General features: G+C 41.6%; 43 protein-coding genes and 2 pseudogenes. 21 read left to right on the forward strand and 24 right to left on the reverse strand.

What is annotated here, in order from left to right; genetic code table 11:
* Nucleotides 1-60: 60 nt before the first annotated feature.
* A complete protein-coding gene (locus tag F8S12_RS22175) occupies nucleotides 61-1,527 on the reverse strand; it encodes an aminotransferase class I/II-fold pyridoxal phosphate-dependent enzyme (protein ID WP_196516141.1) in 1,467 nt (488 codons plus the stop codon).
* A gap of 171 nt (nucleotides 1,528-1,698) precedes the next feature.
* Here F8S12_RS22175 and F8S12_RS22180 point away from each other — a divergent pair, with 171 nt between their 5' ends.
* The 4 genes from F8S12_RS22180 (at nucleotide 1,699) to F8S12_RS40835 (ending at nucleotide 6,170) form a co-directional block, all read left to right on the forward strand.
* On the forward strand, nucleotides 1,699-1,959 hold the full coding sequence (locus F8S12_RS22180) for a DUF4926 domain-containing protein (RefSeq protein WP_196516140.1): 261 nt from the start codon (nucleotides 1,699-1,701) through the stop codon (nucleotides 1,957-1,959).
* A gap of 1,049 nt (nucleotides 1,960-3,008) precedes the next feature.
* Complete coding sequence (locus F8S12_RS22185) at nucleotides 3,009-3,716, forward strand: M15 family metallopeptidase (protein WP_196518423.1); 708 nt, start codon at nucleotides 3,009-3,011, stop codon at nucleotides 3,714-3,716.
* A 150-nt stretch (nucleotides 3,717-3,866) separates the two neighbouring features.
* Nucleotides 3,867-5,399 (forward strand): SagB/ThcOx family dehydrogenase, encoded by a 1,533-nt coding sequence (locus F8S12_RS22190; protein ID WP_196518424.1) that lies wholly within the window; start codon nucleotides 3,867-3,869, stop codon nucleotides 5,397-5,399.
* Nucleotides 5,400-5,648: 249 nt separating this feature from the next.
* Nucleotides 5,649-6,170, forward strand: coding sequence for a hypothetical protein (locus F8S12_RS40835; protein ID WP_230968190.1), 522 nt, complete (start codon nucleotides 5,649-5,651; stop codon nucleotides 6,168-6,170).
* A 793-nt stretch (nucleotides 6,171-6,963) separates the two neighbouring features.
* Here F8S12_RS40835 and F8S12_RS22205 read toward each other — a convergent pair.
* Together F8S12_RS22205 and F8S12_RS22210 are read right to left on the reverse strand one after the other, a co-directional pair.
* Nucleotides 6,964-9,705 carry a DUF3769 domain-containing protein gene (locus F8S12_RS22205; protein WP_196518426.1) on the reverse strand — a complete coding sequence of 914 codons (2,742 nt, stop codon included), beginning with the start codon at nucleotides 9,703-9,705 and terminating at the stop codon, nucleotides 6,964-6,966.
* 191 nt (nucleotides 9,706-9,896) lie between these two features.
* The gene (locus tag F8S12_RS22210) at nucleotides 9,897-10,013 is read right to left on the reverse strand and encodes a photosystem II reaction center protein I (protein ID WP_015114068.1); all 117 of its coding nucleotides are present in this window, start codon (nucleotides 10,011-10,013) and stop codon (nucleotides 9,897-9,899) included.
* A gap of 443 nt (nucleotides 10,014-10,456) precedes the next feature.
* Here F8S12_RS22210 and F8S12_RS22215 point away from each other — a divergent pair, with 443 nt between their 5' ends.
* Both F8S12_RS22215 and F8S12_RS22220 read left to right on the forward strand, forming a co-directional pair.
* Nucleotides 10,457-12,256 (forward strand): calcium-binding protein, encoded by a 1,800-nt coding sequence (locus tag F8S12_RS22215; RefSeq protein WP_196518427.1) that lies wholly within the window; start codon nucleotides 10,457-10,459, stop codon nucleotides 12,254-12,256.
* Nucleotides 12,257-12,590: 334 nt separating this feature from the next.
* The gene (locus tag F8S12_RS22220) at nucleotides 12,591-14,039 is read left to right on the forward strand and encodes a PQQ-dependent sugar dehydrogenase (RefSeq protein WP_196518428.1); all 1,449 of its coding nucleotides are present in this window, start codon (nucleotides 12,591-12,593) and stop codon (nucleotides 14,037-14,039) included.
* A 50-nt stretch (nucleotides 14,040-14,089) separates the two neighbouring features.
* On the opposite strand, the gene F8S12_RS22225 is transcribed toward F8S12_RS22220, so the two are convergent.
* Together F8S12_RS22225 and F8S12_RS40845 are read right to left on the reverse strand one after the other, a co-directional pair.
* Nucleotides 14,090-14,776, reverse strand: coding sequence for an acyltransferase (locus F8S12_RS22225; RefSeq protein WP_196518429.1), 687 nt, complete (start codon nucleotides 14,774-14,776; stop codon nucleotides 14,090-14,092).
* 738 nt (nucleotides 14,777-15,514) lie between these two features.
* Nucleotides 15,515-15,712: a hypothetical protein gene (locus F8S12_RS40845; RefSeq protein WP_230968196.1), complete on the reverse strand. Its 198-nt coding sequence runs from the start codon at nucleotides 15,710-15,712 to the stop codon at nucleotides 15,515-15,517.
* Between the two features lie 386 nt (nucleotides 15,713-16,098).
* Here F8S12_RS40845 and F8S12_RS22230 point away from each other — a divergent pair, with 386 nt between their 5' ends.
* The gene (locus F8S12_RS22230) at nucleotides 16,099-16,422 is read left to right on the forward strand and encodes a hypothetical protein (protein WP_196518430.1); all 324 of its coding nucleotides are present in this window, start codon (nucleotides 16,099-16,101) and stop codon (nucleotides 16,420-16,422) included.
* A 508-nt stretch (nucleotides 16,423-16,930) separates the two neighbouring features.
* Nucleotides 16,931-19,495 (forward strand): alpha-glucan family phosphorylase, encoded by a 2,565-nt coding sequence (gene glgP, locus F8S12_RS22235; RefSeq protein ID WP_196518431.1) that lies wholly within the window; start codon nucleotides 16,931-16,933, stop codon nucleotides 19,493-19,495.
* Nucleotides 19,496-19,824: 329 nt separating this feature from the next.
* On the opposite strand, the gene F8S12_RS22240 is transcribed toward glgP, so the two are convergent.
* Both F8S12_RS22240 and F8S12_RS22245 read right to left on the reverse strand, forming a co-directional pair.
* Nucleotides 19,825-20,292, reverse strand: a complete 468-nt coding sequence (locus F8S12_RS22240) for a DUF29 domain-containing protein (RefSeq protein ID WP_196518432.1) — start codon at nucleotides 20,290-20,292, stop codon at nucleotides 19,825-19,827.
* Between the two features lie 37 nt (nucleotides 20,293-20,329).
* Entirely contained in the window at nucleotides 20,330-21,082 is a 753-nt protein-coding gene (locus F8S12_RS22245; RefSeq protein WP_196518456.1) for a DUF429 domain-containing protein, read from the reverse strand.
* Between the two features lie 151 nt (nucleotides 21,083-21,233).
* Between F8S12_RS22245 and F8S12_RS22250 the strand changes: the two genes are divergently transcribed.
* The 6 genes from F8S12_RS22250 to F8S12_RS22275 all read left to right on the forward strand — a co-directional run bounded on the left by F8S12_RS22250 (nucleotide 21,234) and on the right by F8S12_RS22275 (nucleotide 28,275).
* Nucleotides 21,234-22,493, forward strand: coding sequence for a glycosyltransferase family 4 protein (locus F8S12_RS22250; RefSeq protein WP_196518433.1), 1,260 nt, complete (start codon nucleotides 21,234-21,236; stop codon nucleotides 22,491-22,493).
* A gap of 96 nt (nucleotides 22,494-22,589) precedes the next feature.
* Nucleotides 22,590-23,456, forward strand: a complete 867-nt coding sequence (locus F8S12_RS22255; protein ID WP_196518434.1) for a calcium-binding protein — start codon at nucleotides 22,590-22,592, stop codon at nucleotides 23,454-23,456.
* Nucleotides 23,457-23,539: 83 nt separating this feature from the next.
* Nucleotides 23,540-24,640: a fatty acid desaturase family protein gene (locus tag F8S12_RS22260; RefSeq protein ID WP_196518435.1), complete on the forward strand. Its 1,101-nt coding sequence runs from the start codon at nucleotides 23,540-23,542 to the stop codon at nucleotides 24,638-24,640.
* 541 nt (nucleotides 24,641-25,181) lie between these two features.
* On the forward strand, nucleotides 25,182-26,192 hold the full coding sequence (gene trpS, locus F8S12_RS22265; protein ID WP_196518436.1) for a tryptophan--tRNA ligase: 1,011 nt from the start codon (nucleotides 25,182-25,184) through the stop codon (nucleotides 26,190-26,192).
* A 58-nt stretch (nucleotides 26,193-26,250) separates the two neighbouring features.
* On the forward strand, nucleotides 26,251-27,171 hold the full coding sequence (locus tag F8S12_RS22270; RefSeq protein ID WP_196518437.1) for a methylenetetrahydrofolate reductase: 921 nt from the start codon (nucleotides 26,251-26,253) through the stop codon (nucleotides 27,169-27,171).
* 216 nt (nucleotides 27,172-27,387) lie between these two features.
* Nucleotides 27,388-28,275, forward strand: coding sequence for an Rpn family recombination-promoting nuclease/putative transposase (locus F8S12_RS22275; protein ID WP_196518438.1), 888 nt, complete (start codon nucleotides 27,388-27,390; stop codon nucleotides 28,273-28,275).
* Between the two features lie 90 nt (nucleotides 28,276-28,365).
* On the opposite strand, the gene F8S12_RS22280 is transcribed toward F8S12_RS22275, so the two are convergent.
* The 3 genes from F8S12_RS22280 to F8S12_RS22290 all read right to left on the reverse strand — a co-directional run bounded on the left by F8S12_RS22280 (nucleotide 28,366) and on the right by F8S12_RS22290 (nucleotide 30,402).
* Nucleotides 28,366-28,611, reverse strand: a complete 246-nt coding sequence (locus F8S12_RS22280) for a hypothetical protein (protein WP_196518439.1) — start codon at nucleotides 28,609-28,611, stop codon at nucleotides 28,366-28,368.
* Nucleotides 28,612-28,852: 241 nt separating this feature from the next.
* The gene (locus F8S12_RS22285; RefSeq protein WP_196518440.1) at nucleotides 28,853-29,401 is read right to left on the reverse strand and encodes a phosphate-starvation-inducible PsiE family protein; all 549 of its coding nucleotides are present in this window, start codon (nucleotides 29,399-29,401) and stop codon (nucleotides 28,853-28,855) included.
* Nucleotides 29,402-29,490: 89 nt separating this feature from the next.
* Nucleotides 29,491-30,402: a tetratricopeptide repeat protein gene (locus F8S12_RS22290; protein WP_196518441.1), complete on the reverse strand. Its 912-nt coding sequence runs from the start codon at nucleotides 30,400-30,402 to the stop codon at nucleotides 29,491-29,493.
* A gap of 270 nt (nucleotides 30,403-30,672) precedes the next feature.
* On the opposite strand from F8S12_RS22290, the gene F8S12_RS22295 reads away from it, so the two are divergent.
* Nucleotides 30,673-32,706: an elongation factor G gene (locus tag F8S12_RS22295; protein WP_196518442.1), complete on the forward strand. Its 2,034-nt coding sequence runs from the start codon at nucleotides 30,673-30,675 to the stop codon at nucleotides 32,704-32,706.
* 98 nt (nucleotides 32,707-32,804) lie between these two features.
* Here the strand turns inward: F8S12_RS22295 and F8S12_RS22300 are convergent, their stop codons facing one another.
* From F8S12_RS22300 to F8S12_RS22315, 4 genes are all read right to left on the reverse strand, one after another.
* On the reverse strand, nucleotides 32,805-33,008 hold the full coding sequence (locus tag F8S12_RS22300; protein ID WP_196518443.1) for a type II toxin-antitoxin system HicA family toxin: 204 nt from the start codon (nucleotides 33,006-33,008) through the stop codon (nucleotides 32,805-32,807).
* On the reverse strand, nucleotides 33,005-33,205 hold the full coding sequence (locus tag F8S12_RS22305) for a type II toxin-antitoxin system HicB family antitoxin (RefSeq protein WP_196518444.1): 201 nt from the start codon (nucleotides 33,203-33,205) through the stop codon (nucleotides 33,005-33,007). Before F8S12_RS22305 ends, F8S12_RS22300 begins: the two co-directional genes overlap by 4 nt.
* A 56-nt stretch (nucleotides 33,206-33,261) precedes the next feature.
* Nucleotides 33,262-33,519: a ribbon-helix-helix domain-containing protein gene (locus tag F8S12_RS22310; protein WP_196518445.1), complete on the reverse strand. Its 258-nt coding sequence runs from the start codon at nucleotides 33,517-33,519 to the stop codon at nucleotides 33,262-33,264.
* Nucleotides 33,520-33,700: 181 nt separating this feature from the next.
* The gene (locus tag F8S12_RS22315) at nucleotides 33,701-34,978 is read right to left on the reverse strand and encodes a hypothetical protein (RefSeq protein ID WP_196518446.1); all 1,278 of its coding nucleotides are present in this window, start codon (nucleotides 34,976-34,978) and stop codon (nucleotides 33,701-33,703) included.
* A gap of 103 nt (nucleotides 34,979-35,081) precedes the next feature.
* Between F8S12_RS22315 and F8S12_RS42420 the strand changes: the two are divergent.
* A pseudogene (locus F8S12_RS42420) lies at nucleotides 35,082-35,335 on the forward strand (Uma2 family endonuclease); the annotation flags it as partial.
* A gap of 273 nt (nucleotides 35,336-35,608) precedes the next feature.
* Here the strand turns inward: F8S12_RS42420 and F8S12_RS22325 are convergent.
* Nucleotides 35,609-36,112: a GNAT family N-acetyltransferase gene (locus tag F8S12_RS22325; RefSeq protein ID WP_196518447.1), complete on the reverse strand. Its 504-nt coding sequence runs from the start codon at nucleotides 36,110-36,112 to the stop codon at nucleotides 35,609-35,611.
* A gap of 526 nt (nucleotides 36,113-36,638) precedes the next feature.
* Between F8S12_RS22325 and F8S12_RS22330 the strand changes: the two genes are divergently transcribed.
* From F8S12_RS22330 to F8S12_RS40850, 3 genes and pseudogenes are all read left to right on the forward strand, one after another.
* Nucleotides 36,639-37,814: a low temperature requirement protein A gene (locus tag F8S12_RS22330; RefSeq protein WP_196518448.1), complete on the forward strand. Its 1,176-nt coding sequence runs from the start codon at nucleotides 36,639-36,641 to the stop codon at nucleotides 37,812-37,814.
* A gap of 436 nt (nucleotides 37,815-38,250) precedes the next feature.
* The gene (locus F8S12_RS22335; protein ID WP_196518457.1) at nucleotides 38,251-38,469 is read left to right on the forward strand and encodes a hypothetical protein; all 219 of its coding nucleotides are present in this window, start codon (nucleotides 38,251-38,253) and stop codon (nucleotides 38,467-38,469) included.
* Between the two features lie 470 nt (nucleotides 38,470-38,939).
* A pseudogene (locus F8S12_RS40850) lies at nucleotides 38,940-39,035 on the forward strand (CopG family ribbon-helix-helix protein); the annotation flags it as partial.
* Nucleotides 39,036-39,143: 108 nt separating this feature from the next.
* On the opposite strand, the gene F8S12_RS22345 reads toward F8S12_RS40850, so the two are convergent.
* The 5 genes from F8S12_RS22345 to F8S12_RS22365 form a co-directional block, all read right to left on the reverse strand.
* Nucleotides 39,144-40,160: a methyltransferase gene (locus tag F8S12_RS22345; protein WP_196518449.1), complete on the reverse strand. Its 1,017-nt coding sequence runs from the start codon at nucleotides 40,158-40,160 to the stop codon at nucleotides 39,144-39,146.
* Between the two features lie 840 nt (nucleotides 40,161-41,000).
* Nucleotides 41,001-42,845 (reverse strand): ATP-dependent zinc metalloprotease FtsH3, encoded by a 1,845-nt coding sequence (gene ftsH3 / locus F8S12_RS22350; RefSeq protein WP_196518450.1) that lies wholly within the window; start codon nucleotides 42,843-42,845, stop codon nucleotides 41,001-41,003.
* Nucleotides 42,846-42,961: 116 nt separating this feature from the next.
* Complete coding sequence (locus F8S12_RS22355; protein ID WP_331001428.1) at nucleotides 42,962-43,756, reverse strand: aminotransferase class IV; 795 nt, start codon at nucleotides 43,754-43,756, stop codon at nucleotides 42,962-42,964.
* Between the two features lie 26 nt (nucleotides 43,757-43,782).
* Nucleotides 43,783-44,571: a hypothetical protein gene (locus F8S12_RS22360; RefSeq protein WP_196518451.1), complete on the reverse strand. Its 789-nt coding sequence runs from the start codon at nucleotides 44,569-44,571 to the stop codon at nucleotides 43,783-43,785.
* A gap of 424 nt (nucleotides 44,572-44,995) precedes the next feature.
* A complete protein-coding gene (locus F8S12_RS22365; protein WP_196518459.1) occupies nucleotides 44,996-46,213 on the reverse strand; it encodes an acetate kinase in 1,218 nt (405 codons plus the stop codon).
* Nucleotides 46,214-46,365: 152 nt separating this feature from the next.
* Here F8S12_RS22365 and F8S12_RS41725 point away from each other — a divergent pair, with 152 nt between their 5' ends.
* Complete coding sequence (locus F8S12_RS41725; RefSeq protein WP_269144842.1) at nucleotides 46,366-46,488, forward strand: hypothetical protein; 123 nt, start codon at nucleotides 46,366-46,368, stop codon at nucleotides 46,486-46,488.
* Between the two features lie 25 nt (nucleotides 46,489-46,513).
* Here F8S12_RS41725 and F8S12_RS22370 read toward each other — a convergent pair whose 3' ends face one another.
* The 4 genes from F8S12_RS22370 to F8S12_RS22385 form a co-directional block, all read right to left on the reverse strand.
* On the reverse strand, nucleotides 46,514-47,902 hold the full coding sequence (locus F8S12_RS22370) for an FAD-dependent oxidoreductase (protein WP_196518452.1): 1,389 nt from the start codon (nucleotides 47,900-47,902) through the stop codon (nucleotides 46,514-46,516).
* 28 nt (nucleotides 47,903-47,930) lie between these two features.
* Nucleotides 47,931-50,099: a DEAD/DEAH box helicase gene (locus tag F8S12_RS22375; protein WP_196518453.1), complete on the reverse strand. Its 2,169-nt coding sequence runs from the start codon at nucleotides 50,097-50,099 to the stop codon at nucleotides 47,931-47,933.
* 147 nt (nucleotides 50,100-50,246) lie between these two features.
* A complete protein-coding gene (locus tag F8S12_RS22380; protein ID WP_196518454.1) occupies nucleotides 50,247-50,957 on the reverse strand; it encodes a diacylglycerol/polyprenol kinase family protein in 711 nt (236 codons plus the stop codon).
* Nucleotides 50,958-50,992: 35 nt separating this feature from the next.
* Nucleotides 50,993-52,723, reverse strand: coding sequence for a DUF3685 domain-containing protein (locus F8S12_RS22385; protein ID WP_196518460.1), 1,731 nt, complete (start codon nucleotides 52,721-52,723; stop codon nucleotides 50,993-50,995).
* 142 nt (nucleotides 52,724-52,865) lie between these two features.
* Between F8S12_RS22385 and F8S12_RS22390 the strand changes: the two genes are divergently transcribed.
* Nucleotides 52,866-55,835 (forward strand): pentapeptide repeat-containing protein, encoded by a 2,970-nt coding sequence (locus tag F8S12_RS22390; protein WP_196518455.1) that lies wholly within the window; start codon nucleotides 52,866-52,868, stop codon nucleotides 55,833-55,835.
* Nucleotides 55,836-55,866: the final 31 nt, after the last annotated feature.

Below are 55,866 nucleotides of genomic sequence, written 5' to 3' on the forward strand. Positions count from 1 at the left end.
GCATTTCCAGCCAGAGGCTGGAAACGAGGTTTCAAAGGAGTTTTATTAGGAGGAAGAGAATCAAATCTTCACCACTTTCAAAGTTTTGAGGCTTGTGTCATTGCAACCACTGATAAATCCTCCCATCGCCTGGATTTGTTGCAGATAGTCAAGGACGGGTTTGGTAATGACTTCTCCCGGCATTAACACGGGAATTCCTGGGGGATAGGGACAGACGATTTCGGCACAGATGCGTTTACTAGTTTGTGTCAAAGGTAGTATTTCACTGACAGCAAAAAAGGCTTCACGGGGAGAGAGATGTAAACCATGACTCACTGTACTTACGAGATTCTGCCAGATATGGTTGTTAAGAGTCAAGTTGGTTCGGCGATATTCTGTGGCAAGGGTGGTAAAACTTTGCACTAATTGCTCAATATCGGCTGAGGTGTTGCCCAAACTAATGATAAAGGTGAGATGTTGCAGTGAGGCGAATTCAGCAGTGACAGCAAATTTCTCATCAAGAATTTCATCTGCTTCAAATCCAGTTAAGCCTAAACCAGAAACAGTTACAGTTAGTCGTGTTTTATCTAAAGCCACAAAGCCGGGAGATCCCCCCAACTGAGGCAAAATTGATAATCCAGGAATTCGGCTGATTCTGGTTCTAGCTTCATTAGCAAGTTGCAAAGTCCGAGACATCAGCATCTTGCCGTGGAGTGCCATTTGCTGACGGGCTGCATCTAAAGAAGCTAAAAGTAAATAACTAGGACTGGTAGATTGTACAAGCTGCAAAGCTTTACTGATGCGATCGCAATCTATCCTATTACCTTGGACATGCAGCATTGATGCTTGTGTCATTGCACCAAGTACTTTATGGATGGATTGTACAGTTAAATCAGCACCTGCGGCTAAGGCGGGAGTGGGTAATTCTGGATGAAAGGCGAAGTGCGCGCCGTGTGCCTCATCTACAAGTAGAGGGATATTATATTGATGGGTAATGTTGGCGATCGCACTCAAATCTCCGCAAACGCCGTAATATGTTGGATAAACTGTCAATACTGCTTTGGCGTCTGGATGTTGTTGCAGTGCAGATTGTACAGCGTTAGGCGTGATGCTGTGGGCAATATCTAAAACTGGGTCATATTCAGGATTGAGAAAAATTGGGATTGCACCAGAGAGAATTAAACCAGCGATCGCAGAAGAATGTACATTGCGAGGCAAAATGATTTTATCACCCGTCCCACAGGTAGCGAGAATTGCTGCTTCAACACCGCAGGTAGAACCATTGACAAGAAACCATGTTTGCGAAGCGCCAAATACCTCAGCCGCTAGTTGTTGTGCTTCTTGAATAACGCCTTGAGGTGCAAAGAGATTATCTAAATCTGCTAGTTCTGTTAAATCAGCGCGAAAGATTTTTGTACCAAGTAAATCAGCCAAGGGTTGAGCAATACCCACGCCTCGCTTATGTCCTGGCGTGTAAAAGGGAGCGTGAGGACGTGCTGCATTGGCTTTTAAGGTATCTAATAAGGGTGTTTGATTTTGATTGAGCATTAAAATAATTCGTAATTCGTAATTAAAAAAAACAAACCGTTAATTTGGTCAACAGTTTAAGTAAGGTAGATTGGATAGTACCTGATACAGACGGAATCAGGCTGCGGACAATCTGGGAAACTACCGCTAAAAATCCTTATCCACGTTTGATTACTGCATTTCTGAAGTTAAATGAAAAAAGTTAAACTTCTGGATATTATTGCTACACTTAAGCCGATTCCAATTGAGAGATTACAACTGCTGGAAGAAGATTATAGTTTTATCAAAAGTTTACCCAGTGGACAAGTTGGGACAATTGTAGAAGTATATGAGCAAGAAGAGGAAGATCATTATTTAGTCGAGTTTGCTGATACCCAAGGCTATGAATATGCAATGGCGACTCTGAGAGCAGATGAAATCTTGGTTTTACATTATGATTTGGCGATCGCCTAAATTTTTACTTTAGGATTTATATCTGAATTAAAGTGCGATCGCATTCATTATCCGCCTAATTTACAATTATTTATCATAATAAAATCAATAAAAGCTCAATTTCCCATTCATTGTTCTCTCGTTCTCTCGTTCTCTCGTTCTCTCGTTCTCTCGTTCCCATGCTCTGCATGGGAATGGCTGATTAGGGGCTGCTGCCTCCAGTTAGACATTGAGCCAGAGACTCAATGAAGGCATTCCCAGGCGGAGCCTGGGAACGAGGAAAGCCTTATCAAGTTAGGTTTTTAGGACTTGTGTGTACACCGTAGGCTCGCAGGCGGGGTGGGGTTCTGCGGGTTTAATAAGTAATCAAACGAAACGGACATGATATAATTCCTTACTTTAATTAAAGAAGAAATAAAATATCTATCTTGGCAACTTGTAATAATATGTGTTCTGGACGAAAGGACTTGTGTTCTGGACGAAAGAACTTGTGTTCTGGACGAAAGGACTTGTGTTCTGGACGAAAGGACTTGTGTTCTGGACGAAAGGACTTGTGTTCTGGACGAAAGGACTTGTGTTCTGGACGAAAGGACTTGTGTTCTGGACGAAAGGACTTGTGTTCTGAACGAAAGGACTTGTGTTCTGAACGAAAAGGCTTGTGTTCTGGACAAAAAGACTTGTGTTCTGAACGAAAGGACTTGTGTGTACACCGTAGGCTCTTCGAGAGGGGACTATGATGTACCTTATGTGATTAACTTTGTATACGTAAGTAAGTGTCCGGGGAAATTTATCACTATGTCATTGCGAGCGGAGCAAAGCGAAGTGTTCGCGTAGCGTCTCGTAGAGAAGCAATCGCAGGGGTTTTGGACGATTTACATTTTGTCATATAGTTAGGTTTGTTTGTGCCTACCTACTTAGCAGATTATTAGCGATCGCCCTTTAGAAAAAAAGTTTTTGGTTTACTAATTGGTATTGCACGCAGAGGCGCAAAGGACATAAAGGAATAAGAGACTCGTTACGCACAATGCTATGCTTGCGTTAAAATCCGTAAGTCCTTTGTAGCTGACTAGATGAGACCTTATCATCAAATCCCGATTTTTGAGTGTGGTGAACCGCTAATAGAGATTCCTTTGAAATTGTTTGCGGTGGAATCTCCCCATCCTTATAAAAAGTTGGGTGCACCTTATGGCGATCGCTCTCCTTATTGTCTCCGCCAAAGTGTAATTGAAAATTTGATCCAAGCGCAAAGTTATCTTGATGTTTTGCATCGCAACTGGCGTATCCAAATTTTTGATGCCTATCGCCCGATCGCAGTCCAGCAGTTTATGGTAGATTACAGCTTTGCCCAAGCGGTGAGGGATAGGAAACTTACTGAGGTGGAGTTATCATCAAATCAGCGCCAAGAGATTTGGGAAGCAGTTTATGCAATTTGGGCTGTACCAAGTTTAGATGAAAAAACCCCCCCTCCTCACAGTACAGGTGCGGCGGTGGATGTGACACTGGTAGACGATGCAGGGCAAATAGTGAATATGGGTTCGCCGATGGATGAAATGTCAGAGCGATCGCATCCCAATTATTATGGCAATAGCGATCGCTCAGAAGCACAAAAGCATCACGCTCACCGTCAGCTATTGCGGGATGTAATGTTAAAAGCCGGGTTTCAACGCAATCCCAGAGAGTGGTGGCATTTTTCCATTGGCGATCAAATGTGGGCTTGGCTGAATAATCAATCCAATCCAGCTAATCCTGTCACAGCCCATTATGGGCGGATTGCATAGATGCGTTAATCAGGCAAGAGGCCATTTTCCCATACTTCAGTTACCAATTACCATTTTTGACTCTGAAGTTTGTACTAATTAACACGAAATAATGAGGCTAATGAATGGCAAGATCAAAAAAAAGGATGCCCCAAGGATATTAAAAGTACTATGCCAGAATTACACCAATCAATTGCTCAACATTACCACGAACGGACTAAATACGACCCTGAGACTCTAGCCTCCAAAAATCAGCAGTTAGACTGGGCTAAACAGCCAGCGCCTTTTAAAGAATACAAAATTGGCTCTACTTTTGATCTCAAACCCTACATTCAAGAAAAACCAGAGGCTTATGCTAATAATCCAGATGCTCAATGGTGGCAAAGACTTTCGCGGTTGCTGTTTCGTAGCTATGGATTGACGGCGAAAATGCCTTCTATGGGTAGTGCGGTGTATTTACGGGCTGCTCCCAGTGCAGGCGGATTATACCCTGCCGAAGTCTATGTGGTTTCCCGTGGCACGTCGTTATTGCCACCTGGTTTGTATAACTACCAGTGTCGGACTCATTCTCTGATGCATTATTGGGAAAGTGACGTTTGGCAAAGTTTACAAGCAGCTTGTTTCTGGCATTCTGCTCTAGAAAATACTCAACTGGCAATTATTGTCACTGCGGTTTTCTATCGTTCTGCGTGGCGCTATGAAGATCGGGCTTACCGCCGGATTTTTCTAGATACGGGGCATCTGTTGGGTAATATTGAATTAGCTAGTGCGATTACTGATTATCGCCCCCACTTAATCGGCGGTTTTGTGGATGAATCGGTCAATAATCTGCTTTATATCGATCCACAACAAGAAGGTGCGATCGCTATTTTACCTCTGGCAGACTTGTTAGATATCAATCAAAATTTACCGTTGGGATGTACTGCTTTACCTTCCGCCACCGAAACCAGTTATCCTGAAATTCCCGATGGCGAACTGCTGACATATTTCCATCAACACACCCAGATCAAATCAGGTATAACTGGTAATCTTAATCTACCAACTATTAAACAAGAAAAATCTTTGGAGGATAAATACAACTTTCCTTTTTGTTTGAAAATTCCCACCACCACCGCGCCTATAGAATGGGGACGAAAGCTGTCAGAGTTGGAAATCACTATGTACAAGCGACGTTCTACCCGCGCTTACAATGGTGACGATTTAAGCTTCGATGAATTGAAAAGTTTACTTGATTTTACTTACCAACCGCAAAATTACATCGACCAAAGTTTAGATATTTCTCCAGACTACTTTGATTTGAATTTAATAGAAACATTTATTGCTGTTTGCGGAGTCAAAGGACTAGAAGCCGGTTGTTACTATTACGCACCCAAAGCCCAAGAATTACGCCAAATTCGGTTTAAAAACTTTCGGCGAGAGTTACATTTTCTCTGTTTGGGGCAAGAATTAGGGCGGGATGCAGCAGCAGTGCTATTTCATACAGCCGATCTGAAAGCTGCGATCGCTCAATATGGCGATCGCGTTTACCGTTATTTACACATGGATGCTGGTCATTTAGGACAACGCCTGAATTTAGCCGCAATGTACCTGAATGTAGGCGTTAGTGGTATTGGTGGATTCTTTGATAACCAAGTAAATGAAGTTTTGGGTATTCCTGCTGATGAAGCTGCGCTATATATTACTACATTGGGACGCCCAAGATAAGAGCAACGCACAGAGAAGTTCGAGTGATAAAAGTTGCCACTCATACTTCTCCTGTGGAAGACTCTCCGTTGTATTATAAAAACCCAAACACTTGCTTAAAATCAAGTAAAATTAACATCTCAATAACCTTGTTGAGCAAGACTATAAAGTTATTAACCAACTTATAAACTCGTAAATAAACTTTAGCTAATTGAAGACAAAATCAGGACTATTTGAGAAAATGTAATTTTTATTCCATAGATTAGGGACTTGGATGAAAATAAAGTACCAGTAAACCGAGTTTCGACTACGCTCAACTCTCGACGGCTGAGGGTTGAGCGCAGCGATGCACTAGACCTCTTGCACGAATCAAGAAAACAGAGCAAGTTCATAATTGAGAAGTCCAGCAATCAAGTTACAGCCCAAGGATACACAATCATTGGGATTACAAATCAAGGCGGCTGTGACACCATCAACCGTGATACTGGAAAGCCATTAAAGAGTATTGAAGATGCGATCGCTGAACAGCACTATACTCTTGAATTAATCCCCCAGCTTGAAGCAATTTATTTCTGTCCAGATATGAAAGGCTTTATATGTTATCGAGTCACTAGAAATGGTGCTGTAAAAGTAGCTTATTACACATTAGATAGTAAATTCTTAGAGGATAAATTCAAGTTTCGTAAGCCTGGGGCAGGGATGATATTTAGGGCTAGTATTGATTTTGATTTGGATTTAACCAAAAGTTGGATGATAGGCGATAGGAGGATGAGAAAGCCGCAGCAGCAGTAGGACTAGATTTTATGTGGGCTGACGTGTGGAGAATGTGGTTTACTCCTGGGATATATGAGGCAAGAGAAGCCACACCGCAGCAAGTAGAATTTTTAGAAGGTATAAAATTAAATTAATATAGCTAAATCTTCAATTTAAAAGGGTGGTTATACGCCACCCTTGTTTATTTTCTTAGAGGAAAAAGCAATGCTATTAACAGAACCGGAAATACAACAAGTTTTAGAGCAAGTTAAAGTTGCTTTTCCCAACTTGACTATAAAAATTTTTCCTGTTCTATCAGTCACCAGAAAACAGTGCTGGCTGTCCTTTACTCACAGGAAGAACAAAATCTTGTACCTGAGATAGTTCATTAGTTAGTGCTGGCAGTAAACTTTACTCCACCAGAACCAGAATACTTGTTACCCATCCAATGTCCCCAAGCATCAGTGATTTCTTGCAAACTTTTGCTCATTTTATTTACCTGTAATTACTTGTACAGAAGTGATGTACAACACAGAGCTTAATTGTTTTTTCTCTGAATTCCAGAGTAAATAACAATACTTAATTTCTCTGAGTGTAATTTAATGTGAGTTCGACATTCAGATGTATTTATGCAAGCCGATCGACTTGGATGAATTGGTCTGTGTGGTTGCTCAATCAATATCTCCGAGGTTTGGGGTAATAGCTCATAGTCAGTAGACCTCTTGCATAAATAATTCTTTGTCTCACGCAAAGGCGCAAAGAAGAAAGCGAAAAGAAGGACTTTTGCAAGAGGTCTAATGAATAAACAATATTGTGTCCCTACCGGATGTTACTAATTGTCTTGTTGGACGCCGCCCACTACTGACTTAACATCAGAAAATGGATCAGTGCCGCCACCCCAGTTAAAATCACTAATTCGCACACTGAAGCCGCCCAACTCTAGAACTGGATTGTAACGTAAGGTGATGCCATAGGTGCGGCGGCTATATTCCAAAATGTAGTCGGTGCTAGTTGCTTTACCAGTATCCAAGTTAACAGATGTTTGAAAGCCTAAGCGAAGAGGCCCATAGATTTGCTGTGTAATTCCAGCGCTCAACACTTGGTTATCAACGGAGCGATCAAACAAAAAGGGCGATAATCCGTTATTTAAGCCTTGAGAGTAACTGATATTAAAAGCGGTATAGTCTAAAAAGGGTCGAGAAAAATGACCAATTTGCCCTAGTAAACCAATTGTACCGATCAGATTGCTTTGATTATCCCCGTTGGTGTAATAACTAGTAGTGCCAGTGAGACCAGCGATCGCTTGCAAGTAAGGAACTACAGGATTAGCCGTGTATCGTAATCCCTCAGTAGCAGTGCGTGGCAATGGTTTACCCTGCCATAGTAATACCCCACTACTGAGGGCAGCGCTGCCTTGTAAACGACCTAGTGAGATGCGATCGTTTTCCCGCAATGGTTCTAGCAAGTCTTGGCGATCAGTGTTGGCATCGATATATTGAGCGCTTGCCTGATAGCTAAGGTTGATGCCACTCTTTCCTAAAGGAATCACAGGAGAGGTAATAATGCCACCCAGACTGCTCTGCACAGTTTGAAAGCCGAGAGTACCGTTGTAGAGGCGATCGCGGTAGTTATATTGTAGATTCAAAGTATGGGGAAGGCGATCGCCCAATGTCTGGCGCAATCCCAAATTCACCCGTAAATTTTCTTCTACCTTATTCAAGTTAAAACTGGTTAACTCCGCAGTTCCCTGAACTACCGTCCGGGAACTCAAAACAGAATTTATTTTTGTTTTCACACCAAACACTGCGCCTAAGTCACTCGTGCCTTCTTGCACAGCTCTTTGTACTAATAACTGGGGCGTGATTGTCCAGCGTGTCTTGTCTGTGGTGACTAGCGGAAAGCCCCGCTCAACATACAAGCCACCCCGATCCTCTCCATCATAGCCGGGGGAGACTATTGCAGGTGTAACATCGCGCTCCCGGCGGTCAATGGTCTGCTGATCCACCGGAATTGGTAAGGAAAGACTTTGATCGAATACCAAACGCTGTCGCTGTGTCCTGATCCGGTCTACCAAGGGTGTCTCCCGTGTCAGAGTTACTTTATCTGCCCGTAACTCTAGCTCTGGCGGCGAAAAAGGGTCATTGGTGATCCGGACATTCCTTGCTTGCCAGCCTTGCGGATAAAAGTCAATCTGTTGGGCTTCAAACCTGAGCCGATTGACTGCACCCCCCGTTGTTGATCCCGGAATATTGCTAGCACCGGCTTGACCACCAAATGTCGCATCTATTCCTCCAGGGCTGCTCACACCTGAAATGGGCTGATTGGCTGTAATGCGATCGCTTGGCGGGCGTTTTGATACTCCACCAGCTGTTACATCGGTGGGTAAAAAAGCAAAATCTGTTTGTGATGAGGGTACGTAAATTTCTCCGCTACCATTTTGCAGTTCCCCACTATCTTGAACAAAGTTATAGGTAAAGCGTTGTCCACGCAGTACCTGATCGCCCCGTGTTAAAGTTACATTACCTTCTCCCGCAGCAATCAAGTTATCCAAATTGACTTGCAGGCGATCGGCATCTACCACCGCTCCATCAAATCGCACAACCACATTACCAACAGCTGTGATAATTCGCCGTCGCTCGTCATACTCCTGCTGATCTGAAGTGACTTCTACAATTCTCGGCTTGACTGGCGGGGTGCTAGTGGGCGCAGTTGTACCAGATGATTGACCTTGTGGTTGATTGGTGGTGTCTATTTGTGGTGTAGATGTTGGAGCTTGGGTTTGTTGGATTGGGGACTTGAACTTTATAGTGATGGGCGCTGAGGGTTGGTCTGTCAGATTGCGAGACTTGAATTTTATAAAATTTTGTACTGATTGAGAACTTGGTGCCAGATCAGCAGCAGATACAGAGATATTGACTTCTTGCAAAGACAGTTGTGCAGTAATATCGCTTTGCTGTTCTTGTTGGGTTAACTTCTCAGCTAAAATTTCTCCCTTGGACTCGAATAACTTGTTGCTATTTATGACACTTGGGGCAATTTGAAGAGGACGTGGGGATTGAGGAGCGCCAGCGCCCGGACTTTTCTTTGCGTCTTCCCCTGCCACTTGCTTCAAGATCGAGAACCTCCCGAAGTTAAGAGCGCCAGCTTCCGGCGCTTCGACAACTTTGGGCAACTCCATTTGTGTGACTTTTTTATTTTGGCGATTAGAGGGTTTAACCTCCTCCATCGGATAACCAACTTCCACCGACTCCCCCAAAATCGCAGCACTTTTAGAAGCGGTGAGGGGAGAAAATTCTGGTGGGAAGGTTTCTGGCGGATTGGGTGCAGACAAAGTTTCGGCGACTACCAACTCATCTGGAGTTGGTTTACTAGGAGTTGGTAGACGCGAATAATTCTTAGTGTCACCTGCGATCGCTACTTGAGCCAAATCCTTGTGCTGCTTGGATTTGTTTTCCTGCATCCTCATCCGAGTCTCTACAGGAGACTTTATATCATTAGTAAATGAGACCGGATTTGCAGGTTGTAAAGGTTCGAGAATAGGAGGCGGATCGGGCGGCAGAACTGGATGAAGCATATTTGAGCAAAATCGAGCTAACAAACAGCGAAATGACGGAAGGATGAATTATATATTTTGCCTTCCGACTATCGCCTTCTGTTACCTGTAGCAAGCTACCCGGAAAACGAAACTTACTACCTTTTGGGTAGCAAGTTTCTGTGGCGTTTGGTATCTTCCGCCTTCCGGAGTCATGGAGCTTTATCGACCTTTTACTCTAAATCCCGACGACCGGGGTTACGAGCTGGATCGTTCGACAAAAATCCGAAGACGAAGATAGTTACAAAGAAGGCAACAACAATATAAACAGCGATTTTTAAAGTCAGCATAGAAATATCTCCAACGGGTATGACAAAAAAACTTTCTCTCAGTATCTGCCAAGCAGAAAAGATAGCTCCTTTATATTACCCAAATCTCGTCCCTTTTTTAGATAACTCTGGTAAGGAACTCGGAGACTGTTTACTCTTGTGACGTTAGCTGACGGCAGAGGTTTCCTAATCTAGACACATCGCTGCTAGACCATAACACATTTAATTTGCATAGAACAAACAGGTTTTGGTGTTTTCTCACAAACAGAGCATTGGTTCCCTTACTCTACTAATTTAAAATTGACAAGAGCGCCATATAAAGTTTTGTTAAATTAATGTTTAAATTTATACTAATTATTGTAGTATTCCAAGTGGAATCCACACTAAGTGGAATCCACAGCTGATAATTTTTTTGATTGCGGCTGAACTTACGTAGACTTACTGAGAAATTTAGGATAGATAACATGGCATTTATTTTTGGCACTACAGGTCCTGACACGAGAAACGGAACTGCGGCTAATGACACGATAGTTGGTTGGGCTAGTGGGGGTGATGCCAATAGTACCTCCGGTAACGATACCTTGAATGGTCTAGCTGGTAACGATTCCCTCGCAGGTGGGACATTAAATGACAGTCTAAGTGGTGGAGATGGCAATGACACACTTGATGGGGGTACAGGAAACGACACTCTAAACGGTGGTGCAGGCACAGACACCTTCATAGGCAGTCAGGGTAACGACAGCATTGATGGCGGAGATGGCATTGATACCGCAGACTACAGGCAACTAGGTCAAATAACCTTGTCAGGTGTCGGAACTATTGTCAAAGCTGGGGGATTGGGGCAAGACCAACTCTTTAAAGTAGAAACGATTATTGCTAATGCTAATGTTGCCAACAACACCATAGATGCATCCCAATCTTTGCCAGGAGTATCTATCACCGTTAACCTTCAAACTCAAAGTTTGGCTGCCAATAACGTTCCTGGTTTGGGAACATTGCCATTTACTGTAGTCAACTTTGATGATGTCATCGGCACAAATGCAAATGACAGTATTGTTGGCGACAATCAAAATAACCAATTATTTGGTAAGAATGGCGCTGACACACTTGATGGCGGCTTGGGTACTGACACTTTAAATGGCGGAGAAGGCGACGACACTTACATCATTGACAGTGTTCTTGATACCATTACAGAGGTTACGAATTCAGGCACAGATACTGTCCGGTCTTCTGTCACCTACACACTCGGCGCTAATCTGGAGAACCTGAGACTGAGGGAAGTTAACCCCATCAGTAACGCCATAAACGGTACAGGCAACAGTCTTAACAACTTCGTTTTTGGTAATACTTTTAATAACACTTTGAATGGAAGAACAGGCAATGACACGCTAGACGGTAATAACGGCAATGATATCCTCAATGGTGAGGACGGCAATGATAGCCTACAAGGCGGACCCGGCAATGACACACTCAATGGTGGGTCTGGAAACGACATTCTTATCGGTGTTTTTCCTGGTAGTCTGCTTCCACCTGGATTAGGGGAAACTGATAGCTTGACTGGCGGGGCTGGGGTAGATAGATTTATCCTTGGGGACGCTATAAATATTTTCTACGACGATAACAACACTGTGAATCCTGGTTTTGGGGACTTGGCTACTATTAGTGACTTCGACTCTAGCCAAGATCGAATTGAACTCAAAGGAGCTTTACAGGACTACCGACTGCAAGTTGTTGGAACTAACACACGAATATTCTCAGACAAACCGGAAGCAGAGCCAGATGAGATTATAGCTATTTTACAGGGGAGAAACAATCTCAGACTTGATAGTGATGACTTCCTTTTCTATGAGCGGGAAAATGCTGGAGAAGGTACAAACAACACACTGGACAGTGCTGAAGGGTTGGGTTCTTTATCATCAGGCTCAAACGTTAATCTTTCAGCCCAAATCGCAGCAGTTCAACCAAGTGGCAATGCCGATTTCGACTTTTTTAGATTTTCTCTAGCAAATTCAGGAACTGTCACTATCAGTACAGCGACATCGGGAGATACAGTTCTCGGAGTGTTTGACAATGCTGGAACTTTACTCGAATTTGATGATGATGATGGTGATGGTAATGGGTCATTAATCACCAGTTTCCTGGGTGCAGGTACGTACTCAATTTCAGTGAGCCAATTTCCTTTCTTCCCTCAAGATGGCGGAGTTTTCTCTGGCAGCAGCACTGGATCTGATATTTCTTATACGCTAGGGGTCAGTTTTGCATAAGTAGCTGGACAAAATATTTACTTTCCTCGTGGCTAGGGAAACACGGCAACGTGCCCCCCTTACCCAATAAGTAAATAAACATAATTGATTACACAATGTCATTGCGAATGCAGCAAAGCGTAATGTTCGCGTAGCGTCTCGTAGAGAAGCAACCGCAAGGGCTGGGATTGCTTTGCTCCGCTCGCAATGACTGTAAATATTTTTGTTCATCTACCTAAGAGACTATTTACAAGTCATTACCCATTGCTCATTTCACCCTGTAACTAATCTCTAAAGCTTTTTTCTTCAGCAAAAAGATTTAGCCACAAAATCATCTGAAATTATCCTGGAAATAATGAATAACACTAAATTATCCAACGACGTTCAACGCAGATTTACCGATAAGTTCGCTTTCAAACGGTGCTTTTTTGTTGCCAAAATACTGTTGTTTACAATATTTCTATTAAATAATGAAACTACCTTAGTAAATGCTGCACCTCAAGCTCTGCGTTCTGATATTAAGATTCGCAATATTATATCTACGTCATCGGTTTCTCCTTCTATTCGGATTGTAAAAGATCCACGAAACAATACTCTCTATTACCTCAAACGAAATGGTGAGATTTATCGAGTTAATTTAGCCTCCTCTACTAGTACACTTGTCTACAACTTTAGTAATCATAACGTAGGTGAAACTCAAGGTATGGCAATTGGTCTTAACGGGACAATTTATTTGGTTGGCAATGCAGACCTTGTAAATGACCAGACCAAAGGAATTATTGTTAAAGGTGTAATTAACTCAGGTACAGGAGAGCGTACCTGGTCTATCTTGGCTCAGAGTGCAGGGTATCCTAAAAGTAGAACAGCCTATGACCACCGCTTCAATGGTGTAATTGTTAGCCCAGGTGGTAATTTTATCTATGTGAATAGCGGTTCTCGTACCGATCATGGTGAGGTTCAATCTGCTGGGGGTCTATATCCCAATACTCGCGAAGTAGGATTAACCGCCTGTATACTCCGCATTCCTACTTATATCCCAAATCAATTTCTTGCAAACAATCGAGCGACTTTAAAGACAGCTGGCTATATTTTTGCAGAAGGAATACGCAATACTTTCGATATGGCTTTTGCGTCCAATGGGGATTTGTTTGGCACAGAAAATGGCCCCGATCGCGATATGTCAGAAGAATTAAATTGGCTACGTATAGGCCGTCATTACGGCTTTCCTTGGCGTATAGGTGGGGCAGATAATCCACAACAATTCCCCAACTATAATCCTGCCAATGACCGGTTGTTAAGCCCCCTATTTAATGCGGTTCAAAGGGGCTATTATCGTAACGATCCAAGCTTTCCTGTTCGGCCTAATATAACCTTGACTGAACCAATTTCTAATTCTGGGCCAGACGCAGATAGTTTCCGCGATCCTCTAGATGGCAAAGTCAAAGACGCCAGTGTTCTTGGGCTAACCTTGAGTACTTTTACAACACACCGTTCTCCTTTGGGTTTAGTTTTTGATACACAAGGAGTAATGAGTCCTGAATTCAACAGAGATGGATTCGTATTGAGTTGGACACCAGGCGATCCCACTGGCGAAACACTACCAGGCCCTTTTAAAGATCCCAGCCAAGATTTGCTGCATTTGAACTTAACTAAAGTAGGAACTGATAACTATCGACTTCAGGCTAAACGCATTGTCAAAGATTTCAGCAATCCTATTGATTCGGAGATTATTGGCAATAAGATTTATGTTCTGGAATACGGTGGAACTCAAGGAATTTGGGAAATCTCTATGCCCACTAAATAAACCACACTGGGTATTTTTGGCTAACTCCTGAAAAAAGTCTAATAGGAGAATTAATTTGCTATATCCTTGGTAATTCGGTTTTTAATGACTCGTGCAGGTGTGCCTACAGCAATGGAGAAAGGAGGAATATCTTTATTGACTACGGCTCCTGCACCAATTACACTGCCTTTACCGATGGTAACGCCATCTAATACTGTCACTCCATGCCCTAGCCAACAATCATCCTCAATCACAATTCCCTTGCGAGTTACACCTTGATATTTAATCGGCTCCATCGGATCGGCAAAATTATGATTATTGGCATATATCCCTGAGTGGGCAGCAATCATACAGTGTTTACCAATTTTAATGTCTCCTGGCCCCTCAATACAGACGTTAGGAGCAATGAAGGTGTCTTCATCAATATGTATATACGTATCTTCCAAAGACCCTATATCAACGTTACGTTCAATAGCGACTCTGTTTCCTAGATGAATTTTATTATTTTTGTGTCCTCTAGCATCCATCCGCACACCCTTGAAAATATATACTCCATTGCCAATTTCAATACAAGAAGTGCCGATAAATTCAACGCCATTTTGAATATAAACTGGGCTGCCTATATGGGCAAAAATACTACGATATCCCCAATTACGCAACTTTGACCCCAGAAATAGTGTAGGGATATCTCCTAACACAGTAGTTACTAAAAGTTCTTGCGATCGCTGCAATTTTGAGGAATGATGCTCGTTATGCATGGCTGTATATCTCTTTAATCAATTGTTGTTGGCGGTTTGGAAGTTTATTTTGGCTGTATCCTAATTTTCTGCCAATATTTAATAGTCTTTGTACGTCTAAGTACCGGATTAATATTGACAGTCTTACCGAAATTTTCCAATTTAGAAAAATCAAAGTCTGGCTTTGATTATGTAAGTAATTCTTTAATTTAGGTCTGTAGAATCACTCAATTGATATGCACAATTGCCTTGGTGGTTAGAAGCTCTTGTACTAATCAAGGTAGGTAACAATTTTGCTTGTTTTTCACCAAACTAAATTCACAAAGCAATATCAGTGCATTGCAAGGTCAAACTCCAGACTATTAAATTGTCTAATGGGAATATTTACTGGTTTAGATACAATAAGGTTCAGTTAAGATCCCCTCAAGGGGGTATTAGCCACCTTTTTTAAGGGGGTTGGGGGGATCTCCAAACACTGAATATCACTAACCCAAGGGTATTGGGTTTAGATAGCCTATTGTTTCAGTTATCCGATAAATTTGAAACGCTTGCTACACAAATATCGATAGAATTGTTTACCTGAAGGCTACTTCCTCTCAGGCAATTTTAGTGTTTCAAAACAACTCAGTCCCACAAGCTATTTCACAACAAAAATACATTTAACTAGACTATTTTAAAGACTAGAGAAAATTTCTGCCTAGCAGGATAATGTAATTATTGTCGGATTTTGATGGGTACTTATGCCCAAATAAAATCCAATTAAGGTGGATTATCTCCCACATCAGCCATCACATTGAAGTTAACCATCGGTGCAAACAAGTAAGCGCTTCCCCGACTGCTATGACGGCTTTCTTGTAATGAATTTCTAGAGTATGCTGCTCCAATCATGTTGCACACGGATGATTTACAGACTAACCAATTCACGCTTGTAATTAGATGAATGGCTTTTAATAACATTTGCTTTTAACGATAACACATATTATTTTTAGTGGAGCAATATTATTAAATAAGTTGATTTTAAGGTTATTTACTGATGAAAGTATTAAATATTAGCTAGCTTTTTTACTAGAGCGATCGCTACTTCGCTACTGTTTAATATTTTTATACTGTTAGATAAAATACACTCATGATAGAAAGTAGACAGGGGTGTATTACTTATAGCTATAAACTTGTAAATCACCCATTCGGGTGAGCCAAGCGGGTGATGCGTGCTTGGCACTACTTGTTATAAATTTTATTAAAACGAAGCTTAAATGTAGCTTATTTTCTAGGAGAAGTCCACAAAATAATATCAAATGCCCAAAATGAGGTATCGGTTTTAACTCACACACTTGGTTCAAATTATGGCTTTAATTAAAGAAATTGTGCAACAAGCTCTAACTATCGGCTATCTGAGTGTTGTAGCCGAGGATGAATTGCGATCGCAACTTCAAAGTAATTATGATTCAGAAGATTTAGATGCCTGGATCATTTTACAGCGATCTGTTGTGGCGGGTGATGTGAAGCAAGAGTCGCGCCGAAAAAAAGTTTCCCTTTCTCCTAAAGCCAAGGACGCTTCATCGGGGATCAAACTTGCTTATCAAATGGCAGCGGAAATTGCTTATGCAGCTGCTATCGCTCTGACAATGCCAAAAAATACCAAAGATCAGCCTTCACTAGGTGCATAAAATAACAAGCTGCTTAGTTATTTTACTATTACAGGATCAATGTTTGATACCAAGTGGTTAACCACTTGGTATCGTTTTCGGAGCGAATAACATCAGATTATATAAGTATTTTCGTTTGCAGTGCCTTTAAGCGAGCGCAGTTTTATTAAAAAATAAAAATTTAACTACTTTTTGACGCACCTATAAGCTATAAGAAATTATCGCTCTCAGCCAAGACTTCAGAATTGATCCCCTGAATCAATACTAAAATAAATATAAATATTTCTTCCAAACTAGATTTTTTTAGGTATTACATAACAGTAAATGATTAAATTTTAATATACCAAGTACATGGCTGAGGGTAACGCATAGAATTAGAAACACCTTGGTGTAAATTCTAGCAACAAGGTTAAGAAAAATTTCAATGCTTAACAAAGTCGTCGCTTTTTCATCTACTTAATAAAGAATTGGCAACATTGGTAAAGAAAGTAAACAATAACCATAGCTAAACTTGGAGTTTTGCCAGCTTATGCAGCCAATTCGTACATTTAACGTATCCCCTTCACTACCGCCGCGACTCGAACCTCTGCGGCGGCTGGCGTATAATTTGCACTGGGATTGGAACGTTGATACTAAAGATTTATTTCGTCGTTTAGACTCCGACCTGTGGGAGTCTAGCCATCATAACCCGGTGTTGATGCTGGGTACTATCTCTCAAGGGCGGCTTTTGGAAGTTGTTGAAGATGAAGGCTTCCTAGCGCAAATGGATCGATCTCACCGGCAGTTAGAGGATTATTTGCAAGAGCGCACTTGGTATCAGAAACAACGAAACCAGAAACCAAAAGAATGCTTCGCCTATTTTTCGGCTGAATTTGGGCTTGTAGATTGTTTGCCAGTCTATTCTGGAGGCTTGGGCGTTCTGGCGGGAGATCACCTCAAATCTGCTAGTGATTTGGGGCTACCGCTTGTGGGCGTAGGTTTACTCTATCAGCAAGGCTACTTTGCTCAGTATCTCAATGCCGATGGTTGGCAGCAAGAACGTTACCCCATCAACGATTTCTATAATATGCCCTTGCATCTAGAGCGTAATTCTGATGGTTCAGAACTGCAAATTGCGGTAGATTATCCAGGGCGCAAGGTGTATGCCAGAGTTTGGCGCGTACAGGTGGGAACAGTGCCCCTGTATCTGCTGGACACCAACATCGCACCTAACATAATTTATGACCACGACATCACAGATCAGCTGTATGGTGGCGACATCGATATGCGTATCCACCAGGAAATCATGCTGGGGATCGGTGGTGTGCAAATGCTCAAAGCTTTGGGGCTGAAAGTCACCGCCTACCACATGAATGAAGGACACGCAGCCTTCTCCATCCTAGAGCGCATCCGCCTGCTGATTCAGGAAGAGGGACTCACTTATGCCCAAGCCAAACAGGTAGTAGCTTCCAGCAATATCTTTACCACCCACACACCAGTACCAGCCGGGATTGACTTGTTTGCTCCCGACAAAATGCTGTACTACTTGGGGTACTATGCAGACATTTTTGGCTTGCCTAAAGAGCAATTTTTAGGACTGGGGCGTGAAAATACGGGTGATTTATCCGGGCCTTTCAGTATGGCAGTGCTGGCGCTGAAGATGGCAACATTTTCTAATGGTGTAGCACAGTTGCATGGTGTAGTTTCGCGGCAAATGTTCCAGGCTTTGTGGCAGAAAGTGCCAGTAGAGGAAGTGCCGATCGCAGCAATTACTAACGGTGTCCATGCCCGTAGTTGTGTGGCGAAATCGACTCAAGAATTGTACGATCGCTACTTGGGGCCAAACTGGTCATCAGCACCACTAGATAGCCCGTTATGGGAGCGGATGGATGCCATTCCCGATGAAGAATTGTGGCGTAATCACGAACGCTGCCGCTTAGATATGATTTTGTATGTGCGGGAACATTTAGTCAAGCATTTGCGCGATCGCGGCGCTTCCGCCTCAGAAATTTTCCAAGCCCAAGAAGTTTTAGATCCTTACGCTTTCACCGTTGGCTTTGCCCGTCGGTTTGCCACCTATAAACGTGCTACTCTGTGGATGCGTGATTTGGAACGCATTAAGCGGCTTTTACTGAACAACAAAGACCGAAAAGTGCAATTTGTGATTGCTGGGAAGGCACACCCCAAAGATATCCCAGGTAAAGAACTTATCCGCGATATCAATCACTTTATCCGCGAACAGCATTTAGAAAAACAGGTAGTGTTTGTTCCCAATTACGACATTCATATTGCCCGATTGATGGTTGCGGGTTGCGATATTTGGTTAAACACACCGCGTCGTCCACGGGAAGCCTCTGGTACCAGTGGGATGAAAGCAGCAATGAATGGATTGCCAAATTTAAGTGTGCTAGATGGCTGGTGGGATGAAGCCGATTATGTCCGCACAGGTTGGGCAATTGGACATGGAGAGAATTACGACGATCCTAACTACCAAGATGAAGTAGAAGCAAATGCTCTCTACGAGTTGTTAGAAAAGGAAGTTGTACCGCTATTTTATGAGCAGCGTGATAGCGATGGTTTGCCCCGTCCGTGGGTTGCCAAAATGAAAGATGCAATTCGGTTGAATTGTCCCTTCTTTAATACAGCGCGGATGGTAGGAGAATATGCACAAAGAGCTTATTTTCCAGCGAGCGATCGCTATCATACCTTAACTGTTGATAACTATGCCCCAGCTAAAGAACTAGCTGATTGGAAAGCAAAACTGGGCGAACAATGGTTCAATATCAAAATCAAAGATATTGACGTATCAGCAGCTTCAGACATTGAGGTTAATCAAACTGTTGCTGTTAAAGCCAAGGTTGATTTAGCAAGTTTGACAAATGATGATGTGCAGGTGGAGTTATATCAAGGTGCGCTCGATGCCAATGGTGAGATTGTCAACGCTGTGCCAGTGGTGATGGATTACCAAGGCAAGGATGCACAGGGATTGACTATTTACACGGGTAATATTACTTATACCACCTCTGGTTTGCAAGGCTTGTCTTTGCGCGTATTGCCGAAAAATCAACACCTGGCTAATCCCTATGAACCAAGGTTGATTGCTTGGGCAGAATAAGAGTGTTGAGTAGTTATTGAATACTAAAGACTAGGCGTTGCTGATTTAAGTTTAGCAACGCCTTTTATTATTGTGATACAGTCACGCACCAAAAATAATTATTGCTAAAATTATGAGGAATTATAAGGCAATACGCTTGGGTTAGTGATATTTAGTATGCGGAGATCCCCCCAACCCCCCTTAAAAAGGGGGGCTAATATCTCTTTTACCCCCTTTTTAAGGGGGTCGCCGCAGGCGGGGGGATCTTAACCCCAAGCGTATTGAATATATTTGGTTAATTACTTATTGGAAAAATACGAAACGGGGGATAGAAATCTATGAACAAAAATTTACAAGTTTTCAGGTAGATAATTAATATCTAGTAGCTGTTCTAAGGTGTAAGTACAATATTCAGGTAAGTTATCTAGTTTGCCTTCAGTTTTCTCAATTACGTATCCTAAAGCATCATCATAAATTGATGCTAATTCTTTTTCTAAAAATTGATATAAATTCGTTGTCAAATTACGTTTTAATTGATTTCTAAAACTTCTAATTTCTGCTTTCCAATGCCCAGAATTATATTGAGATTCTTCTATCCAATATTGCAGCAATAAAAGATGTGTAATAATTTGTTCTAATAAACTAGCAACCTTAGCTTTGTCTCTACGACCCAAATTTTCTAGCTCCTCAATTAAATTTTCTAAATCTAATTCTTCTAAATGGTTAGCTTTCAATAGCTTAATTGTTTCCTCTAACCAGAGATGCTCATCAATTTCATAAAGCTCTTTTAAACTTAAATTAGAACTAACTCCTTGCATAAAACCTCCTGAACTTAAATTTTACGAGATTACAATTTTAGGCTAAAACTCTGTGAGGGATGATAATGTAGCCAGTGGTGCGTAGGCGTAGCCCGTCGGAGACATCGCCTAATATTAAATTACGTTGTTCTCCCCAATACCACCAATAAGCAGCAACATAGGCGCAAATTAAGCTATCTAGTTTATCTTCAGTTGCTTTGAGGGCTGCGCCTGTGGTGGGAATTTCAAGAGGAAAAGAACCACAGAGGCGCAGAGGGGGTTCGCAAATGGGGAGGATATCAATAATGTAATTTTGGAGTTTGATTAGTTCTAGGCGGCGCTCATTGATGCGTCCTTTTTTGTATTTGAGGATGCGTCCTAAGTTGAATAGGTTAACGATCGCTGGGTGGGGAAAGACTTCTATTTGATATCTGCCGAGTTTTTGCGGTTCGATGGTGGGTGCGTGTGCAAAACCGCGTGATTCTAATTCTAAGCCAAAGTTGACGGTGCGATCGGCGAAGGGTAAGTTTTTGTTAGCTGGGTAGCATCCCGCATGATATTTGCCAAAGTGCTTGTGGGTGAGTTTATCGGCGAGGCGACTCCCGCTAGCGTTGGGTATGAGGGTGGGTGCATCTACGGCGATGATGGCTGGTTCGTCTGGTTTGACGCTCTGATCGATCCAGGTGAGGATGTCTGCAATGGCTTCTTTGCGGTCTAAATCAAGTAGTTGCAGTTGTCCATCTATCCATTCTAAGGAGCATAGTCCACTTGGTTGCGATCGCCAGCCTAAATCAATGCCAATAAATTTCATGTTCATAACACAAATTTGCGATTATTTTTGCATTTTTGGGCAACCATTTACCTAAATTTACTTGCAAACAATCGTGATAAATAATCTTATAATTTTAAGCAGTTTGTCTTAATTTATTTTATCTCGCAATAAGTTAATCAATATTATTCCGATGCAGATTTTATTTTTACATCCCAATTTTCCCTCACAATTCCGCAACCTAGCAACAGTTTTAGGTAAAGATGCTAATTACAAAGTTGTCTTTGGAACAAATCGGCGTGAAGGGGAAATACCTGGCGTTTATAAAGCTATTTACACTCCTTCTCGTGAAGCTGCTCCCCCGACGCACCACTATGTTCGCAATCTGGAAAATGCTGTTATTACTGCCCAGGCTGTCTATCGCGTGGCAGAAAAATTAAAAGCCGAGGGTTTTGTTCCAGATATAGTTTATGGTCATTCTGGCTGGGGGCCAACTTTATTTATGAAAGATATTTTCCCCAAAGCCGAATTATTGTGTTATTTCGAGTGGTTTTATCATGCTCATGGTTCGGATGCAGATTTTGATCCCACTGAACCACTGAATGCTGATGATGAATGTCGCATCCGCGTGAAAAATACGCCGATTTTGACTGATTTATATAGTTGCGATCGCGGTCTTTCTCCTACCAACTGGCAACGTCAGCAGTTTCCTAAAGAATATCATAGCAAAATCACTGTAATTCATGATGGTATCGACACCAAATATTTTGCTCCCAAACCAGGCGCAAAGTTAATTTTGCCAAGAATAAATCTTGACCTTTCCCATGTCGAAGAGTTGGTAACTTATGTGGGACGAGGAATGGAACCTTATAGAGGTTTTCCGCAGTTTATGGAAACAGTAGCCTTACTTCAGCAACGACGACCTAAGTGCCATGTAGTAGTTGTGGGAGAAGACAGAGTTGCTTATGGAAAGAATCTCCCCGATGGTCAGACTTATAAACAATTAATGTTAGAAAAATTATCTTTAGATTTATCAAGACTGCATTTTACAGATAGACTACCTTACAATGAGTACCTTCAGGTTTTACAAGCTTCTTCTGCTCATATTTATTTAACCCGTCCTTTTGTTTTATCCTGGTCAATGTTAGAAGTAATGGCAGCAGGATGTTTATTAGTAGCTTCTAAGACTCCGCCAGTATTAGAAGTTGTACAGGATGGGGTAAATGGACTGCTGGTGGATTTCTTTTCTCCTCAGAATATTGCTAATAGGGTTGAAGAAGCGTTGAATAATCCTCAAGAGATGAATGCAATTCGTGCGAATGCGCGAGAGACAATTCTGAAACGTTATGATTTAGCGAAACTGTTACCACAACATTTGCAATGGATGTTGGCTGGTAAAAGTTTTGAGAGTTTGAAAAAGCGTCCAGCATCTAAAGGATTTGGCAGAAATTAGATTACATTAGTCATTGGTCATTGGTCATTGGTCATTAGTTACAGCTAACAAAGGACAAAGGACAAATGACAAAGAAGTATAAAAGCGATATTTAAAATGCGAATTATTTTTACCATCGCCCATTTTTTCAAACCTAGCAATGATAGTCGTCATGCTTCTCAACGCAAAGATCCACAACCCCGTTTGCAGGCGTTAACTAAAAGCCTTACCGCCTTACACCAATTATTTGGTAAATCTCAAAGTATTATTAACATTGCTCAACGACTAGCTTTCCCTGCTAACCAGCCGCAGTCTCACGAACTAGATATTGTTATTTGTACAACCAAAGATGATCATCTTCTGAATCAGCTTCCTCTACGCTCCCATCTATATAGGCATCATTCTAACAATGTAGAACCTCTACTTTTGGGGTTTGAGTGCCAAGCAGTTCTGCAAAGTTGTCTTGGTCAATATGATTACTACTGCTTTCTTGAAGATGACCTAATTATCCATGACCCTTGGTTTTTTATCAAATTAAACTGGTTTACTCAACAAGCGGGTGACTTAAGCTTGCTTCAACCAAATCGTTATGAAATCTCTCCCCACGGTTTGGTTCACAAGGCTTATATTGATGGGGATTTGGCGTTGCGAGTAACTGCTCCCTTTCAAAATGTGCAGGAGCAACAGGAACTCAAAGGTGCAATTATGAATATACCAATTACTTTTCGTCGTGCGCTCAATCCTCACGCAGGCTGCTACTTTTTAAATGCAAATCAGATGGCTCAATGGGCTAGTCAAACTTATTTTCTCGACCGCGATATTAGCTTTGTTGGGCCTCTAGAAAGTGCAGCCACTTTAGGAATTATGAAGACATTCCGAGTTTATAAAAGCTCACCGGAGCAAGCAAGTTTTCTGGAGATTCAGCACTTTGGAACAGGATTTCTGGGCCTAATTGGAGGACAGGTAGGTTTAGCAGAGAGGTAAATCGAATTTAAGAGTTTGGTTTTTATGAATTTTGAAACTATTTATTGTAATATAAGTTAAATAAAGTTCAACAATCAATATTTATGGAAGTTTGTAACACCCAAAAGTTAATTCGCCAAGCAGAGTATGCAAAAACATTGCGTCCCCTACTTCCTGCGGAAGCATTTCTTCCCGATCCAAGTAAATTAGTGATTCTATTAATTAATTGGGCAATTTTGATTTTAGGCTGGGCGATCGCATCTTATCTAGATCGTTGGAATTTATATTTTTTATGGCTTTATGTGCCTTTAGCTATAGTGATGGGCAATAGTGTTATCGTCTTGCTATTTAGCTCCCATGAGCTGATGCACGGTAGCGTAATTAGAAACTCCCATATACTCAGAATTATTAGCTTGCTAGGGCTAGCGATGTTGTGGATGCCACCCACATTGTGGAAAGCAGTACATAATCGAGAACATCATAATAAAACTAATTCTTTAGCAGATCCCGATCGCAATTACTTATATAAGCAGCCGAAAACTTGGGGTAAATGGATTCAAAATGTATGCGTACCTTCTGCTGAGGTTAATCCCATCAGTTTAATAGTGGGAATGGCAACTGCATGGGGAACACATAATCTTCGGAATTTGGTCTCTGTGCTATTTTTTAATCGTGAATCTGTAAGTTTTGTTCCTGCTGCCTTTACAGTCAAAACTAAAGAGCGTTGGTTAATTGCAGGTGAACTTTTTGTAATTGGTATGATTCATTTGAGTATCTTGGTATATTTACAATTTAATTTCATAAAAATCCTGTTGAGTTACTTTCTGCCTATTGGCATTGGTTACGCTGGAGCAATGTTTTACATCTATACAAACCACATGCTTTGTCAGATGACAAGCGTCAATGATCCACTTATTAATAGTATTTCCCTGCGTGTTCCTCAAATATTTGACAAATTGCATTTAAATTTTTCTTATCATACAGAACATCATATTTTTCCAGGAATAAACTCTGACTATTATCCCCTAGTGCAAGAATTATTAAAGATACACTATCCTGAACGTTTAAATTTATTAGATGCCAAAGATGCTTGGCAATTGCTTATGCAAACGCCAAGGCATTACAAAAATGAAGATACCTTTACCGATTGGTCGGGAGAAAAGTCTGTTCCTTGCGCTATCATTGAGAATTACAAAATTAATTAAGTTCGACTTTATCCATCTTTTGTCTCGTTCCCAGTCTCCGACTGGGAATGCCGTTCTAGAGGCTCCGCCTAGGCTGTTGACTTTGGCTATTTTTTGGGGAATTATCGAAAAACTATTTGTGCTGGTTTTTGCTTGTGTGAAAGCGCCCGCTACAGCCATCTTTATGCCAAAATAAAAAACACAATTTCTGCATGAAGTCTTGTGGGCTAAAGGGTACAGAGTCAACACCCTAGGCTCCGCCTCCCTTGCTGGCGGCGGAGCCGCCAAGAGCAGCATTTCCAGCCAGAGGCTGGAAACGAGGTTTTAAAGGGGTTTGCGCTTAAGTTGACACCAATGGGCAGTGTCGTCCCCCTACGGGTGTACCTCACGTAAACGAAAAACCTTATAGCAATGGGAGTTGAGTTAAAATCTCTCATCCTGTAACAGCGAGTTGACCTGGAAAATGTCAAAATTAAATGAGTTTTGCGTAGGCGGAAAGCAATTTGTCGCCAGACATCGCCTACTTTACTAGCGCAGATTTAAGATAACTAAGTTGGAATTTATGGGCAAGCAACGTGTTCTTTCTGGAGTTCAACCAACCGGCAATTACCATCTAGGCAACTACTTGGGAGCCATTCGCAACTGGGTAGAAGGTCAGAGCGAATACGAAAATTACCTTTTTGTGGCTGATTTGCACGCGATTACAGTGCCACACGACCCAAAACAGTTGGCAGATGATACCTACACCCTTGCTGCTCTCTATTTAGCTTGTGGTCTTGATTTAAATCACTCTACAATCTTTGTACAATCCCACGTTTCGGCTCACAGTGAACTCACTTGGTTGCTCAACTGCATTACACCTCTAAACTGGCTGCAAGATATGATTCAGTTTAAGGAAAAGGCACTCAAGCAGGGAGAAAATGTGAGTGCAGGCTTATTGGATTATCCTGTGCTGATGGCAGCTGATATTTTGCTTTACCAAGCAGATAAAGTGCCAGTGGGTGAAGACCAAAAGCAACACTTGGAATTGACACGGGATATTGCAGCTCGTTTAAATCACCAATTTGGGAAACCAGATCAACCAGTTCTGAAGTTACCAGATCCTTTGATTCGTAAGGAAGGGGCAAGGGTGATGAGTTTAGCGGACGGTACACGCAAAATGTCGAAGTCTGATCCTTCAGAGTTAAGCCGAATCAGTTTGCTAGATTCACCAGAACAGATTGAATACAAGATTAAGCGTTGTAAAACTGATCCGATTCGTGGTCTGACTTTTGATGATCCAGCGCGTCCAGAGTGTAATAATTTGTTAACACTGTATACATTGCTTTCTGGCAAAACGAAGGAAGATGTAGCAGTTGAGTGTCAGGATATGGGCTGGGGGCAATTTAAGCCATTGTTGACAAACACGATAATTGAGTCTCTGAAACCAATCCAAGAAAAATATCAGGCAATAACGGCGGATAAAAGCTATCTGGATTCTGTGTTGCGGGATGGAGGAGAAAAAGCTAGGGCGATCGCAAATCAAACTCTGTCACAAGTAAAAGCTGCTTTAGGCTACTCTCTTCCTCTATAAGTTCTCCCTTTTAGGTGTGATTCGTTATACCATGTAAGAAATTAAAATCCTTAATGTTATGCATCACACCCATAGCCCCACAGCCTTCAAGAGAGCTGTACAAGCAGGTGAATTTCTCGTTACCGCCGAGGTAGCACCTCCGAAAGGTGGAGATCCAGCGCACATGATTCAAATGGCGGCGACTCTTAAGGGAAGGGTTCATGCTGTCAATGTTACTGATGGTAGCCGCGCAGTGTTACGGATGTCTTCGTTACTGGCGTCGGTGATTTTGTCACAAAACGGCATAGAGCCGATTTGTCAAGTTGCTTGCCGCGATCGCAATCGTATTGGTTTACAAGCTGATTTGATGGGCGCTCATGCCTTGGGCATATATAACATTTTAGCCCTGACTGGCGACCCAGTAAAAGCAGGCGATCATCCAGATGCCAAAGCAGTGTTTGATTTAGAAGCTGTGCGACTGCTGCAACTGATTCGGAAGATGAATCAAGGCGTTGATTGCAACGAGAAACCCTTGACTGATGGAGCGTTAGATTTATTTGTTGGTGCAGCAGTAGATCCGCAATGTAAGAGTTGGTCGAGTTTGCAAAGTCGATTTGAACGCAAAATCGAAGCCGGAGCGCAGTTTTTTCAAAGTCAGTTAATTACCGACTTTGAGCGACTAGAAAAGTTTATGGACACAATTGCGGCTGGCTATAAAAAACCGATTTTGGCAGGAATCTTTTTGTTGAAATCGGCAAAAAATGCCCAGTTTATTAATAGATGTGTTCCGGGTGTAGATATTCCTCAGCATATTATTGATCGATTGGCAAAAGCCAAAGATCCCCTTGAGGAAGGAATGAAAATTGCTGCCGAGCAAGTGCAAATAGCGCGGCAATTGTGTCAGGGTGTACACATGATGGCAGTAAAACGAGAAGATGCGATCGCGCCAATTTTAGATATGGCTGGCATTGCTCCAGTTAATCAGTTGGTATCTAAGTAACGGAGATATAGCGTTTAACCTCACCCCGATAAAGCACAGCTTTATCTCCCCTCTCCTTAGTAAGGAGAGGGGTTGGAGGTGAGGTTTTGACGCTATAACAAATCTTTTATTAAAGTAGGTGGGAACAACCATCTGCTTTTTTTAATGCTGAATCAGATGCGTATACACTATTTTTGATAGACTTTGAATATCCAATTTTCGCTTTCCTAAATCCAGGTGCAAACTGACAAAGTATTTTATAGCTTGTTTCAAGCTTTTCCTAGCATATTTTTTGCAATAATTGGCGATACAACTGTCAATGTCAACGCCTATAAATTTGTTTCAGTCGAAGTAAAAGAAACTGCCTTTAGGATTGATGGGGTATTCATTCCCACAAGTGAAACCACAAACCAACCACTTTACTTTGTTGAAGTCCAGTTTCAATTAGACTCAACTTTTTATAGACGCTTCTTTGCTGAAATGTTCCTTTACTTGCGTCAAAACGAATCAGTCAATTTTTGGCGTGCTGTGGTTATCTATCCCCAAAGGAGTTTAGATCCAAGCGATCGGCTACCGTATGAATTGCTGCTAGACAGTTCACAAGTACAACGCATTTATCTAGATGAATTAGATACGGGGGAGAACTCACTGCAAGTTGCGATCGTTAAACTAATTATCGAAAGAGAAGAGACAGCCATTGACAAAGGTAGGGAATTAATTTTACAAGCAAGACAACAACTTGCAGATGAAGCTACCACCAAGCAAATTGTAGAATTGATAGAGACTATTCTGTTGTACAAATTTACCCGGTTAAGTCGAGAGGAGTTAGCAGAAATGTTGGGTATAGACGATGAATTCAAAAAAACAAGGATGTATCAATCAATTAAGGAAGACGGCTTAGAAGAAGGTCGGCAAGAAGGTCGGCAGAAAGGTCTGCAAGAAGGTCTGCAAGAAGGTCGGCAAGAAGGTCGGCAAGAGGGTCGGCAAGAGGGTCGGCAAGAAGGTCGGCAGGAAGCTAAGTTAGAAGCTATTCCCCGATTATTGGCATTGGGGTTGAGTGTGGAACAAGTGGCGGTGGCTCTCGATTTGACAGTGGCGCAAGTACAGCAAACAGCCCACAATTAATCTAGCTGATATTAGACTCTACTTGCGTCTAATGTAATCAACAAGTGCTGCATCTACGCCCATCGTATATGCAGCACTTAAATACCTGGGTTACATCTTACCGTGTTGCATGACTTCTTGTAGATGTCGGCGAACCTCTTGTGCTTGCTCAAGATCAGATTGGCGCAATTTCTGGAATAACTCTACACAAGGCTGGGAACCTAGTTTCTGTGCATCTTTGATGTAAGTATCGTAAGCCTTAATGGCTTCAGCCTTGTTGTGTAACACGGTGATAAAGTCGTACTCTAAGTTGCTAATTGGTTCTTGAGACTGTCCGTTACCTGTATTTTTAGCCATTGCTTGACCTGTTTTAGAATTTCTAATTAACTTTATACTCACCCTTAAAGAACGATTCATCTCCCAAAAAGAGTATATTTAAATACGTCGGAAGTACCTTGTAAGGGTAGGTTATATAAATTCGTAATTCGTAATTCGTAATTCGTAATTAATAGTCGTTACTCTATTGATGGAGCAGGAGATAGGACAGACAAGAGAGAAAATTCTACCTCATCTCCCCACTCCCTATTTTCATAGAAGTTTATCCAAGAGGTTGCTTCTCATCACATTGACGTGAATACTGCAATTCCAACTCATTTTGCCGTTCTCTGCCTCCTTTATACACATTCGGGCAAAACTTAGTATTAGCACTCATACAATCCATGTGTGGTGTCTTAGCACACACCACAAGCAGTCCACCCAGAACAAACAACAAACCGCAAATTGCAAGCGTATTAACCCAAGAAATTTCCAGCGCTCCGTGAACTACTATCTCTCGCAGTAGAGATACAATTGTTACCTCTACTGCTACTCCCACAGAGATACTATGTTCTTGCAAATAGACCATTAACAATCGAAATAACTCAACTAAAATCAATACAAACAGTATTTTTGCAGTCACAGATTTATAGTCTAGTGGCTGCGTGAGAGCGATAGCTATCCCCCACAATTGGATCAGCATGACGGCGAACAAACCCAAACACAAGACAATCACAATTAAGTCTTGGAAGGCTTCCATGTTGCGAACAATTGATTGCCGATCAAGCCAGCGATCGCTAAATAAAAATCGACTCTTTAGGCGCTTTTGCATGTACGTTTTATTCCAATTGGGATCAGTTCAGACAACACCAGCGAGTCAACCCAATAGTCTTATATTATGCAATATTAAGCTTTTGCGCCTCAGCGAGGTTGGTAATTTAAATTTTGTGCTTGTTGCAACAATTGCTCGGCATTTTTTGCCCACTGGGGATTACCCTGAGCATTGTATAAATCTCTAGCAAATTGCAATACTTGTACTGCATCTTGATATTGCTGTAACTGCATAAAAACTAACCCTGCACCATAATAAGCATTGGGATAGTTAGAGTTAGCTTCGGCTGATTTTCTAAAAGCCTCTAATGCTTCTTGTGATTTGCGTTGACTAAACCAAATTGAACCAAGATTATAGTAAGCTTCTGAATACTTCGGATTAATTTTTACTGCCTGATTAAAGGCATCTCTGGCTTGGTCGAGTTTACCTTGTTGGAGATAACACATTCCCAAATGATAAGGAGGTTCTGGTGCATTTTTGCTATATTCTATGGCTTTTTTAAAAGATGCGATCGCTCGCTCACAATCTCGTTGCTGCTCTCGTACCAACCCCAAGTTATAGTGGGCAAATCCTAGTTTGGGATCAAGTTCTAGGGCACGTTGCAAGTAATCGTTAGCTAACTGTAAATTATTACCTTCTAACAACGCTCCGCCTAAATTAGCAAAAGCTGGAGCAAATTTAGGATCGGCTTGTGTTGCTCGATAAAATGCGTCCGCAGAGGGTTGTAATTGTCCCGTTTGTCGGAATGCTAACCCTAAATTATAGTGCGCTGCTACCAATGTCGGATCTAATTGGCTTGCCTGTTTAAAGGCTGCGATCGCATCTTGTACCTTTTCCGCCTGAATTGCTTGTAAGCCTTGATTTAACCAGTCTATGGCAGTTTTAGCATTAGATTGTGCCAGTTTTAAGGGGACAGCAGGAGAGGGGAAAGAAATGTTAACAACCAGCAAAGTTAAACTTACTAACCCTGCTATGCCATATTTGGAGAATGATAATCCCATTGATTTTGTAACTCGCAACACTTTCAGTTAAATTTACTTCATAAAAAGTTTGTTACAAAACTTCTTTATTCGGCATGAAAGTTTGTGATACTTAACTTTTCTGAAGCTAAATCTTACGACAGGATACAATTTTTTTAATTTTCGATTAAAGAGAGGATAATAACAAATTAAAGAAGGGGTAATTTTGACTCCAGAGAACCATTTTTTATCCCTGACATATTTACAGCAGAATAATGCGGTTAGGAAAGACTTACCGCAAGGGAGGTTTTTATGAACGGAAAAGTAAAATCGGGTTCGCGCAATGTTGCAATTGTCGGGCCTTATTTAAGTGGAAAAACCACTTTACTAGAAAGCTTGTTATTTGTCACAGGGGCAATTTCCCGCAAAGGGAGTGTTAGGGATAGCAATACAGTAGGAGATAGTGCTGCTGAGTCCCGCGATCGCCAGATGAGTGTAGAAGTAAGCGCCGCTAGCACTGAGTATAACGGCATTTGCTTCACTTTTCTTGACTGTCCGGGAAGTATAGAATTTGCCCAAGAAACTTATAATGCTTTGATGGGAGTCGATGCAGCAATTGTAGTTTGCGAACCCATACGCGAGCGAGTCCTCACCCTTGCCCCTCTATTTAAATTTCTGGACGATTGGGAAATTCCCCACCTCGTCTTTGTTAACAAAATGGATCGGGCAAATATTCACGTCCTGGAAACGTTGCACGCCCTGAAAGCAGTATCTAGCCGTCCCCTGGTAGCGCATCAATATCCCATCATGAACGGAGAACAACTCACCGGCTTTATTGATATGGTGAGCGAACAGGCATATAAATATCATCCAGGCGCACCTGCTGACCCCATTCCCTTCCCCGAAAGCTTAAAAGAAGAAGAACATACAGCACGGGCAGAAATGCTCGAAGCCATAGCAAATTTTGATGACCATTTACTAGAAGAACTTTTAGAAGACATCGAACCACCCCAAGAGGAAATCCTCAAAGATTTAAAAATGGAATTAGGGGCAGATTTGGTAGTACCCGTTTTCTTTGGTGTGGCAGAACAAGATTATGGTGTTAGACCTCTATTAGAAGCCTTGTTACGCGAAGCCCCCGAACCAGAAACCACAGCAGAACGTCGTTTAAAAAACTCAAAAGGTGATACCCCTCTAGCGCAGGTATTAAAAACTTACTACACTCCTCAAGGTGGCAAACTTTCTCTCGTGCGTGTTTGGCGGGGCAAATTAACTGATGGTATTGTCCTTAATGGCATTCGTACTGGTGGAATTTACCGCCTCATGGGACAACAACAGCAGTTTGTTAACGAAGCTGATGCTGGTGAAATTGTCGCATTGAACCGTTTAGAAGGAATTAGAACAGGAGATACAATCTCTACAGAACAGCAGTTGGCTATGCAATTACCCAAAGCTGCACAGTTAGAACCAGTGTATGCTCTGGCCATTACACCAGAAAAGCGCAACGATGAAGTTAAACTCAGCAGTGCCATCAACAAGTTGTTAGAAGAAGACTGTTCGCTAGCTTGGGAACAACACGGCGACACCCACGAAGTTATCTTGTGGGGTCAAGGCGAAATTCATTTGCAAGTCACCCTAGACAGACTGCGCCGCAAATATAATCTACCGATGACAACCCACTTACCGCAAGTGCCTTACAAAGAAACCATTCGTAAAACAGTGGCTTCAGTTCATGGGCGTTACAAACATCAAAGCGGTGGTCATGGACAGTTTGGTGATGTTTTTCTCGAAATTAAGCCTTTACCACGCGGTACAGGTTTTAACTTTAATGAAACCATTGTCGGCGGTGTGATTCCTAAACAGTACATTCCTGGGGTGGAAATGGGGGTGCGGGAATTTCTGACACATGGGCCTTTGGGCTTCCCAATAGTGGATTTGGCGGTAACTTTGACTAATGGTTCATACCACAACGTTGATAGTTCCGAACAAGCCTTTAAGCAAGCTGCGCGATTGGCAATGCAAACGGGGATACCCCAAGGGGAACCTACCTTGTTAGAACCAATTCTGCGGGTGGAAGTGACAACACCTAGCGAATTTACCTCCAAAGTGCTGCAACTGGTGAGTGGTAGACGGGGGCAAATTTTAGGCTATGAGGGCAGAAACGATTGGCAAGGCTGGGATAATGTCTCTGCATACTTGCCACAAGCAGAGATGCAAAACTTTATTGTAGAGCTGCGATCGCTCACTCTTGGCGTTGGTTCCTTCCACTGGGAATATGACCATCTCCAGGAAGTGCCAGAAAAACTCGCCGAACGTGTCATTCAAAGTAATGGTAATGGCAAATAATTTTAGATTTTGGATTTTAGATTTTGGATTAATCTAAGATTAACACTAGCCCGGAACTTTAAGTTTCGGGCTAATAACTAAAGTTCAAAAAATCGTTGTTAATTTATATCTTGTTGAGTAAGACCTGCATCCTTCAGCAGTCCTTTCAGTGTTCCAATGGGTAAATCGCGATTGCCATGAACAGGAATAGAAAGAATGACACCTTTGTTGGCATAAATATGGTGACTGCCAGTAATCCGTTTTAGGTTCCAGCCATACCGTTCAACAATTTTACATAAGGCTTTACCAGAAACAGATTTCATAGAGATATTTCAATCAACTGTTTATCCGGTTCGAGTTCTTCCTGCTGGCTAGCAACTTCAAGCCAACCCTGGATCGCATCTTTAAGCATTTCTAACAAGTCTTCGTAGCTTTCTCCCCATGTGTGACACCCTGGTAGAGCTGGTACAGAAGCACACCACACATCGTCTTCTTGCCAGATAACGGCTTTGATTTTCATAATAAATTTGTTAGTGGGTCGTAGATGTAAACAAGAATATTAGTATCCAGTAAAACCTACTGTTCATAGAGGTCTTCACGCTGCCAATCCCGACCTCCAAGTTGAGCAGGTCGAGTTTTGATTTGGTTAATAAATTCTCTTTCGGCTTCCCACATTGCAAGGTTCGTTTGGGGTAAAGTTATTTCACCAAGATGAAGGTCAATGGCTTGGCGAATAATCTCTGCTTCACTTACACCCACTTGTTGAGCGATCGCCTTTAGCAGATGCTCTTGACGTGGTTCAATATAAATCTGCTTGCAAATTTTGCTCGACACAGTTTAAATTTTACATGATGTATACATTACAATATACATTATTTTTTAGTGGCGATCGCTCACTCTCAGCGTTGGTTCCTTCCACTGGGAATATGACCATCTCCGGGAGGTGCCAGAAAAGCTTGTTGAGCGATCGCTTTTGGCAGATATTCTTGACGGGGTTCAATATAAAGGTGGGGTTCTATGAGATCAATTTTTCCAAAATTTTTTCTAGAAAAGACTCTGCTTCTTTTAACAAAGAGCGATGTAATTTACGAAAGTCTTCTTCTCTAATAGGTGTATGGTTTATACCAAGCCATTTGAATTTATCTGACAAATCTTTCCAAGACTTTTTGATATCTGTTTCTTTTCCATGATCTGCATCATGACGTAGCCACTTGTTTCTTAAATGCTTGATACACCAAATAAAATCACAATCTGTCTTTTCATCTAGTACACCACCGTGCTTAATTAAAAAGCGTAAGTTATCTTTTCCTGCTCCCTCATAAAAAGTAAAGTAGAAATAATCTATAAAGTTTGCAAAACTCAGTTTATTTTGAGGTATTATCCAATGTAAATTTGTACAAGCTTCTATAAGCTTAGTTGTTGGCTTGAACATTTCTTTCTGTTCTTTAGTTTGCATTACCTCATTACATTGAACAATTAATTTCCAAATTCGATTTACCTGTGCAGATGCTTGGGCCGCAGGAGAAAGTAGTATTAGAGACTCTTCGTCCTCTTCTTCACAGGATTCTACAATTGTTATTAATTCATCTTGTTGAACAATTGGTAGTAATAAATCTATTTCACGTAAAGCTAATTCCTCATCTTCTGGTACAGCAATAATATTAACTAAAAGCTCAGTTGCAGTTAATAATTGATCTTCTGCTAAATGCAAAGAAGTCTCTAAAGCCCAATCAAATTTTTCACTTGGACTTTGCTCAAGACGTTGATAGGTTTTCTCTACAAAATCTGTATAAACCCTTGAAGGTTTTAATAAACTTTGTACTAAGGCTGGATGTTTACTAAATAGGTTTAGTTCTTGAATTTGACGTGTAACTTCTGTGAAACTCTTATCCCATACTCTTGAGGCAAGTACGATTTCCTTTAATTGACGAGACGGCTGAGAAATATTTAGACTAGGCTGAAGCAGTTTTTGCCAACTAGAAATTTGTTTATTTAAATCTATATATAAATTATCTTGTATTAACTTATCTTGTGGCATCAGTCTTGATTTACCAGATAAATTTTCTAATAATTCAGAGTAGGCAAAGAGTCTTGATTTACCAGATAAATTTTCTAATAATTCAGAGTAGGGCAATAGCCTTGCCCTGCCAGTAAATCTCTGATCTATCCCGCTAATTTGCTCAGAGATTTTTGAGAAAGCAGATGTGTAAGCTTTATTCAAATTTTCTGAATTTTGTAATATGTTTTTCAGGTAACTATCGTTGAATTGTTCAAATGGCATATGATTTTTCATTGATTATATAGTTTGTCCATTTATTATAGTCTGAGAAATAGGGAGCTACAATAGTTTAATACTGGCTTGTGCAAGTTTCAATCTTAGATTATAAATGGTTCACATGGTAACACTTCAATTACGACAATTAAGTGTTCCGCCGGGACATAGACTAATACTCCACGATGTTAGCTGGTACTCCACGATGTTAGCTGGCAAGAATTTGAGGCAATTTTAAAAGAATTTGACGACCATCGAGCGACTCTATTGGCTTACAGTCAGGGAACCTTGGAGATGAGAATGCCATTACCAAAGCATGAGAAAGCCAAAGTCATCATTGACGATTTGGTGAAAATTCTGCTGGAGGAGTTAGAGATTAGACCTCTTGCAAAAGTCGCTCAGGAAGATTTGATTTTGGGGAGACAAAGCTCATAATTGTAGAGAGCAGCAATCAATCAGATTACACCTTAAACTAAATCTTTTTCGGCGATTTATATAAGTAAAAGTTATGACGAGTCAGATAAGTTTCGTTGTTATCGTTCAATTCCTGAATTAGACTTCAGCGAATGCAAAAACTTTAACCAAACAGAATTCAGGAGTCAGGAGCCAGAATTCAGAATTAAATTATGTGCGAGTGGCAGATAGTGCAAATTAAACAACAGGTTTACTAATTCTGAGTCCCATGATAACTAAGTCTCGCTCAACGTCATCAAGTTCGGCAATTTTAGGCAGATGCCCCCAATGTTGAAAACCAAATTTTTCAAATAGCTTTAAACTAGGTTGATTGTGGGCAAAAATGAGGCATACTAAAGTTTTTAAACCCAAAGTACTACCTTCGTGAATTGCTTGTGCTAGAAGTTGCTGTCCCAAACCACATCTCTGAAAAGCAGGGGCTATATAAATACTAATTTCGGCAGTCTTACTATAAGCAGATCGTCCATAAAAGGATTGGAAACTAAGCCATCCAGCAATTACTCCCTCTACTTCGATTAGCCAAAGTGGGTGTTGTGAAGGCGATCGCCCCTTAAACCAAGCAAGGCGACTTTCCACAGATACTAGCTCTAAATCAGCGGTTGCCATGCGGCTAGGAATTGCAGCATTGTAAATTGCCACAATTGCAGGTAAGTCAGTTTCAGTCGCATGGCGAATAATCATTGCTGCTGTCTTAGAGTAAATCTTGAGAAAATATTCAAAAATAATACAGCGTTAACACTAGCAATTCTAGGGCTTCTACCGTAATTGTCACAGATGCTTTTCCCGCTACCTTACATAAAGTTATATGGTGTCCATCTAATTAGCCGTCAAAAAAGACCTCTCTCTGGTGTTACTACGCAAAATCGTGTCTCTCCGAGCTGGCTACGGTGTACACACAAGTCCTAAAAACCTAGCTTGATAAGGCTTTCCTCGTTCCTGGGCTGCCGCCGGGGAACGCATTCGTTGAGTCTCTGGCTCAATGTCTGACTGGAGGCAGCAGCCCCTAATCAGTCATTCCCATGCTCTGCATGGGAACGAGAGAATAATGAGAAATCGAGCTTTTTTCGACTTGTGTGTCCACCGTAGCTCCGAGCTGGAGAGGCACAGACTTAAACAAAAGTTTAGAGCCGGGAATCTGAAAATGTGCTAGATAGCCAATTGCTAACGGTTAATGCTAAAAAACAATTAGCGATTCGCAATTAGCACTATGGCAAATTTTCTCCAACCGCCAAGGTTACGTATTAGTGAAGACACCGAAGAAGAACGACGCGCCACTTGGCTAGAACTTTTTTATGATTTGGTGTTTGTAGTTGCAGTTTCTCAACTCGCCCACAATCTCAAAGAAGATATCTCTCTATCAGGATGGTTTGGTTTTATAGTTCTATTTATACCAGTTTGGTGGTCATGGATTGGCACTACATTTTACGCCAACCGCTTTGATAGCGATGATGTGGGACATCGGTTGCTGATTGGTTTACAAATGCTGACAGCATCAGCAATGGCTATTAACATCCATCACGGTTTGGGTGAGAGTTCGCCTGGTTTTGCCATTTCCTATGCTCTCGGTCGGGTTGTGCTGGTGATAGAGTACGTCCGTGCTGGAATGCACATTCCTTTAGCGCGTCCTTTGACCACTCGCTACGCTATTGGTTTTGCGATCGCCGCCTTCTTCTGGTTAATATCAGCATTTACACCGATTCCTTGGCGGTTCGGATTCTGGACATTGGGAATCATCATTGACTTTGCTACACCTCTGACAGGAAGTAAGTTTCAGTTAGGGTTGCTTCCCCACGCCTCCCATTTACCGGAACGTTTCGGGTTGTTTACCATTATTGTTTTAGGCGAAGCAGTTATTGCAGTGGTCAATGGTGTTTCTGAACAGAAATGGGATGTTTTCACCGTGATTTCCGCCGTGTTGGGTCTAATTATTGCTTTTAGCTGGTGGTGGGTCTATTTTGATAACTTGGGTGGTAAACCGATTGAGATGGCGCGGAAAGATAGAAAAATTGGTGTTGTCAATCTCTGGCTTTATACTCATTTACCCTTAGTAATTGGAATTGCTGCTGCTGGAGTTGGCGTAGAACAAATCTTGTTGAGTAAGCCAACTTTAGCACTACCAGATTCCCAACGATGGCTTATCTGTGGTTCAGTGGCATTATGTTCGCTAGCTGTCAGCATTCTCCATCGATTTGGAGTAATTCGTTATTGCAAAATCCGTTCCAACTATCGACTTGGGGGTGCAGTTGTGCTGCTAGCGATCGCCATCTTAGGCAAAGGTTTGTTACCTATTGTAGTTATAGCCCTTGTAGCTGTAGTTTCTGTTGCCCAAGTCGTTCAGGATTTGTATCAAAGCCGTCCTAAGACCCGCTTGGCTGATCCATAAATCTAGTCATAGCCTTATTTTTTGCCATAATTTCATTAATTATTTTCCCCTCTAAGCTTGTATTAGAAGGGAATTTTATTAGTCTTTCTCCCTAATATTTAAGGTTTTTGGAGTTTTCTGTCATCTGCATCTATCTAACGAAGGGTTTTATTAAATTATAAATAAATCTTTATATAGTTGTTTAAAGATTATGTAATCAAAGCGCCTAAGCATCATCCTGTAAAGCTTAGAAATCAAGCCATTGCTGTTTATTGAAGACAACAAAACTAAAGTAAGAAAGCAAGAATGTCAGGATTGTGAGATATACGCTATAGGACAGAAGTCAAGTTGATGAAATATTTATTAATATAAGTTCAGCATACAAAGTTAGAAATAATTCTTCATGGCAAATATTTCTCATCAATCACCAGATTATTTACCAACAGAACAGAAGATCGTGAACGACCAGCAACCATCAGAGTCTAAAGAATTTGTCGGAAATCTCAAGAATGGGATTTGGCTGTTTGGTCTGTCATCCTGGGTATTTGGCATCACCGATCGCAGCATTGCTTCATTTGCAGATGGCTATCTATCTGCTTTGGATCTGACGCAACTATTTACAGCGGCGACGTTCTTTGTGGCATGGCTATTTTTGAAGCCGACATCCAGAGTTTAGGATCGGCAACTGGTTGAGTACTTTGAACAGTCATAAGCTACTTTGGAATAATACATTGTAGCAATGTGCATTATTTTAGCTCAAACAGTAGAAGCCTCTCACCTAACCGATAGGGAGGTGATGAAATGAATACGCGTGAGTGACGAATTGACCAACGAGCAAAATTGAGCATCGTGAAATCAGCAATGTTGGTCGATGAGGAACGAACACTTTATTGGTTTTTTCCAAATATTTGATATAATTTTAACCACTAGGTGTGACTCAATTAAATGCTGAAAAGCAGCCTATCAAAAAAGTTCAAAATTATCTCCAAAAGTCCGTAGGGCATACGGCTTCAAAGCTCAGTTAATGTCGTCCTAGAGGAGTCCCTGAGAAGCCCACACTCACTCTCATTGGGAGTGTGTGGAGTATGTCACAATATCAGTACTACAAGTTTTCCACTGGATGATGACTTGTAAGAGAAACTTGACACCACCGCTACTCGTCTTCAGCGTTCTAGGAGCTGGATAATCAACGATGCCCTACGCCAGTATATTGAACGCGTCGAATTACCCAAGTACATTTAAAACCTTCGATGGCGCGATCGCACTTTGTAAATCTCTGAATATACCTTAAAAAATCTTATAGTTAGCTCTTATGCCAACTATAAGATTTTTGGTCAACTTTAAGAGAGGTTAAACTGCCTCGATTATATTCATTGACAAGGTATCTATAGGTATAATATTTTTTACAGTGAAGCCAGATGAGCCAAGTAAAATATTCCACTCTTTTAAAGTCCTGACACGTCCAGAAGTTTCTTGAAGCATTATCATATCTATAAAGTGTGCAAAAACTTGCTCATTAGATACATCAGCAAAAGCTTCAATGATTAATAAAGAACCACCATCAATCATACTTGCACGACAATTTTTCAGAATGGTAATGCAATCTTCATTTGACCAATCCATAAGTACATGAGAAATTATATATACATCACCGCCTGGTGGTACACTTTTTAGAAAATCTCCACTTACTAAATTGCAACGGGTTGCTATTTCTTGATTTGCAATATGCACTTCTTGAATAACATGAGGTTGGTCAAAGAGAATTCCATTTACTGTTTTGTTTGCTGATAAAATTGCAACCAGTAAATCTCCCATTCCTCCTCCTACGTCCACAATTAAATTAGCTGCTTGAAAAGCATAAGCATTTACAACAGCACTAGGAAGGGAAGATGACCAAGATTTCATCGCCTTGTTAAAGGCAATAGCATATTCTTGTTTTTCACTAAAAACTTCATAAATTTTTTTTTGGTAAATATGGTCGTATGCGTTTAAACCTGTTGCAATTACTTTCTCAAACGATTGCAATAGCTCCCATCGCCAAGGTTCTGCATTAAAAAGAATCCAATCGCGGGGAGAAGTAGGATTATCTGTTCGCAATACATCACTAAAAGGCGTAAGTGTAAAACGTTCTTGTTCGTCAATGGCAAATATATCTAAACTTGTTAAAAAGCGAAGTAATCTATCAAGCGATCGCTCGTGTGAATTTGTTAATTGAGCTAATTCTTCAGCAGTCTTTGGACTATCTGCTAACAGATCGGGGATATTGAGTTTAATAATTGTACAAACCCCTTGTGATAAAATTTCCCCCAGGCTAATTTGAAGCATAACGGATTGGGGCGAAATGTGATTTTTAGCGTTGGATAACATATTTTAAGTTGATTGAGAACAATAACTACTAATTAAGTATACTTGATCACATTTGCTTTTGGGTAAAGTATTATACCTAATTCAGGTTTTATGTAAGCGCTCAATAATCCGGTGTAAATCGCTCAGTGACAATGACAAGCAAGTTTATGAATACTTGGAGTATACACATAAATACTTAGAAATTTTGGGAATAGGAAATGTAAATATAACTTGATACCTGTCCTTTTAGAAAGGATATACGGCCAATACTTGTCTTCAAAAATGCTGAAACAAATCAGTACATTAAAGTGAATTTTAATTTCGATTGACAACGTTCTGCAACAAAAATTTACAACCTATACTATTTTGCGGGTATCCTGGCTGAACCCCAGTCAGTGCCGTCGGGGATTTGACCCGGCTGGGGGAGTTTATCGCAGTTCAAAATCCGAAAGCAGCACAACGAACATCTCTCCGGCTCCGGCAGATGATCGGAAAAGATTTGGAATAACCTACTTGCCACATTCCAATAGTTCTACAAAAATTTTTCTGATTTTCCGGAATTGGTCATGATGAAGTGGTAGTCTCTATCAGCCTACCGATTTATACTGAAACTCTATAACGAACTTTCGGGGAATATAACCCCATTTCGGATTAAAAGCCCGGTCTTCATGACCGGGCTTTTGACAAAGAACTTATACCATTTTGGATTTTGGATTTTGGATTTTAGATTGGGGAATATTTGCTGGTAATCGCTTTGAGACCTTTATCTATTGATATTAAAAAAAATGGGGCAATCTGGAAAATCCCAGAATTACCCCAAATTTTAAAAGAAGACGCGTTAATTGCGTCTCTACTGATTAATTAGGCAAAGGCGGCGGTTGTCACATCATTATTCGACAGAATTTCTTGCAATTCTTCAGCGTCTACGGTTTCTTTATCAACCAACATTTGCGCTATCTCATCTAAAATATGGCGGTTACGCACTAACACTTCTTTAGCGCGTGTATAAGCTACATCCACCAGTTTGCGGACTTCTTCATCAATGGCGGCGGCAGTTTCTTCAGAGAAATCGCGCTCTGACATGATATCTCGTCCAAGGAACATATTACCTTGTTGACGACCAAGGGCGACTGGGCCTAAGCGATCGCTCATTCCAAATCGGGTAATCATCTGACGAGCAACACGGGCTACTTGTTGGAGGTCATTAGAAGCACCAGTGGTAACTTCTTCTTCACCAAAGACTAATTCTTCAGAGATGCGACCGCCCAAAGCCACTGCCATTTGATTTTCCAGATAAGCGCGGCTGTACAAACCAGTGTCCATCCGGTCTTCGCTGGGGGTAAACCAAGTTAAACCACCTGCGCGACCACGAGGAATAATGCTAATCTTTTGCACAGGATCGTAGTCTGGCATCAAAGCACCCACCAAGGCGTGACCAGCTTCGTGATATGCCACCAAGGTTTTGCGCTTTTCGCTCATCACCCGGTCTTTCTTTTCTGGGCCAGCTAATACGCGATCAATGGCGTCGTTGATTTCATCCATCGAAATTTCAGTCAAATTCCGGCGTGCTGCCAGAATTGCGGCTTCATTTAGGAGGTTGGATAAATCTGCGCCAGTAAATCCAGGGGTACGACGGGCGATTTTATCTAAGTCCACATCTTTCGCCAAGGTCTTGCCACGGGCGTGTACCTTGAGGATTTCGCTACGTCCGGCATAATCGGGACGGTCTACCACAACTTGACGGTCAAAGCGACCAGGACGCAATAGTGCGGCATCAAGGACATCAGGACGGTTGGTAGCGGCAATAATGATGATGCCAGTGTTACCTTCAAAACCGTCCATTTCTGTGAGCAACTGGTTGAGGGTTTGTTCCCGCTCATCGTTACCACCACCTAAACCTGCACCCCGTTGACGACCTACGGCGTCAATTTCATCGATGAAGACGATACAGGGAGCGTTGGTTTTAGCTTGTTCAAATAAGTCGCGGACGCGGGATGCACCCACACCAACGAACATTTCGACAAATTCCGAACCAGAGATCGAGAAGAAGGGTACACCTGCTTCGCCTGCTACGGCACGAGCTAGGAGGGTTTTACCTGTACCAGGAGGGCCGACTAACAGCACACCTTTAGGAATTTTTGCACCAACTGCGGTAAAGCGATCGGCATTTTTCAGAAAGTCTACGACTTCATTTAATTCCAACTTGGCTTGGTCAATACCAGCGACATCGCCAAATGTTACCTGAGTTTGTGGTTCCATTTGGACTCTGGCTTTAGATTTGCCAAAGTTCATCGCTTGGCTACCGGGGCCACTTTGAGCGCGACGTAGCAAGAAGAATAAGCCAACTAAGAGCAATACAGGAAAAAATAAGCTGCTGAGTGCCTTAAACCAAAATCCTTCATCGGTTTGGGGCAGAACAGAAATATCAACGCCTTTTGAAGTCAGAGTATTGATCAGGTCTGGATCGTTGACTAAGGTTACAATCCGTTTATTTGTTGGGTCATATTTGGATGTAACCAGTGCTGTAGTCCGATCTGCACTCAAACTGACTTTTTCTACTCTGCCTTGTTGAACTTCTTGAATAAACTTACTGTATCGCCATGTCTCTCTGCTTTGGGGTTGTTTGTCAAAAAATGCTGTTCCCAGGGCAATCACGACAATAAACAGCAGCGCGTACAGCCCTGTATTTCTCCATCTTTTATTCACTAAGGTCTATCCTCCTGTATTTTTCGCGCGATCGCGTAGTCTTCTCTGTTTGGAGAGGTCATTCATTATTAAGAATTATGTTAACTTATCTTAAGTGTAACAAGGTGGCGTAGCTGTCATGCTATAAAAAGCTGCCTTATTTGCTGAAAACTCGGATGGTAGGGATTATATTGTAGCGACCCTGTGGGCTGATTAACGGTATGAACGGGAATAATTTCTACCACACTATTAGTGTAGGCGATCGCTTCAAATCTCTGGACTAATTCGGCGCTCCAAGTTTCTTCCTGCACCGCCTGCTGGTGGTTTTGCAGCCAGTTTAAAAGTTGCGATCGCAAAATTCCCGGCAAAATTCCCCCCTTTATTGGCGGTGTCCACCAACTGCGATCGCACCATCCCCAAAGGTTGCCTGTGCTGGTTTCTAGCCAATTTCCTTGGACATCGACTAATATTGCTTCTTCGGCATCTAAGCTAGTTCTTGCCAGCCATGCACTCAAATAGTTTCCAGTTTTATGAGAGGGGAGAGAACGATAAAATTCTGAACTAGCAACGGTGCATACAACACCAGTTTTTTGTTTTTCGGTCAGATTTTGTGGTAATAATCTGCCAGTTATCCACTCCCGTCCATCGGGAAACAGGGTAATTCTGAGAACGGGGAAGTGTGCGAGGAGAATTTGGACACCTTGACGCAGACGATTCCAGTCTGGTTGCTGCCAACCAAAAGTTTGTATTGAGAAAAGTAAGCGATCGCAGTGTGCTTGCCAATTAGTTAAATTACTATCTAGGGAGTTCTTATAAACTCGCAACGTTGTAAAAACAGTTGCTCCATAAAGTAACCCCGGATCGTTAATATCTAACTCTAAAGTTTGAGAGTGTATTATTTTACCGTCATACCAAAAAATGTGATTTGTCACACTAATCTTAACTTTTACGAATTAGTTTAATCTTTTGGGGGAAATACAATTTTCTGAGTACCTTCAGGAGTAGTAATTACTTTTCCTCCTAATGCTTCAATTTGCCTAATTGCTCGTTTCCGAGTTCTCTCATCAACTTGATTATTTAAAACCATCGACCAGCTAGAAATTTGAGCATATTTACTGTTAGGATTTCGACTCAGAAATTCAGCAGTTTTTTGAGAAGTATTAGCTATCAGCAGACTCTCGGCATCTGAAAAGTTACTAGCCCAGTTTGCCGCCATTGCAAAAGACTGTTGAGCAGCTTGAGCATTGCCTAAAAATAATAACTCATCAATTCCTTTATAACGCCACACGTAATAAGACTTTTCGGGAACTGAGGGAGATAGTGATTTTAAGCCTTTCTCAGACAATGCGATCGCACGTTCTGGCATACCAGCATACAATGAGGTACTGATAGAAAGAGCGCGATACGCTGCTAAAAATCGCGGGTCACGTTCTAAAATCACTTCAAAATATTCTGGACTTAAACTGTAACCTGTTTTATCCCGAACTTCATCATCTCCAAAATACTGTAAAAAATTGAGATATACCAAATCTGCAATGAAATTATCATAACCAAAACTAGGCATTTTTTGGAGAAAATTAAGACGGAGATTTTCTGATTTTATTTCTTTCTCTAGAGTTTCTAAAGAAGCAGATTGTTTGCTATTGATCAATTTTTGCAGTCGTGGGAATTGAATCAAGCCAACTCCTAAAATACACGCACAGATTAGAAAAGGTGTGGCAATAGCTTCACGCGATAATAACAGCATATTTTTCTTAAACGTAGGGGTACAGCAATGCTCATTGGTGTCAACTTAAACCAAAAAACCTCGTTTCTAGCCTCTGGCTAGAAATGCTCCTCATTGCGGCTCTGCCGCCAGTTAGATAGGCGGAGCCTCCTATTAGGCATTCCCAGTCTCCGACTGGGAACGAGACATAACAGCATATTTTTCACTTACAGCTATTTTCAGGTAAATAGACCACGCGGTAGGGGCAATTCATGAATTGCCCCTACGACAGATGTGGTTTAAATACATAAAAACTGCTGTAAACCAAAACAACCTCGTTTCTAGCCTCTGGCTAGAAATGCTCTTCAATGCGGCTCTGCCGCCAGTTAGAGAGGCAGAGCCTCCTATTAGGCATTCCCAGTCGGAGACTGGGAACGAGACAAAAAGGATTTTCTCTATCTACTTTTTACTTATTCAAAAGTTGCCAACATTGTTGAGCGATCGCCCAATGTTCTTGGGTATGTATCACTAATACTCGCACTGCTGAATCAGATGTAGCAATATCTTCATCAACTGGCTGCTGTTGATTTTTCTCCAGGTCTATTTTCAGTCCCAAAAATTCAAAGGCTTCACAGGCAGCTTGGCGAATATCTGGAGAGTGTTCACCCACGCCTGCTGTAAACACCAAAGCATCTAATCCCCCCAGGCTGGCAAGCATGGCACCGATGCCAGAACGCAAGCGATGCACGTAGATATCCCATGCTAGTTTAGCGCGGGAGTTGCCTTGGGCGATCGCTTCTCTCACTTCACGCACATCACTCGATACGCCCGAAATTCCCCGTAAACCCGAAGCTTTATTCAATATATAATCTAAACTTTCAGCCGAGTAATTGGATTGACGCAATAAGTAAATCAGAATTCCTGGATCAACCGAACCAGAACGACTGCCCATCATCAATCCATCTAAAGGCGTAAAACCCATAGTGGTATCAATACTGCGGCCGTTTTCAATCGCTGTTAAAGAGCAGCCGTTACCCAGATGACAAGAAATTAACCGCAGCGATGCTAAATCTCGACCAAGGATTTGGGCAGCACGACTAGAACAGTATTGATGACTAATGCCATGAAAGCCGTAGCGACGGATACCTTGCTCTATCCACTCATAAGGGCCGGGATAAATTGCTGCTGCATCGGGGAGAGTGGCATGAAATCCGGTATCAAATACTGCTACTTGGGTGACATCTCCTAAGCTTTTCTCTATCGCTTCTATCCCTTCTAAAGCGGCTGGATTATGTGCTGGAGCAATATTAGACAGATGAGCGATCGCTTTTTTGACACCTTCGGTAATTACTACACTATCTCGATAATCCTGTCCACCATGTACTACCCGATGTCCCACCACATCGATTTCTGACAACTGATCGATTACTTTGGTAGCACCACGACTGAGTGTATAGAGCATGTAGACGACGTGTGCTTGTCGGGAGTCGCCAGAGATTGATTCTTGTAGCGTTGCACCCGTGGCGGTTTTCACCTCAATTTCTGCCACACCCCGGTCTTGCGTCCAGTTAATTTTCCCTTCCCAAAGCGGTTGAGGCGCTTGATTGGGGAGAGCCTCATCTGCAATTTCATATAGACAACTCTTTTGGCTGCTTGAGCCAGCGTTTAGCACCAATATCTTCATACGACAACAGGCAAACATAACTTGCTCTAACCATTTTCCAATGCTACAGTTAGTCGCAACAGTCTGTCATTGAGCATTAGACATATCTTAAAAATACGGATTAAATAAAAAACTGGTAAGGCGATCGCACAAATTGTATAGTAAGTTAACTTTTGCAGGTCGATGCGATCGCATTGCGAGTCGATACAATTGCATTGCAGGTCGATGCAATTACATTGCGAGTCGATGCAATTGCATTGCAGGTCGATGCGATCGCATTGCAGCTTGTAAGGTAGGCAAATACTTGCTAATTTTATATACTTACTGGCTTTCTTGATTTTTAATTTGTATTACCTGCTTCAAAACCTGAATGAAGATCCCAGGCTGGAAAAATGCGCTGGGTGGCTTGAGCATATTTAGTACTTCCAAGAAAAGCTCATGGATTTGGGCGCTGTTAGCTTGCAGCAGAAACACTTGATCAAGATACCTCTGCGTAAGTTTAGTAATCACATCCGGTTTTCCTCCTTCGGTGGTATGCCAACGGAAGTCCTCGCTGGTTGCCATCAGCCAAGGTGAAGAGATTACCTTGCTCAGTTGTCGTTGAAAATATCGGGACAAACCGATTAAATTACCGTCGGATTGATGAGACAATTGCTTGCTTAAACACTCATCCAGAGTCAAAGCACCCAAAGCTGCGGTAGTCATACCTTGGCCATAGATGGGATTAAAGGCACAGACGGCATCACCTATTAATACCAAGCCTTCTGGCAATTTAGCAAGTTTTTCGTAGTGACGCAAATGGTTTTCTGTGCGCTTATAGGCAAAGATGGGCGATAGAGGTTGAGCATCTTTTATAGCTTCATAGATCATAGGCGATCGCAAACTCCGGGCAAACTCCAAAAAGCCTGCTTCGTCAGTTGGTGGATAATCTCGACCGACGCCAGCGAGTGTAACAATCCAGCGATTACCCTCAACTGGATAAAGCACACCGCTACGAGTCTTATTTGGTGGTTTTGGCCAGATAATCAAAGTCTGCCAGTCAGGCTGAAAACCTTCAGGTGGATGATACCAACGGCTGGCATAGCCTAAAAAAGAGTTGACAACTGTCTCTTGGGGTGACTCATAGCCTAATGCCTGCAACCATTCAGGCGTGCGGGAATTGCGACCACTGGCATCTACCACTAAACTGGCAGGTATATCTGCTTTGGTTTCGTTGCCAAAGCTAACTTCTACACCCGTGACGCTAGTTCTGCTGGGGTTAGATAGCAAACTAGTTACTTGTGCTGCTTGCACAAATACAACACGTTCATTGGCTGCCAAGCGGCGCCGGATAGTCCATTCCAATAGATTGCGGCTACAGGTGCGGTTGCTCAAATTAGAACCAAAGCGAGGTGGCCAGCCGTTAAAACCCAGCCAGAGGCAATCTGAAGTCCAGTTTATAATGGGTGTCCCCCAATCAGCCAATTCAGCCATGATGCCAGGAAAAAGCTGCTCTAAAATCTGCTGACCCCGAATGAGCAACACATGTACATGATGAGCTTGGGGTATACCTTGACGTTGTTCAGGTTGATCTGGGAAGCGATCGCGTTCTACAATTGTGATGCGATCGAAATACTTGGTCAGTACTTGAGCCGTCAACAATCCGGCAATACTTCCCCCAATGACAACAGCTTGATTTTGTGTATGTCTAGGAATTTGTGAATCAAACATTTGAGAATTAACTAATTTATAAATACTATTACCATATCGCCACTTGCTGTTTGAGTTCTCTTATATCTAAATAATCGCTAGCAAAAGCTTTTCGTAAAAGTGGATGAGGAATAAATTCATCATACTTTTGAATTCTTGGTGCTTCTGAAGTACTTACTAAATCTTCTGAAGTAATGTTTTGCTCACACAATGAAGCAATTTCATCATAAAGATATTTAAATTTATCCTTACCTATTTTAATTGTCAAATAATAGGGATTTACACCGCCTATACTTGTAATTTCTAACGATTCCCGACAGTAAGAGTTTAGTAATCTTTCTAAAGTACGATAAGCAACCGTACCCATCCAAGGAAAAATGCAGCATTTACCTTTTTCTAATTGCAAAATATTCTGCTTATCTAATCCTACCTGCTGCACCAATTGGCGAACTTTCTGTAAACGTAGGGAAGCATTTTTTTGCAAGTAGGTATAGTCAACATTCTCAAATAAAACTTGCTGCATTCGTTGTAAAACTCTTGTATGAATAATGCCACCACCACCACGCCAATAAATACTAGCTTTACCCTCAGATTGTTTAACAAAAATAGCCTTTTTTTTGAAATCAACTTCTACCACTTGCCAAGTTCTTCCGGCTAAAGCAAATTGATTGCCAACAGGAGGCGGCGTAACGATACTGCCAATTTCCGTTGCACCTTGCTTAACAATATATTCTTGCTGTTCAGCAAAGACAGCATAAAACTGAAATTTTCTAACAACCTTTTCTCCTGCTAAACCCAGGATTAATTTACCTTGCTCAGTATATTGAATATGATTAATATCTATTAAATAGCGCAGCAATAATTGAAAATCTTCTTTGGAAATAGCAGCAAATGGTTGTAGGTTAAAAATTTGTTTAGCTAAAGCATTAGGTGAAAGTTCCTCTGTTGCTGTTAAAATACTCATTGTCTGGTGATAAAGCAAACTCAAAGGATATTTAATCGGTCTGATTGGTTCAATCCATTGCTCCTCTAAATAAAGTTGAATAATAGCGATACACTGTAAAAGTTGCCACGGAATTTTCTCTGGTAGAGAAGCTTCTGGTAATGGCTTATCTTCAGCACAGATAAAGCGCATATCAGCAGCTTCACTTCTTCTACCACTGCGTCCCAAGCGCTGTAAAAAGCTAGCTACAGACAAAGGTGATTCTAACTGAATAACTCGCTCTAAATAACCAATATCTATGCCTAATTCTAAAGTTAAAGTTGCAGCAGTAACAGCTGGATTATTGGGTTCACGCATCGCATTTTCAGCAGCTTGCCGCAAGCTAGCAGATATACTACCATGATGCACATGATATATATCTGGGAGTCCTTGTTTTGTGGCAATTTGTCGCAAAGATGCAATTACAGATTCGGTACGCGTCCGATTATTAGCAAATATCAGGCATTTGCGAGACTTGCTGAGGTCAAAAATATATTGTTCATCAGCTGTCGCCTCTGATTCATCTACTTCATCAGTAATATAAAAATGCTCTACAGCTAGTTTTATTTGGCGTTTTATTCCGTCTATTTTTGGTGTAATTACTGGCTTTTCTGTTCCAGAACGCAACCATTCTTCAGCTATTGAGTAATCACCAAGGGTTGCCGACAAACCAATACGGCGTGGTTGTTTTTGGGTTAACTTTGCTAAACGTTGTAATTGGCAAATAATTTGACAACCGCGTTCTGAACCCATAAAAGCGTGAATTTCATCAATGATTACAAATCTTAAATCACCAAATAAACGAAGTAGGTCGTTATTTTTATTGATTAACAAACTTTCTAGAGATTCTGGTGTAATCTGTAAAATGCCTTGAGGATTTTTTAAAAGCTTGTTTTTTCGAGTTTGAGAAACATCACCATGCCAGTGCCAAACTGGAATATCTGCTTCTTTAAGTAAGTCGTTAAGACGCTCGAATTGATCATTAATTAAAGCTTTGATTGGACTAATGTACAACACACCTATGGTTGCAGCAGGGTTGGCGTTTAATAGAGTTAAAACTGGCAGAAAGGCTGCTTCTGTTTTACCCGCAGCAGTTGCAGCAGTAATTAGCAAGTGAGCATCAGTGTCAAAGATAACTTGACAAGCGGCAATTTGAACTGGTCGCAATTCAGTCCACTGGTGATGATAAATATATTCTTGGATGAAGGGTGCAAGTCGGCTAAAGGCATCGCTCATGTTTTATATGAGTAATAAATTGACTATTAAATAATTCGTAATTAAAGACATTTTCAGATGGGGATTTAAACCCCCACTGAAACTGACGCTACGTGTAGACTGCATGTTCTTAAACCCTTTTATTTACGATAAATTACAAATTTTGCTTTAAAACCCCTGCATCAAAACCCATACCACTCCCGCCGCTACCAATGGTACGCTCAGATTATCGGTGCCGTGGGGTGAGACTGCCTCTGCTAGAGTTGCGAAAGTAGCAGTTACCACCGCAGTCAACAAAGCCCATTCTAAACCTAAAGGCGTTGCTAGGGGACTCAGCGACGAACCAGGTAGCAGCAACAGCACCAAGAAAATTACCACTGTACTCGCCACAAACATTGCTGCTGAACCCTCCCAGGAACGCACAGAATTTCCAACTTGGTATTTATGCTTCCCGAAGCGTCTGCCGATTAATGCCGCTAGTGCATCTCCCCAGGTCATCGCCATCACTCCGGCTACAGCAATTGGGGCGTTATCTACTGGGCCATTTGGTCGCCACAGTAGCCCGAACAGTAGTGTCACGGAAATAGCAAAGTAAACTGTGCCGGGTGAGCTATCCTCAGTATCCATTGCGCCGAGAACTCGATAGCGGTAAAAAAGGTAGTTAAGTCCGATAAAGGTCGCAAAAGGTATAATTCCGATTTCCCAGTGGTTAAATAGCAACAGTATGCCGAAAACCCACATCCCCGCACCAATATGGATCACTTTGCGAGTCAAATCCGGCTTCACATCAAATAATCTGCGTAGTCCTTCGCCAATGACAAGCAGACCAGTTGCGTAAACATAAGAAATTGCTAGCCCGATAAAATCATTGTTTGTCATTAGTCATTCTTTCTCCCCGTGCCTCCCCTTCTTCTTCACTTAGGTCGATCGCTATTTCGTTTGAGGTTCTTTTCTGGTAACTTAACACTACCAATACCTTGCAGAATACCACGACCTATTAGACCTAAACCTCGACCGATTATTTGGGTAAGAATGAAGACTATGCCGCTACCTACAAAAGCTAATAGTGATTTTAAACGCGGTGCGATCGCATCACTAAATTCTAGGAATAATGTTACAAATAAAGGAATATTAGAAAGTTTTGCTAACTCCTGATTTCGAGGAGCGTAAACTGTAGTATTGGCAATACCGCGAGGCACAATTACAAATAGTTCGTAGCGACTTTCAAAAACTGCCTTTGGCTCATTTATATAACTTTTTAACCGATATTTCCACGACAAATCGTTTCTAAATCGCTCAATTTCTCTTGTAGAAATCAATTGTCGTCCATAAAAATTTTGCTTAATCGCTTCTACATCTGCTAAAGAGTTTAGTAGTGGTTGCACTACCCCATTCGCTACCTGAATCAACAAGTTCTCTAAAATCATTAATGCTTGAGACTTGGCTTCAGCGCTCACTACGGGATAGGAAGCATTATCAATGTACAATTCTGTTTGAAATAGCAGATAACAATATAACTCAAAAACTAGCGGAATTTTATTAATAATATCTCTTTGCACAATTTCTATATCTTGTAATAATAAATTAACAATCTCTATATTTTTATTTCCTAATTTTATCCGTGAAAACTTCCCAAAAAAATCTGTAATTGCTGCTTGCCATAAATCGCTGATCAAAATATTTATTACCTCATATAATTGATTCGCCTCGATTTGAGAAGCTCGCAGTTCATCCAACTGTTCAGCCAATTTTTGCAGGATCAGATAAAGTAATTCCCGTTTTTTATCTTCACGAAAAATGTCAATTTCTAAAGGTATATCTGTGACATTTTGTAAAGGGAATTGAAGTTTTGTAACACAAGATGCAAATAAGGCAGATTGTATAGCTCCCGAACTAAGTAAAAGTTGCACAGTTTGCTTTTGTTGAATGGAACTACTCAATGAAGGAATCAGAGACGGCTGATCATTAACTGGGTTATATTCCTCTTGCCTTTCTTGTAGAGAAACCAACAACCGATTTAGCAACCAACGCGTCGCTAGCAGTTCTCGCCGATGTCCAGCCAGAATTGCTCGATCTAGTACTGGTAGTCCGGGAACTTGTAATTGTGCTGTTACCGCCGCTAAGGTAGCGTCAATGTGACCAATTCCTGATAAACGTAAATTATTTCGTAGCTTGAATAAAGGGAGTGGGGAGTGAGAAGTTATTATCGCTTCCGTCTCCCGAAACCAATAGGAACCACCATCTGCAACTTCTCGCATGGCGGCGACTAACTCAGTAAGTGGTGTACCTTTGGGGCAGTAGCCATTAATACCAACAGATTTTGCAGCTAATAGCAGTCCTTGTTCTTGAACAGAACTAAGGAGCAAAATGGGCAGATTGGGATATGAGGCTCTAAGTTGCCGACAGAATTGTAAATCTAGCTGCTGACTGCTAAGAGAGCGACCATTACCTAATTCCAAAACGACCAAATTTACCTGATTAGGGTCTGCTTGGGCAATTTCTGCTAAAATTTGCAAGGAAGCAGTATAACTTTCTACCACTGCGATCGCTTCCAGGTGAGGAATTGCTTCCAGAGCCACCTGTAATCCCAGACGAAAAATTGGGTCTTGGTCTATTAACAATAATTTTAGAAGGCGATCGCTCATAGTTTGCTCAATTACCCAAGCACTTTTTTTATCAATCAGAAAACAGCTTTGATACAAAACTTTGTCTTTCCTATTGTTACTTGTTTTCGCAAACTGATAAATCGATCATAATTGCCATAGTTAGCCTTCACGGTGTAATTAAATGAACCTGAGTATTCGGCACTGGTTGGCAGAACGCTATATCGCAATCAATCAAATTAGCGGGTTTTCTGCGGGGCAATTGGCAGGTATTGCCTACCGTATTGTTCAGGATATGGAAGTCAAAAGCCTGATGCCTTTTGATATCTGTACCTTGGTAGAGGTTTTAGAACTGCCCTTGGGTATTGTTTGGGAAGAAATCAGTGTGATTTCCAAGTTGACAGAAAACCTGTTGCGTAGCCTCAGCCATAAAAAACCGTTAAAACGTAACGAAGGTACATGGCTAGCGTTTCAAATCGCCTATCTCCAGGCTTTGCAAGCAATTCTACAGCAAGAAGAAAGGTTACAAAAACCGTGGCTAGACCGAGCAAGCATACCCATCCAACCACACTTCCTTAAAAAGGAGGTGGGTAAACTCACCCTCCAAGATCCTCAACTGCAAGGATTACTCAAAACTCTCAGCCCAGGTAAATTGACTGATACTCAAGCGGAACAAGCACTGTCTTTGGTTGCAGATTCATTACTGGTGCAACAAATTAACAACGCTGTCATAGCTTGGTTAATTGCCAATGGTGCAGAGGAACCTGAAGCTAAACTCCTAACAGAGCGTTTGGTTAACTCACTTGCTGGTTACTTACTGATCGTCGTTACTGAGAATGCTGCCCCTTTAGCCCAACTGCAAAAATTTGTTCGGTTAGGAATTTCATTCTCTCCCAGTTTTATCACCCCAGAAGTTGGTTCTACAGTGGGTGAGAAAATTGATTTACACCGAGAATATTATCGTGCAAGTTTGATTCAAAACCTCAGTATGCCGTTGTTCATGGAATCCTTTGCCCTGAAGGATATCTATGTGCCACAAAAAGGCTTATCAGTAGAGGAAAGTATTTCTGAGCAGGATAAAAAAATTGTTAAGCCAATTGATTTAAAGACATGGGCGCAGCAACAGTTAGCTGATTTAGCAACGATCGCTGTTATTGAGTCGGAACCTGGTTATGGAAAAACTAGTTTTTGCCAACTTTGGGCAGCACAGGTGGCACAGGAACTTTATCCTACTTGGATGCCTATAGTAATTAGGTTACGAGATGTAAAATATGGCAAAACTTTAACCGAAACCCTGAATTCTGCTTTTCCTGTTAATCTTTCAACTTGGTTGAAGCAAGAAAATCCTCGGTGTCTGTTGCTGCTGGATGGACTGGATGAACTGCCCCCTACTGCTCAAGGTATTAGGGCACAAGCAATTTTTATTCAGCAATTACTGGACTTTCAATCTCAACACCGACACAAAATTGTGTTAACGAGCCGGTCAACGACACTACAGGAAATCGCCCCAGAAATATCGCTGCTATTGAGGCGAATTACCCTTCAGCCGTTGGATGTGGAAGAACTCAAACAATGGTTTCAGCAGTGGGCAAAAGTGCAATCGTTGGCGATCGCTCAAAATTTCTTTACATTCTTAAAACAGACAGGCTTATTTGCCAGCCAATCAAAGTTTTCAGAAATATCTGCCCTTATCCGTCAACCTCTAATGCTGCATTTGTTGGGCATTTTACACCGCGACGGACTACTTGATGATGAGCTATTGCAGTTACCTACTAACACCCAAAAGTCTTTTCTGTTATGGGAAATTTATCATCGCCTGAGCCGATGGTTATTAGGCTATCCGCTCACTGGTGGGATCAAGCCAATGTTACTGCGCTCAGGATCGGCTCATATTCACCGGACTCCAGAAGCGATCGCTAATTTACTCGCCAGTCGCCATCCTGAAGATTTACTTGAGGAGATGCAAGCGATCGCTCTGAAGATTTTACACTCGCAACGTTATCAAATTCATGTAAATGGGGAATTTAATAATTTACCAGGGTTTTATTTTAAAATTCAGGATTTAGAAGTCTCACGCAGAGGCGCAGAGGCGCAGAGGAGTTTAATTGAGTTTTCGCATATTAAGTTAGGAGAATTTCTTTGTGCGGAAGCTATTACTGCCCAACTTAAATCTTTGACTCAGTACCAAGATGAGGCTTATGGTACGCTCACTTTTGTGCTTGATTCTCCCGCTAGCGTAGCCCAACATCTCTATAATTTACTGGGTTACGGCATACTCAGTCAAGAAGTTGAAGAACTCACTATTGAGGGGTTGTGCCGGGAGCAAAAGCACAAATTTTCGTTTGAAGTTTTGTTTCAACGTCTTTTATCTTTTTGGCGTGCTTATTGTCAAGGACGTTGGTTAGATGAGGGAATAGCACACAAAGCTTTGACTTCTCTTCACGCACTGCAAAACCCCGTGAATGTCGAGCAGGTGAATGCTGCGGTGGGACTGAATGTGTTTTTATTACTTTGTGCTTGCTACCGAAAAACAAAAGTTTCCTTTTGGCCTTGTGGAAATCCAGTCAATTTGACAGAATTCAATCCAGAGGCGCTGAGTATGCTGATTGCTAGGACAACCGTTTTGCACAAAAGCGCTTTTGCAACCCGAATAAAGTCTCTGGCTGGACTCAATTTATCAGGAGCCTCTTTATTGCAAGTGATGTTAACTCAGGTAAATCTTGAGCAGATAAATTTATCCAATGCCGAGTTAATCGGGGCGAATTTGGCCGGAGCCAACTTACAACAAGCAAATCTCACAGGCGCAAACCTGCAACAAGCAAATCTCACAGGCGCAAACCTGCAACAAGCAAACCTCACTAACGCCTGCTTATTGGATGCCATCCTGGCTGAGGCTGACAAAAAATTGGCTACTGATAATGGTGCTTTGTTCTCCAAAGAGTCATTTCAAATACTGAAACATTTGCGCTCATCGCAGCAGCCCTTTTTAAACTCCGTAAAAGTCATGTCAGACACAGATATTAATTGGAACAAACCTCCTGAAAGCACACTAATTGAAACCTGTGAAGGCACAATTTTGACAGTAGATTTAGATGATGATGATAGCGATGATGAGACAGTTTTTGGCAATCACCCCATTAATGATAATCATTAGTCATTGGGCATTGGGCATTGGGCATTGGGCA

Source organism: Nostoc sp. WHI (genome assembly GCF_015714725.1).
In the GTDB taxonomy this organism is placed as follows: domain Bacteria; phylum Cyanobacteriota; class Cyanobacteriia; order Cyanobacteriales; family Nostocaceae; genus Nostoc.

Coding starts and splice junctions, on each gene's coding strand:
- F8S12_RS22280 (WP_196518439.1), bottom strand. CDS start 28,611: ATGGCTAAAAATACAGGTAACGGACAGTCTCAAGAACCAATTAGCAAC.
- F8S12_RS22240 (WP_196518432.1), bottom strand. CDS start 20,292: ATGCAAGGAGTTAGTTCTAATTTAAGTTTAAAAGAGCTTTATGAAATT.
- F8S12_RS22210 (WP_015114068.1), bottom strand. CDS start 10,013: ATGCTGACTTTAAAAATCGCTGTTTATATTGTTGTTGCCTTCTTTGTA.
- F8S12_RS22250 (WP_196518433.1), top strand. CDS start 21,234: ATGCAGATTTTATTTTTACATCCCAATTTTCCCTCACAATTCCGCAAC.
- F8S12_RS22330 (WP_196518448.1), top strand. CDS start 36,639: ATGGCAAATTTTCTCCAACCGCCAAGGTTACGTATTAGTGAAGACACC.
- F8S12_RS22270 (WP_196518437.1), top strand. CDS start 26,251: ATGCATCACACCCATAGCCCCACAGCCTTCAAGAGAGCTGTACAAGCA.
- F8S12_RS22190 (WP_196518424.1), top strand. CDS start 3,867: ATGCCAGAATTACACCAATCAATTGCTCAACATTACCACGAACGGACT.
- F8S12_RS22290 (WP_196518441.1), bottom strand. CDS start 30,402: ATGGGATTATCATTCTCCAAATATGGCATAGCAGGGTTAGTAAGTTTA.
- F8S12_RS22255 (WP_196518434.1), top strand. CDS start 22,590: ATGCGAATTATTTTTACCATCGCCCATTTTTTCAAACCTAGCAATGAT.
- F8S12_RS22180 (WP_196516140.1), top strand. CDS start 1,699: ATGAAAAAAGTTAAACTTCTGGATATTATTGCTACACTTAAGCCGATT.
- F8S12_RS22300 (WP_196518443.1), bottom strand. CDS start 33,008: ATGAAATCTGTTTCTGGTAAAGCCTTATGTAAAATTGTTGAACGGTAT.
- F8S12_RS22260 (WP_196518435.1), top strand. CDS start 23,540: ATGGAAGTTTGTAACACCCAAAAGTTAATTCGCCAAGCAGAGTATGCA.
- F8S12_RS22205 (WP_196518426.1), bottom strand. CDS start 9,705: ATGCTTCATCCAGTTCTGCCGCCCGATCCGCCTCCTATTCTCGAACCT.
- F8S12_RS22365 (WP_196518459.1), bottom strand. CDS start 46,213: ATGAAGATATTGGTGCTAAACGCTGGCTCAAGCAGCCAAAAGAGTTGT.
- F8S12_RS22305 (WP_196518444.1), bottom strand. CDS start 33,205: ATGAAAATCAAAGCCGTTATCTGGCAAGAAGACGATGTGTGGTGTGCT.
- F8S12_RS22315 (WP_196518446.1), bottom strand. CDS start 34,978: ATGAAAAATCATATGCCATTTGAACAATTCAACGATAGTTACCTGAAA.
- F8S12_RS22345 (WP_196518449.1), bottom strand. CDS start 40,160: ATGTTATCCAACGCTAAAAATCACATTTCGCCCCAATCCGTTATGCTT.
- F8S12_RS22375 (WP_196518453.1), bottom strand. CDS start 50,099: ATGAGCGATGCCTTTAGCCGACTTGCACCCTTCATCCAAGAATATATT.
- F8S12_RS22385 (WP_196518460.1), bottom strand. CDS start 52,723: ATGAGCGATCGCCTTCTAAAATTATTGTTAATAGACCAAGACCCAATT.
- F8S12_RS22390 (WP_196518455.1), top strand. CDS start 52,866: ATGAACCTGAGTATTCGGCACTGGTTGGCAGAACGCTATATCGCAATC.
- F8S12_RS22360 (WP_196518451.1), bottom strand. CDS start 44,571: ATGCTGTTATTATCGCGTGAAGCTATTGCCACACCTTTTCTAATCTGT.
- F8S12_RS22225 (WP_196518429.1), bottom strand. CDS start 14,776: ATGCATAACGAGCATCATTCCTCAAAATTGCAGCGATCGCAAGAACTT.
- glgP (WP_196518431.1), top strand. CDS start 16,931: ATGCAGCCAATTCGTACATTTAACGTATCCCCTTCACTACCGCCGCGA.
- F8S12_RS22215 (WP_196518427.1), top strand. CDS start 10,457: ATGGCATTTATTTTTGGCACTACAGGTCCTGACACGAGAAACGGAACT.
- F8S12_RS22370 (WP_196518452.1), bottom strand. CDS start 47,902: ATGTTTGATTCACAAATTCCTAGACATACACAAAATCAAGCTGTTGTC.
- F8S12_RS22380 (WP_196518454.1), bottom strand. CDS start 50,957: ATGACAAACAATGATTTTATCGGGCTAGCAATTTCTTATGTTTACGCA.
- F8S12_RS22185 (WP_196518423.1), top strand. CDS start 3,009: ATGAGACCTTATCATCAAATCCCGATTTTTGAGTGTGGTGAACCGCTA.
- F8S12_RS22230 (WP_196518430.1), top strand. CDS start 16,099: ATGGCTTTAATTAAAGAAATTGTGCAACAAGCTCTAACTATCGGCTAT.
- F8S12_RS22325 (WP_196518447.1), bottom strand. CDS start 36,112: ATGATTATTCGCCATGCGACTGAAACTGACTTACCTGCAATTGTGGCA.
- F8S12_RS22245 (WP_196518456.1), bottom strand. CDS start 21,082: ATGAAATTTATTGGCATTGATTTAGGCTGGCGATCGCAACCAAGTGGA.
- F8S12_RS22295 (WP_196518442.1), top strand. CDS start 30,673: ATGAACGGAAAAGTAAAATCGGGTTCGCGCAATGTTGCAATTGTCGGG.
- F8S12_RS22285 (WP_196518440.1), bottom strand. CDS start 29,401: ATGCAAAAGCGCCTAAAGAGTCGATTTTTATTTAGCGATCGCTGGCTT.
- trpS (WP_196518436.1), top strand. CDS start 25,182: ATGGGCAAGCAACGTGTTCTTTCTGGAGTTCAACCAACCGGCAATTAC.
- F8S12_RS22220 (WP_196518428.1), top strand. CDS start 12,591: ATGAATAACACTAAATTATCCAACGACGTTCAACGCAGATTTACCGAT.
- F8S12_RS22175 (WP_196516141.1), bottom strand. CDS start 1,527: ATGCTCAATCAAAATCAAACACCCTTATTAGATACCTTAAAAGCCAAT.
- F8S12_RS40845 (WP_230968196.1), bottom strand. CDS start 15,712: ATGTTATTAAAAGCCATTCATCTAATTACAAGCGTGAATTGGTTAGTC.